This is a genomic window from Williamsia sterculiae, assembly GCF_900156495.1.
In the GTDB taxonomy this organism is placed as follows: domain Bacteria; phylum Actinomycetota; class Actinomycetes; order Mycobacteriales; family Mycobacteriaceae; genus Williamsia_B; species Williamsia_B sterculiae.
Genome location: NZ_FTNT01000016.1, coordinates 1 through 53,445, shown reverse-complemented (window position 1 = coordinate 53,445; position 53,445 = coordinate 1). Strand labels below are relative to the sequence as shown.

General features: G+C 66.4%; 69 protein-coding genes (1 of these 69 only partly in view). 36 read left to right on the top strand and 33 right to left on the bottom strand.

What is annotated here, in order from left to right:
• The 22 genes from BW971_RS20155 to BW971_RS20055 all read left to right on the top strand — a co-directional run.
• Positions 1-988 carry the 3' portion of a cutinase family protein gene (locus tag BW971_RS20155; RefSeq protein WP_083710489.1) on the top strand. It extends 749 nt beyond the left edge of the window, so only the last 988 of its 1,737 coding nucleotides appear in the window; its start codon lies beyond the left edge, outside the window; its stop codon occupies positions 986-988.
• A 70-nt stretch (positions 989-1,058) separates the two neighbouring features.
• Positions 1,059-2,015 (top strand): DUF8176 domain-containing protein, encoded by a 957-nt coding sequence (locus BW971_RS20150; RefSeq protein WP_076482879.1) that lies wholly within the window; start codon positions 1,059-1,061, stop codon positions 2,013-2,015.
• A gap of 179 nt (positions 2,016-2,194) precedes the next feature.
• Positions 2,195-3,508 carry a hypothetical protein gene (locus tag BW971_RS20145; protein WP_076482878.1) on the top strand — a complete coding sequence of 438 codons (1,314 nt, stop codon included), beginning with the start codon at positions 2,195-2,197 and terminating at the stop codon, positions 3,506-3,508.
• The gene (locus tag BW971_RS20140; protein ID WP_076482877.1) at positions 3,508-4,098 is read left to right on the top strand and encodes a hypothetical protein; all 591 of its coding nucleotides are present in this window, start codon (positions 3,508-3,510) and stop codon (positions 4,096-4,098) included. Before BW971_RS20145 ends, BW971_RS20140 begins: the two co-directional genes overlap by 1 nt.
• A 41-nt stretch (positions 4,099-4,139) precedes the next feature.
• A complete protein-coding gene (locus BW971_RS20135; protein ID WP_076482876.1) occupies positions 4,140-4,640 on the top strand; it encodes a hypothetical protein in 501 nt (166 codons plus the stop codon).
• Between the two features lie 34 nt (positions 4,641-4,674).
• A complete protein-coding gene (locus BW971_RS20975) occupies positions 4,675-4,938 on the top strand; it encodes a hypothetical protein (protein WP_083710487.1) in 264 nt (87 codons plus the stop codon).
• Positions 4,939-5,243: 305 nt separating this feature from the next.
• Complete coding sequence (locus BW971_RS21390) at positions 5,244-5,603, top strand: DUF8175 domain-containg protein (protein WP_143690498.1); 360 nt, start codon at positions 5,244-5,246, stop codon at positions 5,601-5,603.
• Between the two features lie 36 nt (positions 5,604-5,639).
• Positions 5,640-6,575 (top strand): DUF8175 domain-containg protein, encoded by a 936-nt coding sequence (locus tag BW971_RS20125; protein ID WP_076482875.1) that lies wholly within the window; start codon positions 5,640-5,642, stop codon positions 6,573-6,575.
• The gene (locus tag BW971_RS20120; RefSeq protein ID WP_143690497.1) at positions 6,569-8,314 is read left to right on the top strand and encodes a hypothetical protein; all 1,746 of its coding nucleotides are present in this window, start codon (positions 6,569-6,571) and stop codon (positions 8,312-8,314) included. Before BW971_RS20125 ends, BW971_RS20120 begins: the two co-directional genes overlap by 7 nt.
• A complete protein-coding gene (locus BW971_RS20115) occupies positions 8,311-9,804 on the top strand; it encodes an SCO6880 family protein (protein WP_076482873.1) in 1,494 nt (497 codons plus the stop codon). The genes BW971_RS20120 and BW971_RS20115 overlap by 4 nt, the downstream gene beginning before the upstream one ends.
• Positions 9,801-11,738: a P-loop NTPase family protein gene (locus BW971_RS20110; RefSeq protein ID WP_076482872.1), complete on the top strand. Its 1,938-nt coding sequence runs from the start codon at positions 9,801-9,803 to the stop codon at positions 11,736-11,738. Before BW971_RS20115 ends, BW971_RS20110 begins: the two co-directional genes overlap by 4 nt.
• Positions 11,738-13,000 carry a C40 family peptidase gene (locus tag BW971_RS20970; RefSeq protein WP_083710483.1) on the top strand — a complete coding sequence of 421 codons (1,263 nt, stop codon included), beginning with the start codon at positions 11,738-11,740 and terminating at the stop codon, positions 12,998-13,000. Before BW971_RS20110 ends, BW971_RS20970 begins: the two co-directional genes overlap by 1 nt.
• Positions 13,001-13,106: 106 nt before the next feature.
• Positions 13,107-13,439 (top strand): hypothetical protein, encoded by a 333-nt coding sequence (locus BW971_RS20100; protein WP_076482871.1) that lies wholly within the window; start codon positions 13,107-13,109, stop codon positions 13,437-13,439.
• Entirely contained in the window at positions 13,436-14,029 is a 594-nt protein-coding gene (locus BW971_RS20095; RefSeq protein WP_076482870.1) for a hypothetical protein, read from the top strand. Before BW971_RS20100 ends, BW971_RS20095 begins: the two co-directional genes overlap by 4 nt.
• A 25-nt stretch (positions 14,030-14,054) precedes the next feature.
• Entirely contained in the window at positions 14,055-14,426 is a 372-nt protein-coding gene (locus tag BW971_RS20090; protein ID WP_076482869.1) for a hypothetical protein, read from the top strand.
• The gene (locus BW971_RS21385; RefSeq protein WP_076482868.1) at positions 14,423-14,905 is read left to right on the top strand and encodes a MarR family winged helix-turn-helix transcriptional regulator; all 483 of its coding nucleotides are present in this window, start codon (positions 14,423-14,425) and stop codon (positions 14,903-14,905) included. Before BW971_RS20090 ends, BW971_RS21385 begins: the two co-directional genes overlap by 4 nt.
• A 19-nt stretch (positions 14,906-14,924) precedes the next feature.
• Positions 14,925-15,593, top strand: coding sequence for a hypothetical protein (locus BW971_RS20080; protein ID WP_076482867.1), 669 nt, complete (start codon positions 14,925-14,927; stop codon positions 15,591-15,593).
• The gene (locus tag BW971_RS20075; protein WP_076482866.1) at positions 15,590-15,895 is read left to right on the top strand and encodes a hypothetical protein; all 306 of its coding nucleotides are present in this window, start codon (positions 15,590-15,592) and stop codon (positions 15,893-15,895) included. Before BW971_RS20080 ends, BW971_RS20075 begins: the two co-directional genes overlap by 4 nt.
• Complete coding sequence (locus BW971_RS22055) at positions 15,895-17,931, top strand: type IV secretory system conjugative DNA transfer family protein (protein WP_234974524.1); 2,037 nt, start codon at positions 15,895-15,897, stop codon at positions 17,929-17,931. The genes BW971_RS20075 and BW971_RS22055 overlap by 1 nt, the downstream gene beginning before the upstream one ends.
• Before the next feature lie 22 nt (positions 17,932-17,953).
• Positions 17,954-18,457 (top strand): DUF4913 domain-containing protein, encoded by a 504-nt coding sequence (locus BW971_RS20065; protein WP_234974523.1) that lies wholly within the window; start codon positions 17,954-17,956, stop codon positions 18,455-18,457.
• Between the two features lie 12 nt (positions 18,458-18,469).
• Entirely contained in the window at positions 18,470-19,438 is a 969-nt protein-coding gene (locus tag BW971_RS20060) for a hypothetical protein (protein WP_076482864.1), read from the top strand.
• Between the two features lie 177 nt (positions 19,439-19,615).
• A complete protein-coding gene (locus BW971_RS20055; RefSeq protein WP_076482863.1) occupies positions 19,616-19,888 on the top strand; it encodes a hypothetical protein in 273 nt (90 codons plus the stop codon).
• 121 nt (positions 19,889-20,009) lie between these two features.
• On the opposite strand, the gene BW971_RS20050 is transcribed toward BW971_RS20055, so the two are convergent.
• A complete protein-coding gene (locus BW971_RS20050) occupies positions 20,010-22,142 on the bottom strand; it encodes a relaxase/mobilization nuclease domain-containing protein (protein ID WP_076482862.1) in 2,133 nt (710 codons plus the stop codon).
• Positions 22,142-22,597 (bottom strand): plasmid mobilization protein, encoded by a 456-nt coding sequence (locus BW971_RS20045; protein WP_076482861.1) that lies wholly within the window; start codon positions 22,595-22,597, stop codon positions 22,142-22,144. The genes BW971_RS20050 and BW971_RS20045 overlap by 1 nt, the downstream gene beginning before the upstream one ends.
• 502 nt (positions 22,598-23,099) lie before the next feature.
• Between BW971_RS20045 and BW971_RS20040 the strand changes: the two genes are divergently transcribed.
• The 3 genes from BW971_RS20040 to BW971_RS20030 all read left to right on the top strand — a co-directional run bounded on the left by BW971_RS20040 (position 23,100) and on the right by BW971_RS20030 (position 25,572).
• Positions 23,100-24,554, top strand: a complete 1,455-nt coding sequence (locus BW971_RS20040; RefSeq protein ID WP_076482860.1) for an AlbA family DNA-binding domain-containing protein — start codon at positions 23,100-23,102, stop codon at positions 24,552-24,554.
• Between the two features lie 134 nt (positions 24,555-24,688).
• Complete coding sequence (locus tag BW971_RS20035; protein WP_076482859.1) at positions 24,689-25,042, top strand: hypothetical protein; 354 nt, start codon at positions 24,689-24,691, stop codon at positions 25,040-25,042.
• 38 nt (positions 25,043-25,080) lie between these two features.
• Complete coding sequence (locus tag BW971_RS20030; RefSeq protein WP_143690496.1) at positions 25,081-25,572, top strand: hypothetical protein; 492 nt, start codon at positions 25,081-25,083, stop codon at positions 25,570-25,572.
• 54 nt (positions 25,573-25,626) lie between these two features.
• On the opposite strand, the gene BW971_RS20025 is transcribed toward BW971_RS20030, so the two are convergent.
• The 12 genes from BW971_RS20025 to BW971_RS19980 form a co-directional block, all read right to left on the bottom strand.
• A complete protein-coding gene (locus BW971_RS20025; RefSeq protein ID WP_076482857.1) occupies positions 25,627-26,406 on the bottom strand; it encodes a Fic/DOC family protein in 780 nt (259 codons plus the stop codon).
• A 10-nt stretch (positions 26,407-26,416) separates the two neighbouring features.
• Positions 26,417-26,656, bottom strand: a complete 240-nt coding sequence (locus BW971_RS21590; RefSeq protein WP_076482856.1) for an antitoxin VbhA family protein — start codon at positions 26,654-26,656, stop codon at positions 26,417-26,419.
• 54 nt (positions 26,657-26,710) lie between these two features.
• Complete coding sequence (locus BW971_RS20015; protein WP_076482855.1) at positions 26,711-27,292, bottom strand: thermonuclease family protein; 582 nt, start codon at positions 27,290-27,292, stop codon at positions 26,711-26,713.
• The gene (locus BW971_RS20010) at positions 27,292-27,513 is read right to left on the bottom strand and encodes a hypothetical protein (RefSeq protein WP_076482854.1); all 222 of its coding nucleotides are present in this window, start codon (positions 27,511-27,513) and stop codon (positions 27,292-27,294) included. Before BW971_RS20010 ends, BW971_RS20015 begins: the two co-directional genes overlap by 1 nt.
• Before the next feature lie 26 nt (positions 27,514-27,539).
• Complete coding sequence (locus tag BW971_RS22050; RefSeq protein WP_076482853.1) at positions 27,540-28,127, bottom strand: DNA adenine methylase; 588 nt, start codon at positions 28,125-28,127, stop codon at positions 27,540-27,542.
• 4 nt (positions 28,128-28,131) lie between these two features.
• Positions 28,132-28,542, bottom strand: coding sequence for a DNA adenine methylase (locus BW971_RS22045; RefSeq protein WP_234974522.1), 411 nt, complete (start codon positions 28,540-28,542; stop codon positions 28,132-28,134).
• A 66-nt stretch (positions 28,543-28,608) separates the two neighbouring features.
• Positions 28,609-29,244 (bottom strand): DnaB-like helicase N-terminal domain-containing protein, encoded by a 636-nt coding sequence (locus tag BW971_RS19995; protein WP_076482851.1) that lies wholly within the window; start codon positions 29,242-29,244, stop codon positions 28,609-28,611.
• Positions 29,245-29,255: 11 nt separating this feature from the next.
• Positions 29,256-29,414, bottom strand: a complete 159-nt coding sequence (locus BW971_RS21585) for a hypothetical protein (RefSeq protein WP_159441897.1) — start codon at positions 29,412-29,414, stop codon at positions 29,256-29,258.
• Between the two features lie 14 nt (positions 29,415-29,428).
• A complete protein-coding gene (gene nrdH, locus BW971_RS19990) occupies positions 29,429-29,668 on the bottom strand; it encodes a glutaredoxin-like protein NrdH (RefSeq protein WP_076482850.1) in 240 nt (79 codons plus the stop codon).
• A gap of 557 nt (positions 29,669-30,225) precedes the next feature.
• Entirely contained in the window at positions 30,226-30,372 is a 147-nt protein-coding gene (locus BW971_RS21580) for a hypothetical protein (RefSeq protein ID WP_159441896.1), read from the bottom strand.
• A gap of 361 nt (positions 30,373-30,733) precedes the next feature.
• Positions 30,734-32,389, bottom strand: coding sequence for a ParB/RepB/Spo0J family partition protein (locus BW971_RS19985; RefSeq protein WP_076482849.1), 1,656 nt, complete (start codon positions 32,387-32,389; stop codon positions 30,734-30,736).
• Positions 32,390-32,525: 136 nt separating this feature from the next.
• Positions 32,526-33,113, bottom strand: a complete 588-nt coding sequence (locus BW971_RS19980; protein ID WP_076482848.1) for an LPD29 domain-containing protein — start codon at positions 33,111-33,113, stop codon at positions 32,526-32,528.
• Between the two features lie 355 nt (positions 33,114-33,468).
• Here BW971_RS19980 and BW971_RS19975 point away from each other — a divergent pair, with 355 nt between their 5' ends.
• The gene (locus tag BW971_RS19975; protein WP_076482847.1) at positions 33,469-33,843 is read left to right on the top strand and encodes a histone-like nucleoid-structuring protein Lsr2; all 375 of its coding nucleotides are present in this window, start codon (positions 33,469-33,471) and stop codon (positions 33,841-33,843) included.
• A 97-nt stretch (positions 33,844-33,940) separates the two neighbouring features.
• Here the strand turns inward: BW971_RS19975 and BW971_RS19970 are convergent, their stop codons facing one another.
• Genes BW971_RS19970 through BW971_RS19945 form a run of 6 tightly spaced genes read right to left on the bottom strand, consistent with a single transcriptional unit; the run spans position 33,941 to position 35,964 of the window.
• The gene (locus BW971_RS19970) at positions 33,941-34,255 is read right to left on the bottom strand and encodes a hypothetical protein (protein WP_076482846.1); all 315 of its coding nucleotides are present in this window, start codon (positions 34,253-34,255) and stop codon (positions 33,941-33,943) included.
• A 16-nt stretch (positions 34,256-34,271) separates the two neighbouring features.
• Entirely contained in the window at positions 34,272-34,610 is a 339-nt protein-coding gene (locus BW971_RS19965) for a hypothetical protein (protein ID WP_076482845.1), read from the bottom strand.
• A 12-nt stretch (positions 34,611-34,622) separates the two neighbouring features.
• The gene (locus BW971_RS19960; RefSeq protein ID WP_076482844.1) at positions 34,623-35,006 is read right to left on the bottom strand and encodes a hypothetical protein; all 384 of its coding nucleotides are present in this window, start codon (positions 35,004-35,006) and stop codon (positions 34,623-34,625) included.
• An 18-nt stretch (positions 35,007-35,024) separates the two neighbouring features.
• A complete protein-coding gene (locus BW971_RS19955) occupies positions 35,025-35,369 on the bottom strand; it encodes a hypothetical protein (protein WP_076482843.1) in 345 nt (114 codons plus the stop codon).
• A gap of 47 nt (positions 35,370-35,416) precedes the next feature.
• The gene (locus BW971_RS19950) at positions 35,417-35,668 is read right to left on the bottom strand and encodes a hypothetical protein (protein WP_076482842.1); all 252 of its coding nucleotides are present in this window, start codon (positions 35,666-35,668) and stop codon (positions 35,417-35,419) included.
• Positions 35,665-35,964: a hypothetical protein gene (locus tag BW971_RS19945; protein ID WP_143690495.1), complete on the bottom strand. Its 300-nt coding sequence runs from the start codon at positions 35,962-35,964 to the stop codon at positions 35,665-35,667. Before BW971_RS19945 ends, BW971_RS19950 begins: the two co-directional genes overlap by 4 nt.
• A 161-nt stretch (positions 35,965-36,125) precedes the next feature.
• Between BW971_RS19945 and BW971_RS19940 the strand changes: the two genes are divergently transcribed.
• From BW971_RS19940 to BW971_RS19925, 6 genes are all read left to right on the top strand, one after another.
• A complete protein-coding gene (locus BW971_RS19940) occupies positions 36,126-36,329 on the top strand; it encodes a hypothetical protein (protein ID WP_076482840.1) in 204 nt (67 codons plus the stop codon).
• 14 nt (positions 36,330-36,343) lie between these two features.
• A complete protein-coding gene (locus BW971_RS19935) occupies positions 36,344-36,643 on the top strand; it encodes a hypothetical protein (protein WP_076482839.1) in 300 nt (99 codons plus the stop codon).
• Positions 36,640-36,804: a hypothetical protein gene (locus BW971_RS21575; protein WP_159441895.1), complete on the top strand. Its 165-nt coding sequence runs from the start codon at positions 36,640-36,642 to the stop codon at positions 36,802-36,804. Before BW971_RS19935 ends, BW971_RS21575 begins: the two co-directional genes overlap by 4 nt.
• Positions 36,805-37,013: 209 nt before the next feature.
• Positions 37,014-37,223, top strand: a complete 210-nt coding sequence (locus BW971_RS21380; RefSeq protein ID WP_143690494.1) for a hypothetical protein — start codon at positions 37,014-37,016, stop codon at positions 37,221-37,223.
• A 239-nt stretch (positions 37,224-37,462) separates the two neighbouring features.
• Positions 37,463-37,972, top strand: coding sequence for a hypothetical protein (locus BW971_RS19930; protein ID WP_234974521.1), 510 nt, complete (start codon positions 37,463-37,465; stop codon positions 37,970-37,972).
• A 298-nt stretch (positions 37,973-38,270) separates the two neighbouring features.
• Positions 38,271-39,245: a helix-turn-helix domain-containing protein gene (locus tag BW971_RS19925; RefSeq protein WP_143690493.1), complete on the top strand. Its 975-nt coding sequence runs from the start codon at positions 38,271-38,273 to the stop codon at positions 39,243-39,245.
• On the opposite strand, the gene BW971_RS21570 is transcribed toward BW971_RS19925, so the two are convergent.
• The 5 genes from BW971_RS21570 to BW971_RS19910 all read right to left on the bottom strand — a co-directional run bounded on the left by BW971_RS21570 (position 39,242) and on the right by BW971_RS19910 (position 43,148).
• A complete protein-coding gene (locus tag BW971_RS21570) occupies positions 39,242-39,412 on the bottom strand; it encodes a hypothetical protein (protein WP_159441894.1) in 171 nt (56 codons plus the stop codon). The genes BW971_RS19925 and BW971_RS21570 overlap by 4 nt on opposite strands.
• 5 nt (positions 39,413-39,417) lie before the next feature.
• Positions 39,418-39,603 (bottom strand): hypothetical protein, encoded by a 186-nt coding sequence (locus tag BW971_RS21375; protein ID WP_143690492.1) that lies wholly within the window; start codon positions 39,601-39,603, stop codon positions 39,418-39,420.
• A gap of 132 nt (positions 39,604-39,735) precedes the next feature.
• A complete protein-coding gene (locus tag BW971_RS19920) occupies positions 39,736-41,004 on the bottom strand; it encodes a pentapeptide repeat-containing protein (RefSeq protein WP_076482836.1) in 1,269 nt (422 codons plus the stop codon).
• Positions 41,001-41,612, bottom strand: a complete 612-nt coding sequence (locus BW971_RS22040) for a hypothetical protein (RefSeq protein WP_076482835.1) — start codon at positions 41,610-41,612, stop codon at positions 41,001-41,003. Before BW971_RS22040 ends, BW971_RS19920 begins: the two co-directional genes overlap by 4 nt.
• 276 nt (positions 41,613-41,888) lie before the next feature.
• On the bottom strand, positions 41,889-43,148 hold the full coding sequence (locus BW971_RS19910; RefSeq protein WP_234974520.1) for an AlbA family DNA-binding domain-containing protein: 1,260 nt from the start codon (positions 43,146-43,148) through the stop codon (positions 41,889-41,891).
• A gap of 218 nt (positions 43,149-43,366) precedes the next feature.
• Here BW971_RS19910 and BW971_RS19905 point away from each other — a divergent pair, with 218 nt between their 5' ends.
• A complete protein-coding gene (locus BW971_RS19905; RefSeq protein ID WP_143690491.1) occupies positions 43,367-43,645 on the top strand; it encodes a hypothetical protein in 279 nt (92 codons plus the stop codon).
• A gap of 177 nt (positions 43,646-43,822) precedes the next feature.
• Here BW971_RS19905 and BW971_RS19900 read toward each other — a convergent pair whose 3' ends face one another.
• Together BW971_RS19900 and BW971_RS19895 are read right to left on the bottom strand one after the other, a co-directional pair.
• Positions 43,823-44,212 (bottom strand): VOC family protein, encoded by a 390-nt coding sequence (locus tag BW971_RS19900; RefSeq protein WP_076482832.1) that lies wholly within the window; start codon positions 44,210-44,212, stop codon positions 43,823-43,825.
• 273 nt (positions 44,213-44,485) lie between these two features.
• On the bottom strand, positions 44,486-45,658 hold the full coding sequence (locus BW971_RS19895; RefSeq protein ID WP_076482831.1) for an ATP-binding protein: 1,173 nt from the start codon (positions 45,656-45,658) through the stop codon (positions 44,486-44,488).
• Between the two features lie 174 nt (positions 45,659-45,832).
• Here BW971_RS19895 and BW971_RS19890 point away from each other — a divergent pair, with 174 nt between their 5' ends.
• Positions 45,833-46,066, top strand: coding sequence for a DUF2188 domain-containing protein (locus tag BW971_RS19890; protein WP_076482830.1), 234 nt, complete (start codon positions 45,833-45,835; stop codon positions 46,064-46,066).
• Positions 46,067-46,329: 263 nt separating this feature from the next.
• The gene (locus tag BW971_RS19885) at positions 46,330-46,794 is read left to right on the top strand and encodes a toll/interleukin-1 receptor domain-containing protein (RefSeq protein WP_234974519.1); all 465 of its coding nucleotides are present in this window, start codon (positions 46,330-46,332) and stop codon (positions 46,792-46,794) included.
• A gap of 210 nt (positions 46,795-47,004) precedes the next feature.
• Here BW971_RS19885 and BW971_RS19880 read toward each other — a convergent pair whose 3' ends face one another.
• Together BW971_RS19880 and BW971_RS22295 are read right to left on the bottom strand one after the other, a co-directional pair.
• Positions 47,005-47,928: a hypothetical protein gene (locus BW971_RS19880; protein WP_076482828.1), complete on the bottom strand. Its 924-nt coding sequence runs from the start codon at positions 47,926-47,928 to the stop codon at positions 47,005-47,007.
• A gap of 10 nt (positions 47,929-47,938) precedes the next feature.
• Positions 47,939-48,304, bottom strand: a complete 366-nt coding sequence (locus BW971_RS22295; RefSeq protein ID WP_076482827.1) for a TauD/TfdA family dioxygenase — start codon at positions 48,302-48,304, stop codon at positions 47,939-47,941.
• A gap of 375 nt (positions 48,305-48,679) precedes the next feature.
• On the opposite strand from BW971_RS22295, the gene BW971_RS19870 reads away from it, so the two are divergent.
• Positions 48,680-48,877: a hypothetical protein gene (locus BW971_RS19870; protein ID WP_076482826.1), complete on the top strand. Its 198-nt coding sequence runs from the start codon at positions 48,680-48,682 to the stop codon at positions 48,875-48,877.
• Between the two features lie 432 nt (positions 48,878-49,309).
• Here BW971_RS19870 and BW971_RS21370 read toward each other — a convergent pair whose 3' ends face one another.
• The 4 genes from BW971_RS21370 to BW971_RS21565 form a co-directional block, all read right to left on the bottom strand.
• Entirely contained in the window at positions 49,310-49,975 is a 666-nt protein-coding gene (locus BW971_RS21370; RefSeq protein ID WP_143690489.1) for a hypothetical protein, read from the bottom strand.
• A gap of 421 nt (positions 49,976-50,396) precedes the next feature.
• Positions 50,397-50,885, bottom strand: coding sequence for a DUF4411 family protein (locus tag BW971_RS19865; RefSeq protein ID WP_076482825.1), 489 nt, complete (start codon positions 50,883-50,885; stop codon positions 50,397-50,399).
• Entirely contained in the window at positions 50,885-52,042 is a 1,158-nt protein-coding gene (locus BW971_RS19860) for an ImmA/IrrE family metallo-endopeptidase (protein WP_076482824.1), read from the bottom strand. The genes BW971_RS19865 and BW971_RS19860 overlap by 1 nt, the downstream gene beginning before the upstream one ends.
• A gap of 515 nt (positions 52,043-52,557) precedes the next feature.
• On the bottom strand, positions 52,558-53,445 hold an 888-nt coding region (locus tag BW971_RS21565), incomplete at its 5' end, for a hypothetical protein (RefSeq protein ID WP_200799486.1).

Below are 53,445 nucleotides of genomic sequence, written 5' to 3'. Positions count from 1 at the left end.
GGCGTGCGCCGCCCCGTCGAACTCGCCGATCGTGCACCTGGTGACCAACATCGCCGGCCAGTCGGAGTTGGACCAAGCCGACCCGATCGGGTCGTTGACCTCGGTCGGTCAGGCGTTGGCGTTGACCTCGGTCAAGGCCGGGGTCGACGTGATCAACAACGATGTGCAGGGCACGTCTCTGGACACCCTGAGCTACGAACCGCAGGAGTCGGTGTCGCAGCGGTTGGCCGACGCCTCGGATCCGCGGACCCCGCTGCCGTCTGTCCCGGACGCTTTGAACGCCGTGTTGAAGGTCGGCACCATCGGCCTCAACGCTGTGGTGTCGGTGGCGAAGAAGGTGATCACCCCGCAGACCATCGGGGAGCTGGCCACGGTCGGTTTGGCGAATCCGCCGGCCGCCCTGGCGGTACTGGGCGCGAAGCTGGGTTCGGCCGTGGTCGATCTGGTCCCGCCGGCCACGGTGGATCGGTGGACGAACCAGGCGTTCGACGCGATCAAGCAGAACATCACCGATAACAAGGATCTGCTGAACGTCACGACGATGATGCAGTACTTCAACACCGCTAACGCCCATGGCTCCTACACGACGACCTCGCAGACCGCGGGCGCACCGTCACCGACGCTGTTCGCCGCGGAATGGTTCGCCGCCCTGGCCCACGACCTGGCCGGGTCGTCGTTCTCTTCGGTCACCGGCGACGGGTACCTCAACACCGCCGCCCAGGCCGTGAGCGACAGCGTGTCCAAGCTGTGGCCGTCGGCGACGGTCCCGCCGGGTTCGGCGACGCTGGCCCCGAACGGTCCGATCCTGTCCAACGCTGATCCCACCGGTACCGATGAGAGCGGCGGATCGGGTCAGGGCGGAGTGGACGCGCAGAACACCACCCCCACCTCGGACGCACCCGGTAGCGGCGGCGAATCCGGGTTCGGTGGGGTGCCCGGGATACCGGATCCGTCGTCGTTCACCCCGACCGAAGTGCCGGCGGGGTGAACGCCCGTGTCGGCCCGGATGGGCGCAGCAGTGATCAGTCCAGAGTTTCGTTGGGAGAAAGGGATTAGCAATGGATAGTAAGTACGCGCAACATCCCGGCACCCGCGCCGACCTTCCAGCGACCGGCGACGCCACCGGGCCCGCGTTCGACCTGAGCAAGGTGCTGTGGGATCCACCACCGCAGCCGGGCCACCTGTTCCGCTCGGACGCTGCGCCGGTGCGTGATGCTGCGCCGGAACTGTCTGGACGGTGGGCCGCGGCCGGGTGGGCGTGGTTACCCACCCCACGAGGCCCCGAACCGGCGCCGGAACCGGAGCCCGTCGATACGTCGTTTCCGGCGTACGAACCGACACCGCCCGTCGCCCCGCACAGCGTGCCCGCACCGAGTACGCCCGCTGTCGCGGGTGGGCGGAATTCCGCCGCCGGCCGGATTCGCAGGTGGCGGCGCCCGCTCATCGCCGCGGGGTTCTTCGTGGTGCTGCTGTTGGTCGCTGGTATCGGCGCGCTGGCGTTGTGGCCCAGCGATTCCCAACCCGCAGCCAGTGATGTGCCCGCCGCGGACCCGACCGCAGTCGTGGCGACCACAGCCACGCAGAGTGCCGAGAGCCCGGCACCGGCGCCGATGTGCGCGGCGAACACCACCGGGGCGGTGGTGACCGGCGCCGGGCCGGGTGACACAACGTCCGGTCCGGACGTGATCCAGAAATTCGACTACGCCTACTACGTGCAACGCTCCGGGGCCGCGGCGCGGGCGGCGGCGGCGCCGTCGTCGCGGAATCTGGGGACCGCAGACACCTTGCAGGACAGCATCGACAAGGTCGCCACCGGTACCCAGCACTGCCTACGTATCCAACCGACCGCCGCGAACACCTGGGACGTGACGTTGACACTGCTGGCCCCGGGCAACAGTGTGCCGACGATCGTGCACCAGGTGATCACTACCACCGTTGAGAACGGGCAAACCCTCATCTCGGCGATACCGCAGAGCAAGGTGGTGAGCACCGCGACGCCGGACCGCACCGGATAACTACCACGGCCGAATCGGCGGACGTCTGGCGACGGCACTGCCTGGTCGCCACCTCGATTCTCACCCTCCATCACCCCGTTTCGTGAAAGGGCACTACCCCCATGCCAAAAACAGGCACCCACCGCCATTCTCAGCTCCCAACGACCCGTTCAGCCGGGTTGACGGCCCGGGCGGGAACCATGATCACCGCCGGTGTGCTGGCCACCCTGATCGCCGGTGCCACCGCACCCGCGCTGGCCGATCCCGGTCAGGGCGGGATCACACCCGACGCCCCGGCCGCGCCCCCGTCGACGGGGCAAGGGGGAGTGACCCCCGACAGCCCGTCGACACCACCGACCGGTCAGGGAGGGGTGACCCCCGACGCCCCGGCACCTGCGCCGGCCCCCGCTCCGACACCGGAGCCGACCCCGGAACCCGCGCCACAGACCGGGCCGTCGTTCGTCCCGGCACCGACGTACATCGCCCCACCAGTCGAGCAGGGCTCACCGGAGGACACCCAGCCGACGTATCAGGGGGCATACAACCCGCTCCCGCAAACCCCGCTGCATCTGCCGACACCGGTCGCCCCCAAGCGGCCCGTGATCCCAAAGCCGTTGCCGCACCCCGGCAAGATTGTGTTGAGCCGCAACGTCTGGTTGCCGCAGGGACCGGTCTCGGACGCCGACGCCCGCAACCTCGATGGACAGTTCGCCGACGCTGAGGCCCGGGTGGACACGTTCTACCGCAGCATCGGGTTCACCGACGACCAGGCCGACCGCAGCGCCACGGCGACCGTCCTGGGCGGGGTCGCCGGCGCCACCTTGACAGGTTTCACCGTGTTCGTCCCGGCCGAGATCATCCTCGGCGGCGGCGGCGCGCTACTCGGGTGCGGTATCGGCGCTCTGGCCGCTCTTCCGATCCCCCCACAGGGCATCAGCAGTGCCGTCGGATGCGGCATCGGCGCCGCAGCAGGTGGCGGCGCGGGGACTCTGGCGGCGACGGGTCTGGCGGCCGCGGCCGCGGCCGCGGGCGGTGCGGTCGGCGCTGGTCTGGGCTACGCGTTCGGCGCTGGCGACCCCGGTGGTGACCCGAATGCACCGTTGGGCGGGCCCACAACGGAGAACCCCCAGTTGTCGAAGCCTGCACCACCGCACCCGGAGGCCAACCAGTACGAGCTGCACGTGAACAACACCCCCGTGCCGGGTAATCCGAAGGTCGACTACACCGTCAACAAGTCCGGTGACGTCAACGGCCACGTCGACGTGGGTCCGATCCACGCACCCATCAGCGTGTCGCATGAGCAGTCGCAGAACGCGTTCGCCGCGGCGGGCCCGTTGTCGCGGACCGTCAGCGACACCGTCACCCAGGCGGCGGTGAACCTGTCCAAGCAGGCTGAACAAGCCATCCCCGGCCTGAAAGTGGCGTTCCCCCAGTTCGGCGGCGGTAACGCCTCGTCGAGTGGACCCAAGCACGCCGCAAGCGGTGGGCGTCACGCGGCGAAGGTGACCCACTGATGGCCACCAGTTCGCTCGAGGTGCCACCGGGGGCGGTGTGGCGCACCGAACCGCTCGAACAGCGTCTCGACGACCCACCGCCGCTGTTCGCGGTGTTGGGGGCGCACCCGTGGGCGGGCGCGTCGACGGCGGCGGCCATGTGGGCGCCGGCCGCGGACACCGAGCAGGCATGGCCGGCGCACCCGACGTCGACCCCGCTGACGGTGGTGGTGGCCCAGGACACCGTCAAGGGCCTACGCGCCGCGGCGCGGGTGCTGCGCGAACCCGACGAGGGCCTGGCCCCACCGGATGCGGTGGTGGTGGGTCTGCTGATCCGGCCGACCCGCCCCGGACGGTTGCGCAAAGACGTGGCCGCGTTCCGCGACACCGTCGCCGAGCTGCTCGACGACCGCCCGGTGTGGACCCTCCCGTGGCTCGACGCCCTGTCCGGGCAACCGCCGGTGCTGGCGTCATGGGCCCCCGGGGACGTGCCCGCCAAACGCGACGGCCCCCTGGACACCGTCGTCCCGCGCCGCGTCGCCGAGATCGGCGAACAGATCTGCACGCGCATCACCACTCTGCGCGATCAGCACCTCGCGGCCGTGCCGTGACCGCACACCCCACCCTCTCTGCCCAGCAAAGGAGTTCACCCATGACCACCACCACACTGCCCACGACACTCGCGGGCGACACGATCGACTCGACGTCCACCCACACGACCACGCCCGGCGCGCCGGGTCTGCGGGCCCGGCTGCGGATGGTGACCGTCCTCGGGTCGGCCGCCCTGGTGACCGTGCTCGCGGGCCCGGTGACCGCGACCGCGGCACCCGGCGACCCGACACCCACCCCTACCCCGGGTGCGGGGACCGGCGCTGATGTCGGTGGCGGGGGTTTGCCGGGTGGGATCCAGGTGACGGTGCAGACCGCACCGGGTCAGAACAAGTGGAACTGGTTGGCCGGTGTGGCCCTCGGGTTGTGCATCCTGGTCGCGATCGTGGGCCTGGCGTTCGGGTTCGCGAAGCTCTCGCACGCGAAGAAGTCCCACAACGTGGGCTCTGAGGAGGGCTCGGCGATTGCCTACTCCGCACTCGGCTTGGCCGGGTTGTCCTCGCTCGGGGCGATCGCGTCGGGCATCTACATGGGTGCGAGCTGAGCCGCCGCCGTCATGGGAATCCGGGAGTTGAACAGTGAATGTGATCCTCGCCGATCAGGCGGTACCGCTGGAACATCTGCGGCCGCTCCTGGTCCCGATCGGATGGCTGCTGGCGTTCGTGCTGGTGATGGGTCAAGTGCGCCTGGGCATGTTGTTCGCCCGGTTGCACAAGAACAAACACGGGTTCGCCGACTTCGGCGAATCCGACCGGGAGGCACCATCACTGCTCGGGATCGTCGGCGGTCAGGTCATCGTCCTGACCGCCGTGCCGCTGGCCTACGGCATGATCACCGCCTGACCGACGCGATCCCGGCGACCGTTGTCGCGGCACTGCTTGGTGCGGCCCTGCTCGCCGGGGTGGCCGGGTGCGGCGACGACGATCACCCGTCGGCGCGGCCGTCAGCGGTGTCGCCGGCACCGGGCACGGAGGTCGCGGTCGCACCGAACACCCCACCGTCGGGGGTGCGGTGGGTGGCCTACAGCGGGGTCCAAGTGCCCCAAGGCGATCAGGGACCGCGCAGCGGCACCACCTCAGCGACACCGACCGGGTACACCCACAACGGGCCCGGAGCCGGATTGGCGGCGGCGAACGCGGTTGTGCGCATGTCCCTGGCCCCGGACAGCGAATGGGCGCAGGTCGGTGCGGTGCTGCTGGCGCCCGGGCCCGGCCGCGACGCCTGGCAGATCAACCGATCCCAAATGTCGATCACCACCGCGGTGCCCACCGGGAAGGCACCGACGCTGCTCGGGTACACCGTCGACCACTACACGACCGCTCGGGCGGATCTGCGGTTGGTGACCCGCGAATACGACGGGTCGATGGACACCACGACCGCGGCGATGGTGTGGTCCCCGCCCGGTCGGTGGCTGCTGCTGCTGGCCGACCCCGCCGACCGCACACCCACCAAAGCCGCGATCACCTCGCCACCAGCCGGGCTGATCCCGTTCGCCCACACCACCTGATCCCCCCGCACACCCGCACCCGCGAAGGACTCCCACATGTTGCGTAAAGCGTTGCGATCGCTGATACCCCGGCCGCTGCCCCCGTCCCAGCCCGCCGACGCACCCGTCTCGGCCGGGTGGTCCTGGTGGCGGCGGTGGGTGTTGGCGGTGCTGGTGGTCGCCGTGATCGGCACCGTTGTGGTGGTGCTGGTGTCGGTGTTCACCGGGCACCACGACGATCAGACCACCGCCGGGGGCGGGTCGGGCTCATCGGTGTCGGCGACGCCGGCGCCGGGGTCGACCGCCGACACCTCCGCGGGGGCGGGGGAGGACTCTGACCCGGCGTATGCGCCCGACACCACCGACGCGTTCGGCCGGCGGGTGCGGGTGCCACGCGACACGGCGGGTATCGCCCTAGCCCAACAGCCGGCCCGCGACACCGATCGTCCGACCGCGCAACCACCGGTCGGGATGGTGTGGGAAAAAACGTTCGGCGTCCCGATGCCGTACTCGGTGTCCGACGGGCCCGCCGCAGTCACCGACGGTATGGCCACCGGGTTCGCCCGCACCGCCCAGGGGTCGGCGCTGGCCGGGTGGCAAATCCTGTTGCGCGCCTCGGTCGCCCCGCAAGCGGTACGGGACAAGATTTTGGCGGATCAGGTGGTGGGCTCCGACACCGCGAAGTCCGCGTTCGCCGCGCAGGCGGGCACAGCCACCGCCGAGCAGAAGAACCGCATTGATGTGCCGTTCGGGGTGTCGGTGTCCGATCAGTACACCCCCGATTTCTCGTCGGTGCAGTGGGCGTCGGGCCCGTACGCCCCGGTCGGGGTGGACCCGGCCAACGCCCGCACCGATGAGCAGACCGCCAGTATCGACGGGCCGCTGACGGTGGTGTGGGACGGCGGTCAGTGGAAGCTCCGTATCCCCGACACCGGCCTGCCCGATGGGGGTACCCGCGACTACACGACCGTGGCGGGGTGGGCCACATGGTGAGCGCCACAGCATCATCGACCTTTCTCGTTACGCCACCACCCACCCGTGCCGCGGCGGTACCGGCCACTCCACGCCGCCGGTGCTTGGTGCGGTTGGTCGGGGTGCTGCTCGCGGCGCTGATCGTCTCGACGCTGGCCCCGTTGACGGGGCAGCTCGTCGGCGACCCGCAGGCCAGCGCACCGGTCGCCGCGGCGGACCCGTCGTGCCCGAAGGTCCCGATCATCGGGACCGCCTGCAAGGTGGGCGGGGCGATCATCAACCCGAAGAAGGCGATCACCGACGCCGCCACCTCCGGGTTCAAAGGCATTGTGCAGTCGATGATGGCCGGGGAGGCCCGGCTCATCGAGTTGTCGATGTCGTGGTTCATCAAGATCCCCACACCCCAAGCGGGGCAATGGGCACCGGTGCAGCAAGTCCAGGCCGCGACCCTGTCCATCCAGCTGATCTTGTTGGTGGTGTCGATCATCCTCGGCGGGTTCCGGCTGATGATGGCCAAACGCAACACCGTCTACGCCGAGGGTGAGGCGATGTTCCACTCGCTGATGCGGACCATTGTCGGGGTCTGGACGTTCGGCGGGTTGATGACGGCGATGTCGGCGGCGGTCGACATCATCTCCAACGACATCCTCAACTACGCCACCCACAACAACCCTGGCCAGGTCATCGCGAACATGGCCGCGATGGATCAGTTGTTGCCGTTCTTCGGGTCCGGGCTGATGTTCGTGATCAGCATCGTCGGGATCCTCTCGGCGCTGCTGCAAGTGGTGTTGCTGGTGGTCCGCCAGGCGATGCTCGCGGTCATCGTGTCGCTCATGCCGGTGATCGCGTGCGCGTCCGGCACCAGCATCGGGTCCAACGCCTACCGCAACATCACCCGGTGGGCGATCTCGCTGCTGCTGTGGAAATTCGTTGCCGCCCTGGTGTACATGGTGGCGTTCGTGCTGGCCAGCGCGAAAACCAACAACCCGGAAATCCAGTTCTACGGATTGATCCTGCTGCTGATGGCCTCCGCGGTGCTCCCGATCCTGACGCGGTTGGTGTCTGGGGGGATGGCGATGGCCGGGGCGTCCGGGCTCACCGCGGCGACCATGGCCATGGGCGTCATCGCCGCCGGCGGCTCCCTGGCCGCGGCCGGTAAAGGTCTCGGCGGCGGCGGGTCCGGCGGCTCCGGCAAATCCTCGGGGTCGACCGCGTCGACCGCTGGGGCTGGTATGGCGGGTGGCCCGATCGGTATGGCAGCCAGTCAATCCGGGGGCAACATGGGCGGCAAGGGCGGTCAGATGGCCACCGCCCCGATGAAGGGCGCCGCGCAAGCCGGCGGAGCCGGGTTGTCCGGCGCCGGGGAAGGCACCAGCGGGTCGACGACCAACGGCTCCAAGCAGTCCGGAGCCGCCCGGTCGGGCACCTCCAGCGCGGGCCAACAAGGGGCCGGTTCCCGCAGCGGCGGATCGCAGGGCAATGGGGCACCCACGCAGGCGTCGACCCCGGGCACCGCGGCCCGCGACACCGGCTCCGGCAGCGGGCAGTCCGGGGCCAGCACCGCACCCGGCGGTAGCCAGGGCTCCGGCGGGGGTGGCACACCCGCATCGGGCTCCGGCGGCACCGGGGTCATGTCCTCGGCCGGGTCGTCGGCCGGACACGTCTCCGACGCCGCCGGGCACATCGCGAATCTGTCATCCACCGCTCAGGACGTGTTCTCCGACAGCGGTTCCGACACCACAGGAGGACCCCAACGATGACCGCAACATCCGGTGTGGAGAAGAACGCGATTCTGCTGTTCGGCCGGTGGTCGAAACCCCGCTCCACGGGGCTGTTCGGACAGACGTGGGGGGTCACCGTCCTCGGCGGGGTCCTGCTGCTGGTGTGGGTGATCTTGGTGTCGATCACCCAATCGCTGTGGGTCGGTGGCAGCGCATTTCTCATCGAATCGGGGCTCCTGGTGCCCCTGGTGTGGCACCGCGAGGGTGTCACCGGACTGGAATGGATGGTCAGGCGAGTGCAATACCGATGGGCGTTCTGGCGCAAAGAGACCGACTTCTCCGGCGGTGTGTTCGGCAAGACGCCCGGCTTCGGTATGCCCCCGGGGATCCTCGGCAACGTCGAGCAATACGAGTACGAACTGCGCAACGGCGACCGGTGGGGGATGAACCATCTGCGAGCCAAAGACCACTTCGCGGTCGTCCTCGACGTCACCCCGCGCGGGCAGGAGGGGTTCGACCAGTGGCAAGCCAACCAGTGGGTCGCCGGGCACGGTGACCTGCTGGCCCGGTTGGGCACGACCAACGGCGCGATCGGGATGACGGTCACCGTCGAGTCAGTGCCCGAATTCGGGCAGCGGGTCAAGGCTGAGGCCCGGCGCATTCACTCACCCGCCGCCCCGGAATTCGCGTTGGAGCACCTGGCGTCGACGGTCACCGACCGTTCCGGTGGGACTGTGCGCGCGGAGGTGCGGGTGTGTTTCATCTTCATCCGCCCGCGCGGCGCGAAGACGGTCCTCGATGTCGCCAAACAGATCGGGTCGCAGCTGTCGACATTGATCGCGGCGACGAAGAAAGCCGGTGTCGACGCCGTCCCCATGACCGGTGGGGAGATCTCGATGCTCGTGGCGCGGGCGTACCGACCGGAACTGACCGCGGCCATCGAGGGTCTGACCCAGCAGGGCCGCACCGACGTCATCGCCTGGGACCAAGCCGGTCCGCGTGGCGCGCGCAACAACTGGGATCACTATCTGCATAACGGGTTCCGGTCGGTGACCTGGGAAATGGCGACGCCGCCGGAGTCGGCGGTGCCCTCGGACAACCTGAAACCGTTGCTCATTCCCCGGGCCACCCTGCCGTGCAAACGGGTCACCGTCGTCTACCGGATCCACCGGGCCGGTGAGGCGAAGAAGATGGTCAACGCCGACTTCCGGGAGGCGTTGGCCGATGAGCAGTCCAAGTCCGGGGTGGCCTCAGCATCGGCAACGATCCGCCGGGAGAACACCCAAGCCGCCCGCGTCGAGCAGGCCCACGGGGCCGGGCTGACCCGGTTCGGGATGCTGGTCACCCTCACCACCCCCAAAGACGATGACCTCGCCGAGATCACCCCGGAGCTCGAAGGGCTCGGTGATGAGGCGTCGATCATGCTGCAACGCTGCTGGGGCGACTCCGATGCCGCGTTCGCCGGCGGTATCGGTGTGGGGATTCTGCTGCCCGAATACGCCAGCGGTCACCTGGCGGTGTTCGAATGACCTCGGCACCGGCGCGCCACCGCGCCGCCGACGGCGAGGTTGCCGAACCACCCGTGACCGCCGCCGAGCAGTACCGCGACATCGTCGGCGCCGAGGACCCGACCGGAATGTCGACCGACGGTGACCGGGTCCGTATCGGCGGGCAGTGGATCCTCACCGACGACGCCTACACCCGGTTGCAGGACATGGCAACCCGGCGCGGGTGGAAAGGTCGACGCGCCCGCAAACGGATAACCGCGGAAAAACGCCGGCACCGCGCCGCGATCGAGAACATGCGGGTGACCGGTGGTTTCGACGTCGAGACCCCGGTCTTCACACCACGCGGCTACAAGGGTGCCGGCGGCGGTCGCATGCTCTCGATCGGGAAGCTGCCCGAGTATCGGGGGACTAGCACCCAGGTCGGTGGCGGCATGTACCCGTTCTGCTTCGGCGCCCGGTCGCCGGTACTGGGCACCCCGTCGGGGCATCACATGGTCACCGGCGCCGATTTCGGGTTCGACCCGCTGACGTGGTTCACCGACGGACCGTTGACCGCACCGGTGCTGTTCATGCTGGCGCTCAACGGGTACGGCAAATCCACCGAGATCCGGCACATGGTGCTCGGCATGATCGCGCAAGGCTGCACCGCGATCTTCCCCGACACCAAACCCGACTACGTCATGGTCACCGACAGGGTCGTAGGTCAGGTGTCGACCCTGTCCTACGGCCGTCACGCGATCAACCCGTTGGCCATCGGCGGGTTGGCCAGTGTGCTCGCCCGCCTGGGCCAGAGGAAAGAGCGGCGCCGCGCTGATGAGGCCCTCGCCGACCGGGTCCGCTCGCAGTGCCGGGCCCGCCAGGTCACCGCCGTGGTGAACCTGCTGGAGCTCAAACGCAAAGAGGGTTCGGTCGCCGACTGGGAAGAGACCGTGCTGGCCGCCGCGCTGACGGTGCTCTACGCCAACTCCCACGCCGAGCGGTTCGGCCGATTCGACGACAATCACCCCCCGCTGATCGAGAACCTGTACGCCGTCATCGATGCGAACCTGCCGGAGCTGTTCGCCGATTCCGGCGCCGACACCGCCGATCAGTACCGGGCGCTGACCCTGCCGCTGCGCCAAGGGTTGCGCGCCCTGACCCAGGGGCCGTTCGGGCAGGTGTTCAACGCCCATTCCACCGAACCGGTCGACCTGTCGCATCCGGCGGTGACGATCGATCTGTCGCAGATCCCCGAAGGCGACCGCAACCTGCTGGCTGCGGTGTTGCTGACGTGCTGGTCGGACTGTTTCGGGGCGATCGAGGCCGCGCACGTCCTCGCCGACGCCGGTCTGGCGCCGCGGCGCACGTTCATCCTCGTCATGGACGAGCTGTGGCGGATCCTGCGCGCCGGGGCCGGGATGATCGACCGCGTCGACGAACTCACCCGACTCAACCGGCAGATGGGTGTGGTCCTGATCATGATCACCCACACCCTCAAAGACCTCGCATCCTTCGAGTCCGAGGCCGACGTGCAGAAGGCGTTGGGGTTCATCGAACGCGCCCAGGCCAAGATCATCGGTCCGGTCGGCGACAACGAACTGAACCTGCTCTCGCGGGTGGTGTCGTTCACCGAGACCGACCGCGCGCGGATCGCCGAGTTCGCTTCCGCCCCACCCCCGGACGACAAACGGTTGGCCAAGGAACGCGCGCAATACGCCGCCGAGGTCGCCGAGGCCCGCGCCCGCGGGGACGTACCACCACCCAAGCGGATCCGCGAAGCGGACGGCACCGGCTGTTTCATGCTGAAAATCGGTACCGGCGGAAAAGAAGATCCCGGTATCCCGTTCCGGTTGACGCTGTCACAGTTCGCGCGGGACGCGAACGTGCACAACACCAACCAGGCGTTCGAAAGCAGCGACGACGATGTCGAGGTCATCGACGCCGTCGTGGTCGACGAGACCGAAGCTCTGCTCTGATGTCCGAGGGCGGTGGGGGGTCAGCGAGCAAGGCGGGGCTGTCCGCCGCCCTGCTCGGGATGCTGGCGCTGCTGGTGATGATCCCGTTGGCGATCATCCCCGCATCAGTGAGCACCGACTGCGCCACCGACACCGCCGCAGTCAGCGCCGGGATGGGTGTCAGCGGCGACGGGGGCGCGACCATCGCCGGCCTGAACCCGAAACAGGTGGCGGTCGCCCGCAACACCTACGCCATCGGCAAACAGCGCGGCGAACCGGACTCGGTGATCCTGGCCAACCTCAACGCCCAAGCCACCGAATCGTCCTACCGCAACCTCGCCAACACCGGCGTCGCCGAATCACTCAAGTTCCCCCACGACGGGGAAGGCCACGACTACGACTCCGTGGGACCCAACCAGCTACGCGCATCCATCTGGGGCGCGGTCGGTATGGCCAAACTCATGGACCCCGGGTACCAGGCGAACTGGTTCTACGACCAAGCGAAAACCAAACCCGGGTACCAGACGATGGACCCATCCGCGCTGGCCCAAGCCGTGGAGGTGTCCGGACCCAACGCCTACGCCGCCACCATCGCCCTGGCCCGCTCCGTGATGGCCGCCGTCGCGAAAACCGTCGACGGGTCCAACCCCGCGACCGCGGTCACCGACACCGGCACCGGTACCGGTTCGTCGACGCCGACCGATTCCAGCGGATGCGACAGCGACAGCGGCGACAGCGGCGGCGCGCTCGGAGGCCCGTTTGGGCAACGGGTCATCGAGGCGGCGAAACGGTGGATCGGGACCCCGTATTCGTGGGGCGGCGGTGACAAGAACGGGCCCACCCTGGGTGTGTCCGATGGTGGCGGCGCAGGAGACGCCAACGGCGACACCACACACAAAGGGTTCGACTGCTCCGGTCTGACCCTGTACGCGGTGTATCAGGCATCGGGCGGGAAGATCCTGCTCCCGCACTTCACCGGCGACCACTCCAACCCCGGCCAGCTCTACGACGGACGCGGCAAAACGATCCCGCTGGATCAGAAACAACCCGGGGATCTCATCTACTTCGGATCCGGCGGCAACACCCATCACGTCGGCATCTACTACGGCAAAGAGAACGGAAAAGACATGCTGCTCAACGCCCCCGAGTCCGGAAAAACCGTGTCGATCATGCCGCTATCGGGGTGGAACGGCGAGGACATGTACGTCCGCCGATTCGGCGGCGACGACGCCGCCGGCGCACCCGCACCCAACACCCAAGCCGCCTACGCCCTGGCCGGGTGACTCCCGTGACACCGACCACCGACCCCACCCGAGAAAGAGAACACCCGATGACACCACGCGATGACACCCACCGCGGCGCCACGGCGACAACAGGACGGACGCACCGATGAGCACCGAACGCAACACCTACTACGTCACCTACGGCCCGACAGACAACATCAGCGAAGCGATGATGTTCTGCCTGCAAGAGATGCGGGGCCGGGCACAGTCAGACTGGCCGATGGGTAACCCGCAGCCGGTGTCTGTGTGCCACACCATTACCCCGGCACCGCAACAGCGCGAAGGCACCCGTAAGTGGGTGGACCGGATCACCGGGGCACCGGGTACACCACAGTGGGACATGGGATCGGTCATCGTCACGATGAGCGCGGTCTACGAGTGCGCATCCGACGACCCGTTCGCCGGATTCGATGCCGACACGTTCGGAGACCGGTCGTGAACCGCCGGGTCGCCGCCGTGGCCGCCGCCGTGATCGGTGTGAGCGTGATCGCCGGATGCGAAGGCGGGGGCCGGGCGCCCGACCCGCACCCGGCGCCGACAACCACCACCATTGCCACGACCGAACAGGCACCGCCGCTGACTCGGATGGCGCCGGGCCCGACCACCACCGCCGCGGGATGCTCAGCGACCCAGGCGTGCGACGGAGAATCGGTCATCGTCACCGGGGTACGCGCGCTGTTGGCCTACCGGCCAAGCGACCCGGATCCGGCCGGCGCGGCCGCCGATCGGGCTACCGCCTGGTTGTGCCCGGCGTATGTGTCCTCGGTCGCCGGTACGTGGGCGGCGCTGATGCCGATCACCGGAACACAGTGGTCGCAGTGGGCGGCCGAGCACGCCTCGATCACTCCGAAGGTGTCGCTGACCAGCGACGAACACCCCGCCGACACCGACACCACCGTCTCGCGGGTCGCTCAGGTGTCGGTCACCGCGAGCACCGACCCCACACCCGTCACCCAAACGATGTGGGTCATCGCGAAAACCACGCTGCCGCACCGGTGGTGCATCAACAACATCACCACCGGCAACTAACCCGACGTCACGAGGAGAGACACCTATGGGGCTGCATCTACGCCGCCGTCGACCCCGGTCGACGCCCACCACGATCACCGGGTGGACACCCGGGGTCTCGCTCGAGGACGGGTGGTGGCGGGTCGCGGTCTACGACACAGCCGCCGACGCTCTGAGCGGCTACGCCACCCTCGCCGACGACGAGACCACCACCGTGGTCTTCGAGCGTGTCACCGACGCCCACCGCGCCGCTGGGGGACTGTCCAGCACCCAGGTCGCGCACCTGGAGGGGTACAACGCACTGACCGATCAGTGGTGCATCGCGGTCGAACCCAGCGACCACGACATCGCTGAGCTCGGGCCCGACGTCGACGACCAGACGATCGCCCCCGCCGCCGGCCAGGACCGGACCCGATGAGCGAAGCGAGTAGCGGCGCGACCAGCACCGCCGAGGCCGTGGTCGGGGAAGCGATGTCGGTCACCGCCGCGGTCGCACTGGCCCTGTTCCGGGTGGTGCGATCGCTACGCCGACAAGCATCCCCGCACCTGGGCTACCCCGAATGGTCGGCACTGGTGACCATCAGCGAGCACGGGCCGCTCACCCTCACCGAACTCGCCGAACGCGAAGGGGTGCAGGTTCCCTCAGCCAGTCGCGCCGTGAGCTCGCTCCGCAACGCCGGGCTGATCACCTGCCGCCGCAACCCCGGTGACCAACGCAAAGTCGTGCTGGCCACCACCGAGCAAGGAGCAGCGGCGGCCACTGGTGAGCTCCCCGCCGACGTGCTCGCCGCGATCGACACCCTCGACGCCGACGACACCGCCGCCCTGCTGCGGGCCGCGGACACCCTCACCGGGCACCTGCGTACCGCCCCGATTTCCCCGCACACCCCCCGTTGATTGATGAAGGAGAACCCTGATGGCACACACCGAAGATGAGATGTGGGACGTCGCTGAGCGAGCGGTCGCCGACGGCGCCGACACCCTGCGGTCGGCCACCACGCACCGCGATATCCGTGCGTGGGCGACCGAGGCGAAGGTCGCCACCAAGAAGCTGTGGCCGAAGGTCAAGACCGAGCTACGCAAACAGCTCGACATCGACTACGACCAGCTCGCCGCGGACACCGTTGCCCGCGAGGCCGCCGAGCTGGCCGCGTCCGCCGACACGGCCCCGCTGATCGAGTTGTGCGCAGCCGGTGACGCCGAGGTGGGCAGTTTCGCCGTCTGCTCAGCCCGTGACGACCACGAATCCTGGTACGGGGAGTTTCACCCGCAGGACCGGATCTACGAGGACGGCGACGATTTCAGCGCCGAGCACGCCGCCGCGGACAAGGCGGTGTTCCTGGCGGGCAAGGTGCGCGAGAAACTCGACCTGCCGGCGGTGCGGCTGACGGTCTACTCCAGCCACCCGGACCTCGACGCCGATGCACTGTCCGCGTCGGCCACCCGCCATCGGGTGGTGGCCTCAGTCGAATACCGCGACCAGAACAGCGCCGTCGCGCTGTGCCGGGCACCCGGGTATCGCACCTGGCGCGAGATCCGGCTGCCCGCCCTGATCACCCCCGACGATGCGGCGGTCGCATCATGACCGCCGGGGTGATCGACCCGCGTCGCGTGCGGCTACGGGCGGCCCTGTCGCACCTGATGGCCCGCAGTCTCGACCCCCGCGTGCCACCGGCACAGCAGCGGGTCTGCGCGATCGCCGCCGACACCCTCGGCCCGATCCTGGCCGCCGACCCGACCACGCACACCGCACAGATCACCGCGGCCATGAACCGCGAGACCCGCCCCGCGGTGGCCGGGGTGATGGGCGAGGTCCGCGACCAACTCACCGGTACCGCGCTGAGTCGCCACCAGCTCAGCACCCACACCTGCGCAGGAGAGTGGTGATGGCGGCCACCCGACCGGGCAAGATCGCGAACCCGTCCAACTCGGAGGTCGGCCTCTACGCCGGCCTCGCCGCGATCGGCATCGGGATCGTCGCGGTGCTGTGGCTGGCCCTGCATCTGGCCGGTGGGCAGACCGTACCGGGCAACCCGATCGCGCTGCTGATCCTCACCGCGCGAGGGAAAGTGGTGTGGGGTGTCGCGGCCACCGTGTGGGCGATCGTGCTGTTGGCGCTCATCGCCGCCCCGATCGTTGCCGGGTGGCGGTGGTGGACCACCCACCGGGTACCGAAAGCCCGCGTCGACACCGCCGCCCGCCACCTGGGGTCCGGCGCCGACATCGAGGGCATCACCGAAGAATCGGTGCGCGACAAGGCCGCGAAACTCAAGGTGGTGATGCCCGACCCGGCGGTGCAGCCGTACTGCTCACCGGGCACACCCATCGGTGTCACCGTCGGCGGGTCGGTGCTCAACCGGTCCACCGGGCGCACCTACGCGTCCTGGGAAGACGTGTGCCTCGACATCTGGGGTCCACGGATGGGCAAGAGCACATCGCGGATCATCCCGGCGATCTGCGAAGCACCCGGAGCCGTACTGGCCACGGAGAACAAACGCGGCAACCTCGACCACACCCGCCTGTTACGGGAGTTCCGCGACGCCAACGGCGTGGCCACCCGACAAGTGTGGGTGTTCGACCCGCAGCAAGTCGCCAACGAAACCGCCTGGTTCTACTGGAACCCGCTGAGCTACATCATCGCCGACACCGACAACCCCGGCGGGCTGCGGTACCCCGCGGTGATGTCGCTGGGCGGCGCCGACGACCATATCGACCCCGACGACGACATCCTCGCCGACGACCCGCCAACCGGCAAAGAGCTGGTCACCCTGGGCAACGCACCCGTCCCGGTCGTCAGTAGCGATCCCGAGGAGCGGTCGGCGTCGCTGGCCGAGCAGTTCGCCGCCGGTGAGGGCGGTGACGCCGCCCGCCGCGACCCGTATTTCGACCCCGAAGGCGAAGACCTGCTGGCGAATCTGCTGTTGGCCTCCGCACTGGCCGGCGAGCAGATCATCGAGGTGTACAAACGACTCGCCCGCCGCGAACGGTGCAAGGACGCGGTGCAGATCCTCACCGACCACGGCTACGACAGCATCGCCGAAGGGCTGGCGGCGAAACTACGGCTGGCCGGTAAACAGCAGGACGGCATCTTCGGCACCGCCTTGAAGATGGCGCGGTGCCTGCGCACCAAACGGGTGGCCCAGTGGATCACCACCTTCGACGGCGACACCCGCCCCCAGCTCGACGTGCACGGGCTACTCACCGGTGGGGAAACCCTGTACTGCCTCTCGCGTGAGGGGGTGGGATCGGTCGGCCCGATCATCGCCGCGCTGACCGTCGCCACCTGCGAGGCCGCCGAGCAGATCGCGACCGCATCACCGGGCGGTCGGCTCCCGACCCCGCTGCTGTGCGCCCTCGACGAGGCCGCCAACACCGTTCGGTGGCGCCGTCTTCCGGACCTGTACTCCCACTACGGGTCTCGCGGAATTCACATCATGACGGTGTTGCAGTCGTGGTCCCAAGGTGTGCGGGTATGGGGCGAAGACGGCATGAAACAGCTCATGGGCGCGGCCAACGTGTTCGTCTACGGCGGCAACAACAAAGAAAACGGTTTCCTCGAATCCCTGGCGAAACTGTGCGGCGACTACGACCGAGAGGTCGTGAGCGTCACCAAAACGCGTGACTCACACACCACCAGCCGCCACATCTCCCGCGAACCCATCTTCACCGCCAGCGACCTCACCGCGTGGCCACGCGGTCGGGCGTTGGTGTTCTCCGCCGGCAACCGTCCGACGATCGTGAAAACCGTTCCCTGGATGGACAAACCGTACTCCCACCTCATTGAGGCATCCCTGACGGAATACGGGGAGGCCACCACCCGCATCGGCCGGGTGATGTCGAAGGCGATCGGACGCGGCGGAACCACCCCCGCCCAGGCCGATGCCACCGACACCGAACCCGACGACGTCGACACCGCGGCGTGACCACAGAAAGGACACCACACCCGTGATCGACGACGACGACTGGCTTGCCGACGACGACGATGCCGAAAAGAAGCCGAAGAAGACTGCTCGGCAACCGCAGCGGTCCGCGAAAGCCGAGCAGAAGCGGGGCAGCGATGGACAGGGCGACAACGAACCCGCGTTCGACTCGGTGTACGCGTTCGTCGAGGAGCACCTGGTCTACGTGTACGTGCGCGACGTGATCACCGATCCCGAGTTTCGGTGGTGCCCGCAGTACATGGACCACCCCGAAGTGATGGACCGGTTCGAGGCGCTGTGGCGGGCATACGAGCAGCTGCGCCAGGACCCCGGCACCGGCATGAGCACGTGGTGGATCGAACACGCCGACCGGCAGATGGCGGTGATCTTCCACGAGAAGGGCCCGTTCGCCGGCTGCTCGGTCGAACGCGGGCACCACCCACCACTCGACAAGCTGCCCGTCACCCGCATGGAAGACGAGATCCTGCGCCAACTGATGGCCGGCGACACACCCACCACCCCTGAATAGGAGAACACCGGAATGGAACACCACGAACACGAAGAACGAGAACTTGTCGGCGACATGGAACGCACCATCGCCACCGCGATGTCGACCGTGGGCTCGCTCGTGGAAGCGTATTTCCGCGCCCGCGCCCGCCGCGGCTGGGCGCAGAACCGGACGACGTCAGACCGCGACACCGATCGCACAACGGGTGTCGACGTGCGCGACCCGTCGCCGACACCGTCGGAGCCGAGCACTGAACTGGCCGTACCCCGACAACCGGGGGCGATATGGGAATCCGCGGAATACGGGCAACTCGTCGACCACGAGCTGCGCACCCACGGCGTCGACCCATCCCGTATCGGTGACGCCGATCAGGACCGCGCCTGGATGCTCCGCGCGGACGGCGGCGACATCATCGACACCTACCGTGCCGCGGACCGGTGGGCCAGCCGCAGCGAGCAAGCCCACCAGATGCGTGACAACATCGCCGCCGAACTCAGCGACTACGGCCTCGACCTCAACGAGCTGCTCGCGCAACCCCGCGACCAGGCCGCCGAGCAGGTCGTCGACGCCCGCGCCCAGTGGTGGGCCGACAACGGCGCCGACAAGGCCACCGCCGACACCGAAGCCGACCGCGACGGTGAACGCATCACCGGGATGCTCGGCGACGCCGACCAGGCCGAACGCATCGAACGCGACACCGCGCAGCGATCCGACGACGCCCGCGACGCCGCCGACGGTCTGGTCGTCGACGACGAGCAGAACACACCGCCACCCCGACCTGGTGACAGCGGCGCGGCCGTCGAAGCGGCGTCGACGCTCACCCGCGCCGAGCGGGTCGCCGAGTACGCCGGCACCACCGCCGCGGGACGGGCCGCGGCCATCGCCGCGGTGAGTCACCCCACCCATCCCCGCGACGCCGCCAACGCCAAGACCAAAGACACCACCCACCCCAAAGCAGGGCGGGCGGCGTCGGTCGGCCGACAGAAAGGTCGCGGCCTGTGAGGCCCACCGCCCGGGTCGGTGATTCCTCACACCCGCGAGACGCCGCCAACGCAACGGGCACTGACACCGCCCACCCCACAGCTGGCCCCGGACCGTCCGTCGGCCGAGAAAAGGGGATGGGCCGGTAGCCGCCGACCCATCCCCGTCACACACCCCCACTGGAAAGAGGGAACTGCAATGAAAACACTCACCACAGGCCGCCGCCAGCTCGCCGGCGCCGTCGCGGCACTCGGAATCGGTGCCGCGGTCGTCACCGGCGCGGTCACCGTCGGCGCAGGCACCGCGTCGGCGAATCCCGGGTACCCGATCGGCTCGGCGACGCTCGCACAGTGTCAGGCCAAAGCCGCCAACAACGCCGCGTACTACCACTCCCACGGCGGGGGCGGGTGGGACTACACCTGCTGGCCCGCAGGCGGGCAGTGGTTCTATACCTCGCCCTACGCCGCGTAGGAGGAACGACGTCGTCGAGCGTCGAACGGACCGACCAGATGCCCCGCACACCCCACGGTGTGCGGGGCATCGTCGCGTTGAGAGGTGATGCAGCGCGATGACCGTTCATCCGTCTCGGCGGTTAGCGCCCGTGGTCCCGGTCCTGCCGTTCGGTGCTGGGCGGAGCGTCGCGCGGACCGCGGCGGTGTGGATCATGCTGTGAGCGCTGCTGAGCGGCCCGGGTCGGGTCTGTGGGGTGACTGACCCGGGCCATGCGTGCGGCGCGCTGAGCGTCGGACATGGGCCGGTCGGCGGGTGCCCGATCGGGCGCGGCGGCGGGTGCCTGGGCGGTGTAGGACCGTTCGGCGCGCACCGTCGCTGTCTCGATCGCCGTGGCGCGGGACTCGTAGCCCTGCGCGCGCAACCCGTCACTGATCGCGCGTGACGTGGCGGCGAGTTGGGAGAACATCGCCTGCCACGCGTAGCGCGGGTCGTCGTGGCTGGCGGCGAGCATGGTCGCCGCGATCCGCCGCAGAGCGGCCACGGACACCTGCTGGCCGGGGCCCGGGACGCGCCGGCCAGGCTGCTCCGGTGAACGCACACCGCCGGCCGCATCCGATAGCGCATCAGCCAGCCGCGACATGTCGCCGGGTGTGTCGCCTTCGGTCTGCACCGCCCACGCCGAGGCGAACCCGGCGGTCTCCGACGCCGCCCGCGCCCACGAACTGTCACGGACCCTGGCGCGCTCGTTGCCCGACAGGCCGTCAACGGTGGAACGCCACGCGGCCGCCGCCTGCGCGGGGTCGGTGTCGACACCACCCGCTGCTGACGGTGACGCCCCCAGCGACGCCCACGCCTGCTGCGCCGCACGCTGATCAGTCAGCGTCGGCGGGCGCCAGTGCACGCTGGCGCGCATATTCGGCAGCGATAATCGGTTGTCGAGCTTCCCGCCGCCATGCCAGATCGGTTTGCCGTCGGCGTCGGCGTACAGCTGCGGTCGCAGCGCCGCCGAATAGCCGACCACATCGGTGTCGGAACCCTTGGCGTATCGGGGCCGGATCAGCACATCGGGGTGCGCGGCCGCGGCGCGCACGAACCCGGCTTCGGTGTTGGTGTTCCGCGCGAGTTCCCGCAGCACCGACCGCAACCGTTCCTTGGCCTCGGCATGGTTCAGGCCGCGCGGCGCGCGCCCCGGTCGCTGCGGTGCTGGTGCCGCGGTGGTGGGGAAGTGGTTCGGGTCGATGGTCTCGCGTTGATTGTGCGCCCACGCCGACAGGGCGTCGGAGCGTTGCGCATCATCGGGTGCCGGCCAGTGCTCGCGCAGGCGGGGGAGGGTGAGGTCGTTGGCGAGTTTCCCACCGCCGTGCCACACCGGGTGACCGTCTCTGGTGGCGTACCGCGCCGTCGGCAACGCGACCGAATACCCGACAACCTCGGTGCGCGACCCGGCCGCGTACCGGGGTCGGATCAGTAGGCCGTGGGCGCGGGCCAGGCGCACGAACTCGGTCTCCGACTCCGCGCCGTAGGCCACTGCGCGCACCGTGCGGGCGAGGGTGTCTTTCACCGGTTCCGGGCGCCCGGTGCGTCCGGCGATGTTCTCCTGCGCCGGCGACGATCCCTTGCTCGGGTACTGGCGGGCGCGGCCCTGGGTGACGCGCAGACCGTGGCGGCGTTCGATGTCGGCGCACACCCGCTGCGAGCGTTTCGCGTCACCGGTGTTGTAGCTCTGGCCCGGTTCGGGGAACCACAGCTTGACCACGCTGCCGTCATCACGCACCCGGGAGGCGACGATGTGAATGTGATCGCCGCCGGCCTTGGTGGTGCCGTGATGCACCGCCGCCCACCGGGCCGACGCGTCACCGGGGGAGTCGAACCCCATCTCGCCCATGAACTCGCGCGCCACCGTCGCCCACGCCTGCTCGGTCAACGGTTCCTCATCCGGTGCTAGGGACAGCGAACAGTGCCACACGTTCTCGTCGTGGGTGGCTTCGGCGATCGCCGCCGACCCGGTGAACCCACGCTGCTGCGCGGCGCGGAGATCCTGTTTGTCGGTGCGGGTGACACGCGTACCAAACACCACCCGCGCAGTGTCCAGCTCACCGGCGAACTCCAACGCCGCACCATGATCGAGGACCGCGCCATACCCACCAGCCCCCACCAACATCTCCGAACTCGCGGCAACGACATGCGGGTTGGTGTGCTCGTTCGCCCGGCCCGGACCGAACAGGTACGACACGAGCCCGGCCATCTTCGCGCCGCGCTCAATGTTGGGCATCACGAGGCGCGGCCCTCGAATCCGAACGTCTCCCCGAACGCGGCCAGCACCCGGTCAGTCGCCCGCCGCACACCGGCCACCGCCGCCGGGAAATCCTCGGGGATCTCCCCATCGGTGTTCGCCTGCCGGGCGATCTGGTTCATGTTGTTGCCCAACGCGGCGACCAGGTTGCGGACCTCGCACGCCTGCGCCCACGCCGCCTTACGGCCCTCCCAGTCCACCGGTTCGGCCGTGGAGTCGGTCAGCGCGCGAGTGACCATGTAGCGCTGCACAGTGACACCGGCGGCGCGTGCCCGGGCGCGCAGCAGCGCGTCCTCGTCGGCGGTGACCTTCACCTGAATCGGTGTCGCCGTACGGCCTCCTGGACTGTTCGCCCGCCGCCGTCGCAGCACCGACCGCCGAGGTTGCGGCGGCGGTGCTGGCTCGCGGTCCCATGCGGGAGTGTCATCGCTCATCACGACACCGCCCTTCCTCGCCGCGACCGGCCCGCCGGTCGTCGTTCGACACCCCGCAGGTGTCCGCTCGTGGGCCGCGCACCATGTGCGCGGCTTGTCCTTCCGCTCGTCCGGCTCAGCGCAGCGAACCCACACCGTGGGGACACCCAACCGCACCGGTTGGGGCACACCGTACCGCGACCAGGGACGGTAAACAACGACTTAGCTATGCTAAGTCACAGCTTGCTCCGCCCGGGGCATACATGCACCTCCCGCTGCGCGGGTCCAATGGTCACCGCGGCCACGCCCTTCGGGCGCGGAAAAAGCCGATCGCCCTGCGGGCGATTCCGCCGTTCGGCGGTCACGCCGGACCTCGACACCACGCCAGTCCCGTTGCGGCTGCGGATGCTCTGGTGGTCGTGAAACGACAGGCTTGGGACACCGGGGGGCACCCAGCAGGTCCAGGCCGTCGTGGCCGAGTCGCCTGTGGCGAATGGTGCGGGAGGTCAGGGATGATTAGTCTGTGACGCTTTTCCCGTTCCTGGCTGACGTGTTCGGAGTCGCGACAGTCGCCGAGATCGACGCAGCGGCAATAGGGCGTGCCGTCGCTGCCGGCGTGCCCGAGACCGAGCAGCTCGACTGGAAGTCCGTGCCATACGGCAGTAGAGAAACCGAAGAACTCGCGAAAGACGTGGCGGCATTCGCCAACCACCACGGCGGTCTCATCGTGATCGGAATCCGCGATGACCACCACAACCGGGCGGTCGAGGCAACACCGTTCACCACGCCACCGGCGACGATCGATGAGCAACTTCGCCAGGTGCGCACCGCACGTGTGCGGCCATTCCTACCGACCGTCACAGTGCATCCCATCGCCGCGACAGAGGAGGGTTCGTTCTTCGCGATCATCGAGGTACCGGCTGGCGCCGACGCACCCTACGCATGCCAGCCCGAGTCCCCAACAGCGACCACACTTGCGTTCCCAGTCCGTGATGGCACGACAACCCGATGGCTGAAACAAGACGGCGTCGCCCGCGCATACCGGGACCGATTCACCAGCCGCGTCGAACTCGCTGATCGCCTCACCGCCAACCATGACAACGGTATGGCAGCCGTCAGGAGCTACATGCGGGACCGAAACCTCCTCGGGAATGCACACAGTTTAAGTGCGGTCGGCGCTGTGGTGTCGGTGGCGGCCGTGCCAATCAACATGGGCGCCCGGACACGCGGGGTTGCCGCTCGTCGTGAAGAGATCAAGTTCCTCACAAGATGGATCGACAACAACAAAGAGTGGCACGGAGCGTTTGTGGCCTTCCCGCCCCACCACAGCTACTACATGGCGCGCCCGGCCATCGGACGCACCTTGTTCACCACACCTGACGCGACGCTTGCGCTGCACCACGACGGCGGCGGATTTGTAGCCCAGTTTTTCCCTTATGCTTCTCTACCGCACGCGCAGCTAGTCCACGCCCCACCGAGGCTTAAACCGCTAGGCGACCAGTGGGCTATCGTGCCGAGCGACAAGATCGAGTGGTCGTTGTTCGTCGCAATCATCTTTCTAATGGATCACGCGGTCGCGACCGGGGCGGCCGGTGAACTAGAGCTCATCGCCCAGCTGCATTTCGGAGACACCAGCCGCGCTGTCAATGGCGGTGTAGCCGAAAGAGAAGTGACAGGCATGGGCCGCGAGTCTTTTCTGGTGCCCGACACCGGAGCGTTCTCACCCGAGACTCAGCCCGCGCGGACAACGACCACAACCGAGGGCGCCGCCGGTGACGAAAAGTTCCGGCGCGCTGCGGCCGCATCGTTCGAGTTAAGTGTGGACATCTTCGCGGAGTTCGGCTTCGACGAGCCGCACGTGTTCACCGGCCAAGGTGGGCGCGACGAAGGGTTCGGTCGGGCGGCGTTGCCTGCGTCGAGTGAGTGGCTCGGTCGCGTGTTCGGTGAATCGCAGCCGGTCAGCAGACCGCCTGATTGATGCTCACCGGGCTACCATCGTGAACGGTCGAGCGCGGTTTCTTTGCCGTCACCACGCACGACTTGTGTTACCCCACGGGCACCGGCCGGTGTCCGTGGACCTCACGTTTTTGCGGTCAACGAGAGAGAGTTCTGATGTCTTCACCCGCGATCGATTTCGCGTCTATCGAGTCCCAGGTCCGTGCCGAAGCGGACCGCAAAGTCGAGGTGCTCCGCGCCATCGTCGACACCCACACCCAGCTCACCGCAGCGCGTGATGCGTTCTTCGCCGACGACGCCCGTCGCGTCGCGGAACTGTCGGCGCTGACGAAGGAAGCGAGCGACCTCGGCCTGGACACCAAACACATCAAACCGTTTGAAGTCTCCCGGCTAAGCCCCTCACGAGGTGAATCCCGGCGACGTGCGTCACGCCCGCGTAAGCCGAGCTCACCCGCACCGCGGGTCACAGATGCGGTCTCGGCCGATCGGACGGGTGAGGCGCAGTCGTGACGGTGCACGCGCGTGCAGACGAGAACGTGGCAGGCGCGTTGGCGGACATCCCGGCAACCCACTGGGTTGTCATCGTGATCATCGCAGTCGTGCTCGGGGTATTGGGAGCTGTGGCTCTCGACCGTTACGTGAGAGGCCGGACAACGCCGACGCCGGCGTCGGCGGCAACCGCCAGCGACGAGCAGGACGAGACCGGATCCTCCACCCCGTACGTGGTGGGGTTTCCGGAGAGCCTTCCCCCTGGTGTTCTCAGCGCGCCTGCGTTCCGGGTGCGGATCGCGGTCGGTGAGGAAGTCCTCCCCATTGATCGGGACGTGTACGCGCTCAACCCAGACACCGGACACCCGGTATTCAGCAGCGAATCCGACGCACGCCGCGTCGGTGAAGACGTCCAGTCGACCCACATCACACCAACGCTGAACCCGCGCCGGGCGTCGCGGCGGGACATCTGGGTCGACGTCGACGCGTTCGACGGTCATACGTGGTGCCGCGTCACCCACGACGACGATCTTGGTGGGGTAGACCGATGAGCCGACGCACAGGTGCGTGGGCGCAGCAGCAACACGACTCGTCGCTGTGACCGGTCAGCGTTCGTAGTCGCCGCGGTCCCGGCCCGGGCGGGGTGTGTCCCGCCGGGTCGGGCGCGGCCCGGCGTTGGAGTCGCGAGTGATGTCGGTGACCGGTCGTGGGTACCCGCGGCGCGCGATGCGAGCGGCCCGCCGCGCCGGTGACTCCTGCTCCGGGTCTGGCGATGCCGGGCGGTCGATGGTGATGTGCGCGAATACCGGGACCAGGAGTGTGTGGTCGGGGGTGTGGGCGCCGCGGTCTGGCCCCGATAGAGCGGAGCGCTGATCCCACACCTGTTTCGGGATCCGCGCGAAGTCCAGGCGATACGGGGTACGTTCGGACAGCTGGTGTAGGAACAGTTTCCCGGCACGGCCGTTGCCCTCCCTCGCGAAATGCGCCTGATTGATATGGGCATATACGCGGGCGGTCTGTTCGGCGAACGTGTCCCGGTCCACGGTCTCCCACGGGACACCGTCGATGATGCGGGCCGCGTCGGCGAGGTAGGTGTCGATCAACTGCGGGGAGGCGAACTCGATCCCGTCTTTGCTCAGCCCGACGGTGCGGTTCTGTCCGGCCCACTCGTACAGCTCGCCGAACAGTTCCCGGTGCAGCGCGCGGAGGTGATCACCGTCGAACGTGCGGGCCACGGTGATCTCACCGCGGCGGATACTGGCGTCGACGTCGGTGCTGATCTCGTACTCGTAGTCGCGCAGCGCGTCGGGGTCGGTGATGCCTTCGAGGTTCCGCAGCACCCGGGTGCCGGGGTAGAAGTAGTCCTCCCACCGATCGAACGCCACCGCCGGGTGCTCAGGCCCGTCGCTGGGACCGGGCGTGCGCGCGGGCGCGGGCCCGCGCACGAAACGTGGCCCGATCAAGATCCCCCGTCGCGCGGGCACACAATGCCGCGACGTTGTCGCGGGTGGGTTCCCACCCCTCCAGCACAGAGTTGGCCACGGCACCGGTCACCGACGCGGTCTGCTCGGCGGTGAGGTCGGTGAACAGGTCCGGCCATTGTTCGGTGACCGGGGTGTGACGGGTCGTCGTCATGGTGTCTCCCTGTCTCGGGTTCGGTGACCATTTTACCGGCCACCACGGGGTCTATCAGTGGGTGCCGCACTGTCCCCACAGTCCGGCCCGTTGGTGCTGGGCGGCGGTCTGGGCTGCGCGGAACTGGTCGCGGTACTTGTAGTTCTGGTGGTCGTAGTCGTACTCGCGGGCAGCGCCGGCGGTGAGCAGTGTTTGGTTGAGCATGGTGTCGTCGTGGCCGGGGTGCTGGATCCAGATGTAGGCCAGGGTGCGGCCGTAGCGGTCGACGCGGTCGACCCTGGGGTCGGTTTCGAGGTTCACCTGGTGGCCGGTGGCCAGCTGGTCGGTGAGCGCGGACGCTTGCGGGCCCCAGCACTGCACCGGGGTGTGCGGTTTCTTCGTCTCCGGTGTATCGACACCGATCAGCCGGATGGTCACCCGGTGGTTGCTGCCGTCGGTGTAGGTGGCGATCAGGGTGTCACCGTCGACGACCCGGTCGACGTGGGCGGGCCGCCCGTGTTGGTGGACGGTGAACCTCACCACGCCGCTACTCGGTGCCTGATGCGATGGCTGCGGTGTGTCGTGACCGCACCCTGCGGCGCCGGCGAGGACCGCGACCGCGGTGACGAGGTGGGTCAGCCAGGTCCGCGCGTTCATCAGTCGAACAACCCCGGCTGTCGGGCAGCGGCGGCGGCGTCGGTGCGCGCGATGTAGGCGTCGACGAGCCGACGGGCCTCGGAGGTGGTGTCGAGTTCGAGGGTGTCGGCGACCACCGTCAGCGGTAGGCCACCGTCGATGTGCAGATCGTGGGCGAGCTTCTCCCGGTACTCGGGGGTCTCGTGTCCGTAAGCCACGCGCCCGGTGATGGTGTCGGTCATGGTGGGGTGTCCTCTCGCTTTCTCGATCAGGAGGTGATGGCGGGTCGGGTGCGTCGGTGCGCGCCGACGCGACATGCTGTGGAGCAGAAACGGCGGGGTCGCCCGGTGGCGGCCGGTGTGCTGATCGGTCGGTCGCAGTGGCCGCAGCGCACGATGAGGTCCGCGACAGGGGTTTCGTTACCGATGCCCGCGAAGGGGAGAGTTTCGTTACCGCCGATCGCGGTGGGGAACGGGCGGTTGGACCAGAGCACCTCGGTGCGGTCTTGGCGGCTGCCTCCTTGCCCGGTGATGGTGGGGATCTCGAGGCGGTCCCACCCAGCGAGGGCGGTGTCGTACAGATCGGAGGCGTACCCGGACAGCACCACCGATGCCCGGCACTCGGTCAACGCCGACAACAGGTCCCGGTGGGCGGTGTCGTCTTGCATTTCGACCTGATAAGACCCCGATGAGCGGGTTGCACCGAGGTAGGGCGGGTCGACGTACAGGCAGATGTTGCGGCGGCGTCCGTAGGCTTCGATCAGATCGAGAGCGGGTCGGCATTCGAGGCTGACGTGGTGCAGACGTTCGGCCGTGGCCGCCATCCGGTCGACGTAGGCCTCGAGGTATCCGGGCATCCCCTTACCCGTCGCGGTGGGGTCGATGTAGTGCCGCCATCCGGTCTTGCGGAGGGTTCCTGCGCGTCCTTGGTTGATGCGCAACCCACACCAGGCGGGCCCGTTCTAGGTCGTCGAGGTCCGCGTGATCGCTGACGTTCTGCGCCTCGATGAGTTCGGCGCGCGAATGTGGGGTCAGCGCGCACACCCGCGCTAACTCGGTTGGGCGGTCTCGCAGCACGCGCCAGAACGTCATGAGGTCTCCGTCGAGGTCGTTGACGGTTTCCATGCGGCTGATCGGCTTGGTCAGCAACACTGCCAGGGATCCGGCGAACGGTTCGACGTAGTGCCCGTGCGCGGGCAGCATGCCGGCGATGCGCGGTGCCAGTCGCGTCTTACCGCCGAAGTACGCCATCGGTGGGGTCTGTCGCGGCATGAAGGTCGCCTTTCATCGGGTGCATCACCGGTGTGTCACACCGGGTGTGATTCCACGCGTGAGGTGTCAGGTCAGGTCCGCGAGTTGGTTGCGGCGGGTGTAGAAGTCGTCGGCGGCTTTGTGCTGGTAGTCGGTCAGCTGCGCCCAGTGCCCGGCCAGGTCTTCGACGGGGGACTCGCGGACGTGTTGAGCCATGCGCGCTAACAGGACTTGGTGGCCGCGGCGGTACCAGAGGGCCAACAGTTTGTCGGCCAGGTGCGGGATCTCGACGACCGCGGGGACAGGGCCCGCGGGGGACACCACACTGACCATGAGTGAGGCGACACCGGTGGTGTAGTGGCCGGCTTCGACAAGACGGGCATTGACCAGCGCGGGCATCGGCGCGGTGCGGGTGGCGACGTCGGCGATCGCGGCGTAGATGGTGGCGTGCTGATGGGACACGAAATGCTTGGGCAGCAGTACCGCGGTGATGGCTCGGGCCACGGCGGCCGGCGCCCACAACAACGCCGACAGCACAGCCCGTTCGACGGCGAGTGCGACTCCGATTTCGGCGTCGGGATCGTCCCCGAACGCTCCACCGTCAACGGCCTGGTCGATGTCGTCGACCACGGGTTCGCTGAGGTCGTGCTCGGTGATCCGCTCGTCCATGGCCAGCATGTCGTCGCCTCCTTCGGTGTCGTCGTCGTTGTCGGGTGTGCTCATGGGTGTCAGTGTCAGCCGGCTCGTACGCCGGTGAGGTCCTCCCGGGCGAACTGCTCGTACAGTCCGGCGGTGTCCTCGAGCTCGGCGGCGAGGTGGTGATCGCCTTCGGCGTGTGCGGCCTCAGCTTTGGCCCACATCCGGGTGGCGGCCTGGTCGTAGTCCATGCTCATCTGTCCTGTTCCTTTCATGCGGCCTGGGCGGCGGCGGCCGTCTTCAACCGGTCCGGTCGGAAACCCTCGAAGTGCTCGTCACCGATCACGACCACCGGGGCCTGGAGGTGGCCGAGTGCTTTCACGTAGTCCAGGGCGTCGGAATCTTCGCTGAGATCCACGACGGTGTAGTCGGCTCCGAGCTTGTCCAGAGCTCGTTTGGTGGCTCCGCATTGGACGCAAGCCGGGCTGGTGTAGACGGTGATTGCAGCCATTGTTTCCGACCTCTCACATTGGTTTCGTGCGACTGTTTATGGGTTTGATTTTATACCGTATTCGGTTGTCCCGCAATACTTTCAGCGATATTTATTGCCTTTATTATGCGGTCAGCGTTCGTGTTTGTTTCTGCCATTTCCTGATATTAAGCCGCTCTCAGTCGGGGACCGGGGTGTCAATGTTCCGGAGCACGCATACCGGCGCGAAATAAGCGGAACTCCGCGCCAGCGGTGTGTAGCGCGTGCCGGTATGTGTGTGGAGTGTTCTTGACACCACGGGCACCGACTTTCGAGATCATCGGGCGGCTCAGGGAATGCGAACCAATGGTGAGACGCGTTGTGGTGGTGCGGTAATGCGGTATCGCGGTCTGACCGCTGTTCACGTCGCGGCGTGAACGAGGGCCACCCCGTGGGGGTGCCCGACCGGACCACCGTCGAATCGAGACTCCGGCGCGTTGGCGGCGGCACCCCCGTGCAGCGTCAGTTGTTTTTCTTTTTTTACCCACCACGGGGCGGTGAAGCGCCCGACCCCGGTGGGGCCGGGCGCGGCCGTCCGGTCAACGGTCCGCCCCGGTGGTGCGGTCGGGGATGATGATGTGTTGTTCGGTGACCCAGGTGTTCCCGTCGAACCGGCGGGTGGTGGAGACGATCGTGCCGTCGGGTTTGTGGTCGTAGCTGACGGTGGGAAGCTCGGAGAAGTTCATTGTTCGGCCCTTTCGGTTGGCGTCTGTGACGCCTGCTGTCAGGCTGGTCGGGGTGGGCGGTCAACCCCGTAGAGTGCAGGCCCGGAACCGGTTTCGGCTGCGAGCGGCAGCGAGTGAGGGTTGCCGGGGCTGGTGGAGCGCGTGGGCGTAGCGCAGCGGAGAACACGCGAATGTGCCGGAGCGTGGGTTGACCGGTCGGGCCCCCGGCCAGCCACACTGGGCAGGCACACGACGCCCTCACAGGTGACCAGGCACGCGACAGCCGCCGGCGGCGGGGTTCGATGCCCCGCCGCCGGCGCACGCACCGCACCCGGACGGTCGGGGCGACCCGGTGGTGTGGGCCGCCCCGACCGTCACCTGGTCAGGCGTCGAGGTCGATGCTGTCGCCGGTGCGGTCGCCGGTGATCACTTCCTCCACCTCGGACAGCGTGTAGCCGAATACCTCGACCAGCGTGCGCAGATACGTTGCCCGCGCCCGGTCCAGTGCGCCACCGTCGTAGACCATCCCGGCACCGCGCCATGCGTCTTTCGGCAAGGTCGACTCATACGCGGCGCAGGTGATCGCGGCCAGGATCACCTGGGCACGTTCCGGTGCGGCGTCGGTGATCTGCTCGACCGGATCGGCACCGAGCAGCTCGGCGGCGATGTCGCGGGTGACGTAGTCGACCCGGCCCGAGGAGTACAGATCGGAGTTGCGCCACATCGTGGCCGCGTGCAACCGGGCCATGATCACCGCTGTGCCTTTCGGCAACGTCTTGCGGGTGAATGCCTCGCGCAGCTTGGCCCGTCGCACCTCCTGGGCGGCGAGACCGGCCCGGTTGAGGACCTTCACCCGTTTACGCTCCACCCGATCGACCTCGGCCTGCTCAGCTTCGGCGCGGGCGGCCTGCTCGGCCCGATCGGCCGCACTGGTCACGTCGGCGGTATCGGTGCTGTCGTCCTGGTCACCGCTGAGCCGCCGGGTGCGGGCGAACATGGTTTCCAGGGCGTCGACGGCCGGGTTGTGGTGATAGAAGGTGACATAGGCGGTCCACTGCTCGGTTTCGGTCAGCTTCCGGGGGTCGGCCAGACCCTCGGCGGGCGTGGTCTCTTGATCGGCCTCGTCTGCCAGGTCCCAATCGACACCACCCTCATCGAACGCGTTCCCGTCGGCGTCGACCCACATCGTGTGGGCCTCGGCGTCGACCACGGCAAGCAGGTAGTGACGGGTGAGGCTGTCGTGGTCGGTGTCGGCGACGGGTTCGCCGGTCTTCATGCGGTACAGGTTGGCGAGATCGGTCCATTCCCCGGTGTAGCCGGGGTGATGGTCGGCGACCTGGTATCCCTGCTCTGTCAGTTCGGCGACCGCTGTACGCACGGTGCGGCGCTGGCCGTCGGTGCGGGCCAGGTATGCCGCCGCGTGGTCGAACATGCCTTTTCTCGCCGCCTCGACCAGTTTGTCGACGGCCTCGGTGTCTCCCTCGTCTTCGTAGCGGGCGACCACGGCGCCCTGGTCGAGGCTGAGGCCCGCGTCGACCACGACACGGGTCGCGGTGGCCGATCGGGCGGTCGCGGCCGCGTTGTCGACGGCGTGGGTGGACCGTAGGCGGGTGATCTGCCCGACCTTGGTCCGCGACAGTCCCAGGTCCAACAGTTGTTGCGCACCGCAGGCGCGTTCGAGGTCGTGCAAGTCGGTGCGGTGTTCGTTGGTGACCAACTGGTCGGTGATCCGGGCGATGGTCGCCTGATCGCCGGTCGCGGCGTCGGCCACCACGTAGACCGGGATGGTGGCCAGGTCGGCCTCACGGGCGGCCAGCGTGCGCAGCTGCCCGTCACGCACCCGCACGGTCCCGGTCTCGTCGCGGACCGCGAGCACGGGCAGACGCACCCCGTGGGTTTTCACCGACGCCGCGAACGGGCGCGGCACCGTGTCATCGGTGCGCACGTTGGTGTCGATCACGAGATCGGCGGGGTTGAGGTGCAGCAGCTCCCCGGCCTCGACGGCGGTGGCGGCTGCGGTGTTTCGGTTGTTTCCCACAGGGTTCTCCTTTATGGTGGGGTCACAACCGAGCCACTAGGGATGGCTCGGTTTTTTTCTTGTCCGGTGAGCGGTTGCCCACCGGAAATCGGGGGACCGGCGGTCGTGTTCTCGTGGGCGCCGGTGTCGCGGCGGGTTAGTGGCGATCCGCGACGGTGGGGGTATCGCCGGTGTAATCGGTGCAGTGCACGGCGGCGCTGATCACCGATCCGAGATCGGGCAGGTGCCGCCCCGTGACCGGCTGGCCGTGGTACTTGATCCACCGGTTCTCATCAAGCCGGATGGTCGACAGGTCGCGGTGCAGGCGGTTGTAGGTCAGGGCGGCGGGGTCGATGTCCTCGATGCTGAACGCCGCGCGAATGTCGGGGTTCTCGGCGGCGATGGTCTGCGCTGCGGCCACCACAGCCGGGTCGGAGATGTCGCGGGAGGTGTTGATCCCGTCGCAGTAGTAGCGGCGGACCTCGGGCAGCTCGGCGGGGTTCGTGCACACCAGCGCCTCGCCGAGGTCGTCGTAGGAATCGGTCATCCCGTTGAACTGTGCGCCCTGGAACTGGTGGGTTTCGTGGCGTACCTGCTGGTCGGTCGGCCCATCGGTCCAGGAGACGCGGATCCACGACGACGCCGTGCCCCGGTCGCAACGAACGGAGAACTTCACACCGGGCCAGGTCGCGCGCAGGTGCTTACGGATCTCGGCGGCGGTTTGTTTGGTGGTGAACACGGTCATCGGTGTTGCCTCCCGGTTGTGGTGCGGGGCTCCCGGCCCGGTGTGACCGGAACCCCTCATTCCCTGATAAAAGGCCGCATTCGCGGACGGGCCGGAGGGGCAACCCTCGGAGGAGAAGAAATCGCCGCGAAATAAGCGCAGCGCGTGGCGATTTGTTCGGGGGAGAGGGTTTCCCCGCAGGTTCGGCCGTGGAAAGAATCGGCCTATCAGGGAATGAGGACCCGTCGAGGGACTTCACGGTGCGCCGCAGGCGCTCGAATCAGGTGAACGCAGTTCACAGTCGTTGGCAGAAATGATTGTTCGCCGACGTTGCGCTCATCGGGAAAAGGTGATCACCCCGGTATTGTCACGGGGTATGGCACAACAGCGACTCGTCCAGTTCACCGACGATCTGGACGGTAAGGATCTCGCCCTCGATGATGCGCACACGGTGTCGTGGGCGTGGTCGGGGGTGGAATACGAAATCGACGTCAGTACCGCGAACCTCGACAAAATCGTCAACGGGAAGGTACCGGTGTCGGCGTTGCTGGAGCGTTCGACCCGGGTCGGTGGTCGGGTGCGGTCGACGGCACCGAAGACCACCACCAGTGGGGGAAGATCGACGCCGGCGATCACCGGCCGGGAACAGACGCACGCGGTGCGGGAGTGGGCGCGGGCCAACGGCTACGAGGTGGCCGACCGAGGCCGTATCCCGGTGGACGTCGTCGAGGCGTTCAACGCCGCACATTAGCCCTGTTGGCCGGCCACCTCGACCGTGACCACGGTGTCAGGGTGATTGTGCGGGAGCTGCGCGGGTGCGGGAGGGCTTGGTGTTGCGGTAGCTCTGTTTAGTGGCGGTTGGCGATGCGTTGGCGGAGTCGTTCGTCTTCGGTGTGGATCAGTGTTTCGTCGGTTCCGATGAGGTACTCGGGGTCGGCGTACATGAAGGTGCATAGTTCGGTGCACACGTCGTGGGGAAGGTGTCGGAGTCCGTTGCGGGCGGCGTCGATGTCGGCGGCGTTGATTTTCCGGCCGAGGCGCATGCCGATGACGGTGGCGACGTCTTGGTTGGAGACCTCTGGTTCATCGGAGTGGTGGAATTGGGCGAACAGCCGGTTGATACGTGTGGACAGCGGTAGTGGGAAACGGTGGATCTCGGTCATTAGTCCGCCGGGCCCGTCAGGATTCCACCGACCTGATCGGTTCGAGGTGTGGCGCTGCGGGTTTCAGGACGTATTTCCGGCCTGGATGCGGTAGGGGGTATCGCAGAAATACTGTCCAGATCGGCGACACCGCTGCCCCGGTGCGGCGGAGCTTTACCCACGCTTCCAGGATGTCTGCGGTGTCGCGGTTGGAGCGGTCGGCTTGTTCGGCGAGCTTTTCGAGCTTGGTGCGCATGATGGCGCGATCGAATGCGTCGTCGAGGCGCACGCTGAGCGGGTGCGGTGGTTTGGTGAGGTGCTGAATGTCTTGGCGGATCAGCCATGTCAGTTTGTCGTGGGTGATGCGGTGTTTCATGTGGTGTGTCTCCTAGCGGTGGGTGGGTCTCTGTGCGGCGGTATCGAACCAGCGGACGACTCCGTTGGCTGCGTGGGCAGCGCTGAGCGCATCTGAGGCTGTGTGGAGTGCCGCGGCGGCGTTGTGTATCTCGCCTGCGGCGGTGATGGTGCCGGTTGCGTCGCCGCCGAGGGCGTACTGGCCGTCGTAGTGGATGCCATCGATGACGCCGGCGTGCCATCGTGCGAGTTGACGGCACACTTGCTCAAGGGCGGTGATCGTGTCGTTGAGTTCTCCGAGGAGCCGGTAGGAGTCGGACGGTGAGGGAACGTCACGGGTGGAGTGGGCCAGCGTGCGGGCGTGGTCGCTGAGTTCCTGCGCTACCTGAACCTGGCGGTGTTGTTCGTTGGTCGCCATCTGGTAACTCCGTTCGATTCATGTTGCGGTGCGGATGGCGGCGAACCATCCGTGGGTGCGTGGGTGTCCGATGCTGCTGTCTTCGTTGCCGGCGTTGATGCCCCAGAGGTTGGTGGCCCAGGTGTCGAGTGCGGTGGACTGGGTGCCCGCCACTTCGGTGATGATGGTGTTGTCGTCGAGCACGAGTGCGACCCCGGCGAGTTCCCGGTCCGACCAGCTGTGTCGGAAGGGCGGCCATCCGTGGGTGCGAACAAGTTTCGCGCGGCGGATGAGGTCGGCGCGGTGGTGTCTGCGGGTTTCGTCGGACGGGACCGCGTCACGGTTCCTGCTGGCCGTCTTCGACGGTGGCGGGGTGTCGTTCATGGGTGAAACCTTGGGTGCTGGCTCAGGATTTCGTGCTGGAGGTCGGATCACCGGAGCGATCCGAGGGTGGTGCGGCCGTAGTCGGCGACGCGGAGGCAGTCGTCGTCGGAGAACAGTGGTTCCACGTAGCACTCTCGACTGGTGATGACCTCGGCGTCGCGGGCGACGGATTCGAGGTAGTTGGCGGTCTGGTTGGCGCGGGTGCTGCCGTACGGTCCGACGTACCAGGTTCGTGCCTTGCTGTTGTCCATGACGTCGACGACGCGAACGATATGGACGTTGCTGTGCTCGTAGCTCATGCCTGGTGTCCTTCACGGTTGGTGTGGGTGGTCATTGTCCCAGGTCGCTCCGACAGCGACGTGATGCTTCGCAGGTGGGATTCGAGGGGTGCGTCGTCGACGCCGGCGACTTCCTCGAGGCGGATCCGGAATCCGTGCTCATACGGGGTTGTGGGGTGTGCGACGAGTCCGGTGAGGAGTCGCCCCGCTGTGGTGGCCCGATTCGCCTGGCTGATGCCGGCCATGGTGTGGCTGGCGTGGGTGTATCCGGCGATTTCGTCGAGCAGGGTCGGTACGGTGTTCGTGCTGTGCATCACGGCCCTTTCCGTGGTGTTCGGCAGGTCCGTGGGTGTTCGCGCACCCGCGGACCATTTTGTCGGGTCGGACGAAAGCGGTTTCGCGGACCCACCACTGAGTATAGCGCGCTTATCCACGGCTGTATAGGCTCCGGGGTGCGTAAATCGGCTATACTCGGGGTATGGATGCGCTCGATGAGATCCGGGAGAACCGTCGCGAGAGGGCGCGCCTCGCGGCGCGGGTGGGCGAGTTGGATGCACAGCTGCCCGGCCCGGATGGTCTGGTGCAGGCTGCGTTCGATGCTGGTCATGACGGGCCGGAGATCGCTCGTGTGGTGGGGGTGTCCAAGCCGCGGGTGTACCAGCTGCGCGACGATCGGCGCTGAGAGAGGGGTGGGGTGTGCCAGCACAGGCGTGGGTGACCCTTGTTGTGGGTGTGGTGGCCGCTGTCGGGGTGATCGCGACGTGGTGGCAGAAAAACCATGCCGATCGGCGAGCGGAGTGGTGGCGGCGTCTGAGCTGGGCATTTGATAACGCGCTCGATGAGGACCCGGCCAAGTCGAGCTTCGGGTGGCTGATGGTCGAGCATCTTGGCCGATCGCAGCTGGCGACCAAAGCCGATGACGAGCTGTTGCAGAAGGTGGCGGAGCGCTGGGTCAACGGCGATACTGATACCAGCACGATGGAGGAGTCGCGATGACCACGACCGAAGCACGCCACACCCGCCGCCCGCAGGCGGCTGGTCGACGCAGCCTGGATTCGTTGCACACCGCCGCCCGCGTCGCGGCGGAGGCCAGTAAGAAGACCGGCCGTCCCGTAAGCGCGCGAGTCTCCGAGCTGCTCAAAGACCAGCAGCGGTAGCTACCCGCGTCCTCACACCCGGGAGTCCAGGGTGACGCCCCCCGAACACCTGACGGTCTGTTGGGTACAGGTTACGAGGTGATGGCTGGGCGATTGCCGTCGACGCTTCCCGTCGTCTCAGAGCCTTGCCCAGCCTGCACAGACCGTACCGGGGATCGAAACTGTGTGCGAATATGGGTGTGAGGGTGAGTGGCGAGGGGAGTCGGCTGGTGTCTGAGCAGACGGGTGACGAGTCGGGTGCTCTGGCGCGCCGTAGGGCGCCGCGGCGTAGCGGTCAGGTGTCTGTGGCCGACCTGGTCGCGATCGTGCGCCCCACGGGCCTGTGGGACGCCTGGCGGTGCTTCACGGCCGACGAGCTGGGCGAGGCCGAGGAGTACGCCAAGAGCCTCGGAGTGGCGGTGCAGTACTTCAATGAGTGACGCGGCCGCCGGGCCTTAGGGCGGGTCATGCCCACGCGAACCCTCGATGATGTTGCGGCGTAGGGCGTTCTCGATTCGTCCGTCTTGTCCGACCGACCAGATCTGACAATTTGCTGTGGGGGAATGTAAAGCGAGTTACGGTCTAGTTTGCTGGGCTTGCAAACTAGTTCACTTGGCCCGGCTTCTACTCACAAGGGATTGCCATGAGAATTTTCAGGTCGGTTCAAGCAGGTCTTGCCGTGGGTGCGGCTATCACCGCAGTGACGCTCGGCGCGGCGCAGGCATCTGCGGCTGAGGTCCAGGCCAAACCGACCGCTGAGTCCGTGGCGGCGGTCCAGCATCAACTCGAATCGCAGGGGGTCACGCCGACGGTGCGGACCTCCGGTGGGGTAACCACGAAGGACTACACCGGCACCACACCGAGTGGGTCACGGGTGGTCGTGGAGACCACGCAGCCCGCGCCGGTGAAGCCCGGTCAGGTACAACCGCAATTCCATGTTGGCGTGGGCAACGGCATTTACATCTATCTCGATCGCACCGACCAGAACGCCCTCATTTACGGAGGGTCCACAGCCTTGGGTGTCGTCATCTGCGGCACGCCCGGCGTTGGCACGCTCGCGTGTGCCGGTGTGAGTGGGGCTCTCGCCGCCGCGGCAACGTACCTGTCCTCGAACGGCTTCTGCTCGAACGAGCTGGAGATTCACTACCTCGGGTTCCCGGATCCCTTCCCGTCAGTGAAATGCGTCTAACACGCCCTGAGCAGCGCGGCGTCAGCGCCGGGATCGTCTTGACGGTGATCTTTGCGGTCGCGGCCGGAGTTTCAGCCAGTTCCTTCTGGGCTGCACTCGAGACCGCTGCGGTCTGTGTGGTGCTAGTCGCGGCTGTCATTCTCATTCGTCATGCGGGACATCGCGGTAGCAGTACCGACGACTGAATGAGTCCGGCTTCGGTGGCCGTGACACGGACCAAACAGTTCGTGTCACGGCCACTGATGGTTGGACCTGGTTCGACAAGTGACGCCACCGCACAGCTCTAGAGTGTGGGGTCATGCCCGCTCGAACTCCTGATGATGTTGTGGAGCAGTGGCGTGCTGCGCGTGACGCGGGCGTCGAGGACTTTGACATCGCTCAGCGTTGGGGCGTGTCGCCGTCGACGGTTATCCGGCGGTTGGCAGACCTGGACGCCCGGACGAACGGTTCACGTCCGCCCCGCCAGCCGACCGGTTGGGAACGACTGCGGACGCTGGTGGAGGCTGCGGTTCCCGGGTCGTATTTGGGAACGGCCGAAGAGCTGGCCGCGCACACGGGGTTGGCGGCGGGCTCGGTGTGGAAGCGGATGCGTTCATTGGCCGCGGCCAATCTGGTGGTCGCCGCGCACGGGGGCGGGGGCGGCTACTGGCGGGCAGTGCAGGGTTTCACCCCCGCACAGGTTCAGACCCGTTACGAGCTGCACGAGCTGGCCGACGAGATCGACACCCACCTCGATGCCCTGACCCGGGCCGAGCTGCGGGCGATCGCCGCCCAGCTCCGAGTGATCGGGGACCGGCCGGCGGCGGGCCAGTCACCGGTGCGGGTGACCGATCAGATGGTCACCGCGTGGCGGGCCGAGCTCGAGGCCGGCGCATCGGTGAGGGAGGTTGCCGACCGCTGGCAAGTGGCCCGGGAAACGGTGCAACGCCATGTCGGGCCGACCGGTCGTGTCAGCGGCCGACGTATCGACCCCGCGGTCGTCGACGAGTGGCGCACCGCGATCGCGGCCGGCGCATCGGTGCAGGACATCGCCGACAAGTGGGGAGTCTCCAAATCGGCGGTGCAGCGGCACCTCGGGCCGCAAGGTGTGCCGCCGGGGCCGGCCCCGGACCCGCAGGTGACCGTGGACGACGCGGTCGCGGCGTTCGAGCGAACCGGGACGATCCTGGGTGCCGCGCGTGACCTAGGGGTGGGGGAGATGAAGATCCGCACCCGCCTATGGAAAGCCGGGATCCTGCCCCACCACCCCGTCGACCGGGACCGCGAACGCTAACGGCTGTCGAGGTGGGTGATGTGCTGCCAGTGCAGGCTTGATCGGCCACCGGATTCCCACTCCACGGTGACCAGCCCGCCCGCCTGGTCGACGACCGCACCGGGTTCGCCGGCATCGCCGCCGTCGACACGCTGGACACGCGCGCCCGGCCAGAACGAAGGCACCATGACTGTCACGCCGCGAGCTGACCGGCGAGGTCGGTGAGGGTGCCACCAGCGGTGGCCTGGTACGCCGTCTTCAAACGGGATGACTCGAATGGGGTAAGTGGGCGGCCGAGCATCGCCGCGACGATGTCAGCGATCGCGACGATGCCGTCCAGATCCACGCTGCTGGCGCCTGGTGTCCGAGAATCGCTCATGGACCGCACAGTAACGCTCCGTGGTGACACTGCCGCGCGATCACGATGCCAGGCCGGACATTCACACCAGCGGCAGCAGTCCGGCGGATCCGGTTCGCACATAATAGAAAGTCGGTTGCGGGTCAGCTCGTCTTACTGTGTGGTTGCCCCTGATCGTGCGATGGAGTTTTGGGAGTAGAGCTGGGGTGGCCAGTCCTTGGGGAGAACGTTGGCCGGCTTCTGTGAAAGGTCGTTGTCCCAATCGAATGTGATGTTCCGCCACTCCAGCGGACGAGCGAATGACACCTCACCGCCGGAGAACTCCGCCTCGGTGAACGACACCTCACCACCGGAGAACCTCGCCCGGCTGAACGACACCCGGCCGCCGGAGAACCTCGCCCCGGCGAACGACACCCGGCCGCCGGAGAACCTCGCCTCGGTGAACTGCACCCGGCCGCCGGAGAACCTCGCCTCGGTGAACTGCACCCGGCCGCCGGAGAACCTCGCCTCGGTGAAGTACACCCGGCCGCCGGAGAACCTCGCCCCGCCGAACGACACCTCACCACCGGAGAACCTCGCCCCGCCGAACGACACCTGGCCGCCGGAGAACTCCGCCTCGGTGAACGACACCTCACCACCGGAGAACTCCGCCCCGGTGAACGACACCTCATCACCGGAGAATCTCACGTTGGTGAACTTTGCAGCGTTGAGATGCGCGTTTGATAGGTCGGGATCGTGGAGGTGCGCGCCGGTGAGGTCGAAGCTGAGGTTGCTCCAGGGGCCGGGGGTGGTGTTGTAAGTGTCGTCGCGTGGTCCACGCGTGTGGTTGGCGATGATGCGGATGATGGTGTCGCGGACGGTTTGGTCGGGTGGGGTTTGGGTGTAGTTGTAGGTGTCGGGGTCGTCGAGTCCGGTGAGGTGGTGGGTGCGGAGGTAGGTGCAGAGGACGTCGATGCAGACTTGGGCTTCTTGTTGTGTGTTGCGGGTGAGCCAGTCGTCGGCGAGGGATGCCAGGGAGTAGGCGCCGGCTTGTTGGATGGTGTGGGTGGTGTGTGCGAGTTGTTCGGTGGCGGTGGTGAATCGGGCACGTAGGTCGCGCACGATGGTGGCGTCGTGTTCCCGGTCCGCCGCGGTGAGGGTTGCGGTGAGTTGTTTGTCGGCTTGTTTGAGTTGTTGTTGGCCGTTGTAGAGGGCCATGCCGGCGGCGGTGACGGCGAGGAGGCCGGCGGTGATGGCTCCGTAGGCGCTGGCGGCGTCGGAGTAGAAGTCGCCGAAGCGGATACGGCTTGTTGTGGCGGCGTAGAGGGCTGGTGGTCCGACGTAGACGAGTGCCAGGATCCCGCTGATGGCGGGGCCGGGCCGCCGCAGCCACCGCGGGCCGGTTCTGGGTGTGAGCTTCTGGTCTGGGCCGGTGGTGTTCATAGCCCGACCGTGCTTGATCGGACCGCTTCGGCGGCCTGGTGGAGGTCGTGCACTTCGTCGCGGGTGAGTTTGCCGCTGACAGCGAGTCGGACCTGTTCGAGGAGTTCGTCGAGTGTGATGGTGGTGTGGTTCGGGTCGTCGGTGAGGTTTTCGTTGAAGACTTTCCGGTAGTCGATCAGGAACCGGGGAACCCAGGCGGGTCGGGCGCGCCATAACCAGGCAAGGAGATGGCCGGTCATCATGTCGATGTGGCCGCGCGTTGCGGGTGGCCGGTCGCCGCGGGCCTTCTCCTGTGCTGCGGCCTGTTCGGCGGTGGAACGTAGTACGAATGCGGCCAGATCATCGGGGATGAGCAGCAGCGTTTTGGTGTCGAGGTAGCCGGTTTCGTGCAGTGCCGCGTCGAGGACCTGTTCGTAACTGGTCGTACCGGAGAGGGCGGCGACAGCTTCCAGGTGCTCGCGCTGCGGGAGCCTGCGCAAACCGTCGCGCCGCCACAGCCCGAGGTTCTGCGGAGTAACCCCGATCCGTCGGGCGAGCTCGGCGTCGGAGACGCCGGTGTTCGCCTTATGGGTGGCCAAGAACGAGAACACCGAGGGCGCCGCAGTCATGCGATGAGTATGGATCGCTCCTCGCGCGCGCGCAAGGGCACGTTTTCGGGTTAACGAAAGCCTGACTTGTCATAATAACCGTTACTAATGAATGCGCATGTCCCGCAAAGAGACTCTGACACACTCCTATTTCACCACGGGTGACGAAATAGGAGCCTGTCGCGCCCGCCCAAGCGACTAATCACCCGACAGCCCGGAGCAGTCTGGTTGCGGTCAGTCATTCTGGGGAAGCCCAGGAATCGCGGTTGGTAGCGGCGATTCCTGTGAAGTGGGGGCTTACTGTCCGAGGGTGAAGCGTGATGCGAGTCCGCGTAGGAGGGGTGCGGTGAGTTTGTCGACGATGGTCGTGGGTGCATCGGTCATGTCGGCAAGTGACGCGTCCGCGACTCGTTCGTAGGCGTTGCTGGTGTATGGGGGACCATCACTGAATCCGTGGGTGACGGAGGTGTAGGCGATAGCGTCGTGGGTGTCGGCAACCACGAGACAGAACCGCCAGCTCGCTCCGAAGTGGTAGCGGGTCGCGACCTGAGCCGCGGCGCGGACGAGGAAGTCAACCTGGCCTAGGATCACAGCCTCAAGCATGACCGCGATAGCTTCGTCGGAGGGCCGCGGTTTGAACGTTGTTACGGCGCGGTCCGAGGCGAGGGCGAGTCGGCCGGATTCTTCGAATACCAGTTCCGCTGCGTCTGAGCCGCCCAGAAATCGCCCGGAGTACATGCCCCTCGTGAGGGCGACGCCGGAGGCGCGTCGCTGAAACGCGATTGCCTCGCTGAGATTGGGCGCAAAGTTTTGATGTTCCCGCACGGTGCTACTAGTCCTGATGGCGTTGAGCTGGTTTATCCAGTCGTCGTCGGCGGAAAGCGCTTCTAATGGGTTGTCCTGGGTGGTGGTGAGGGGTTCGGCGGTGGCGACCATGAGTCCGGTCCGAGAGATGTCGTCGTGGATTTCCCAGGCGCGGGCAAGTGCGTCTGCTCGGTTGGCGCGGCGGCTGGTGAGGAGGCGTTCGACTTCGGCGGTGTGCAAAGGCCGATTGGTTTTGTCGCCGCGCCCGTAGAACCGGCCATCGGTCATGTGGGGTGCGCGCGCGGATGCCGCGACCTCGACAACCAGGGAACCGAGGGTGGCGTCGTCGGCGGAGGGGATTGATCGGCAACGGACTTGGACAGGTTCGTCCACGCGAGTGAGTCCGACCTGTTCGATGCGTTCAGCGAGTCCGTCGAGCGGGACCGGATACAGGCTAGGGGGTGTGGTGTCCTCGTCGATGCCGATGAGGATCGTTCCGCCGTCCAGCGCGAACGCGGCGATGTCTTTGGCGATCTCTTTATTTCCGGACGGGCCGGGTTTCAACTCACGCTTGAGGTCGAGGTAGTGGGTCTCTTCAAGTAGGCCGTTGGCCGCCGCCTCGCGGAGGTCCTGTTCGGTGGCGGGTGCCCATCGTCCGGGATGTATTGGCATGCGACGGCGGCTCCCTCGTTGTTGCGGTGACAGATCGTCAGAAAGTACCGCGTCATTTAGTATGATAACTGGCCGCTCCACAGAAGCGACTATCGGTGCAGCAGGTTTTAACCTGCTGAACCCGACAACTATCACGTCGGCCTCATCACCGCATACTGCAACATCGGTGACCCGACGTCCGGGCTGAACGGATACTGCCGCGATGACTTCCCACCTCCATTCGAAGGAGGAAAAAACCATTGACCGACGACCTGGGACGACCCCTTGTCGTAGACAAAGCATCGGAAATGATCAAAGCCATGAGCGACAACGACGATGCGCGAGCCGGAGAAATATACGACGGCCTGATCGCCAGAGGCGTTGACGAGAATCAATTCGCGGCCGCTCGTCTACAGATCGGCGTCGTTAACACGAACACGGACTACATGAATGCGCAGTGGCACTACGTCAAACATTATTACTACGCCGACGCCGTCCACAACGGTTACCTACCAGACGGGTTGACAGAGGACTCCTGCTCCCTGCAGCAACTTCGCGAGTATGAAGCCGCGTTCTACGGCGACACCTTCCCGCCATAGCAAGGCGGTCGACCACGCCACTCCCGGATTGTGTTGGATGACAGCCGACCTGAGATCAATGACAGGTAGCTGAGACAGCCCGTAATCGCGGTTGCGGTGGAGAACCAATCCAAGGGAAGACACGGGAGCAGCCCGCCAAGTGCCCGGTTCCGAGAGATGAGACCGCGGGTATTACCGTTAGGAGCGTTCCTGGGCACCTCGCCCTACACAGAACTCGTTGCCCTCTGGGTCTGCCATCACGACCCATCCTAAGCCGGAAGGCTCCCGGCGGTCGTCAGCGATCCGGGCACCAAGCGTCAACGCTCGCTCGACCTCAGCGTCTCGGATGCTGTCGCTGGAGGGCCTGAGCTCGAAATGAATGCGATTCTTGATCGACTTTCGCTCAGGCACAGGGATGAACACCAGCGGAGTGGTCCCGTCCGGGCCGATAATCATGATTCCAGCCTCAGGATCGCTGTAGCTCGCCGCGTCCGGGTCGTCCCAGTAGGCAAGCAATTCTCGCCAGAACGCCGAAACTAACCGCCAGTCGTGGCAGTCAAAACTGATCGCATCCACCGCTATGCCCATGGCTCTCAGTATCCGACAGCCAGTGTCGGATGACACGGTAGTTGTTCTCCGAGGACAGCGAACTCGTCGACACAGGTAGTTGTCATTAAGTCTCAACTAGGGCGGCAAAGTCTCAACTACGTTGTCACCCGACAGATTGGTTGTGAACTTTGTCGCGGCTCGGCCGCGCACCCACTGTCAAGTTTACTTGACGTAATAACCGCTATCGGCGCGCAACTGCGTGCGAGGGAACGGGTCTCGTCTAGCGCTAAGGTTTTTCGTGCGCAGCACAAGTCACGGTCGTGGTTGGCGGCGGATGAAGTCGGCCATGCCGGGTACGGAGAAGGCGATGCGGCCGTGTTCGGGTGACCAAACGAGGCCTTTTCTCATGGCGGAGTCTCGGACGTCGCTGATGGCGGTGGTGCTTGATCCCATGCGTTCGGCGACTTGCCCAGATCTGGGATGTTCTTCGCCCGTCTGAGCGATGGCGGTGAGGTAGCGGCGTTCGCGGTCGGTGGTGCGGGTCCAGCGCGACGGGAAAAAGCCGTCGTCGAGGTGTCTGCGTCCGACGTCGACGGCGAGTTCGGCGTCGTCGGTGTCGAAAGGGTTGTTCGCGGCGGCATTCCAGATCGCTTTGCCGAACTCTTGAAGAAAGTAGGGATACCCGCCGCTGGCCTCGACGAGCATGTCGAGGGCGTCGGGGGTGATGTCGCCGCCAGTGGCGACGATCGGATCGCGCAGAGCTGCTGCTGCGGCGGCGTGGGGCAAAGGCCCAATGGTTGAGTACAAGAATTGTCGTTCGGCATAGGAGCGGGCGTCGGCCAGGACTGCAGGCAGGTTGGGCAGGCCGGCACCGATAATGAAAAACGGCCATTCGCGTTGCGCCGCACGGTGCGCGACAGCAAGGAGTGCGGAGAGCAGGGTGGAGTCGAGGTCTTGCATTTCATCGATGAACAGTCCGAACGCCGATCCGCGGGGTTTGAGGGCGTCGGCGATCGCTTCGACGAGTTCTTCGATGTCGAGGTCGATGTCTCCGCTACCGGCGGTCGCCGCGGACGACAGCGTGACGGTGGCGGGGCCCAGGCCGATGCCAAGGGAGAAGCTGCGCACGATGTCGATAAGCGGGTCAACGATCTGGTGGATGCGGTGGGTTCTGCTGTACCGACGCAACGCCACCAAGAGTTCTTGGGACAGTTTGGCGCGTACAGCGGCGGTACCGGCGTCGGTGGGGCGTGCCTCGAGGGTGATGGTGAGCCAGCCGTGGCGGTCTGCGTGATCGGCCAGGGTGTTGAGCAGGGTCGTTTTGCCGACACCACGCAACCCGCTCAGCACCATGCCCCGGTCATAGTTACGGCGCTTGCTGCGCGCAACGAGCAGGTCAAATGCGTCGATCTGCTGCGCACGCCCCTCCAAGGCGGGCGGGCGGAGACCCGACCCAGGCTTGAACGGATTCAACTCACGATCCATATCGCCCACTATAGCGACCTATGGTCGAATATCTGATAGACCAGATAACAGGAAATAGATTGCCAGGCGGTCTTTAGACCGCGCGGACGAGACTCAGTGTCGTCAGCCCGGTTTGTCGGACCCGACCAGTATCCTCGTACATGCGCACGAAGGTGCAAATAGGGAGGCTAGATAATGACCAACAAGCGTGTAGTTCAGCAACGCGACGACGGCGACTGGGAGGTGCGCAAGCCAGGTTCCGATCGCGCGAGTTCAGTCACGCCCACACAGGCCGAGGGGATTGACCGTGCGCGGGACATCCTTGCCAACGATGGTGGCGGGGAGCTGCAGGTGCGGGGCAAGAACGGTCAGATCCGAGCTCAGGACACGATCGCCCCGGGCAACGACCCGCGGTCGTCAAAGGGGTAGCGGCGACTATGGCTGGCTGCACGGCGCCACGTGAAGGTCACCGCACGGCGAGCGGTCGCGCGAATTGCCCGGTATGCCGTTACCGGACAGGACGACGTACTTCGTATACGCCACCGCGCCCATCATATGGGGCCGCCGGGCGGGCGACACCATCTGCGGCGTCTGCTGGCGGGGGCGGGAACTCACGCGGCGGGGGTTCACGAACTACTCGTGCCGGTAAATCTGTGTCTTACTCGCCCAGCGAGTGGCGGACCATCGAACCCGTGACTCGCGTGGCTGAGCGTCAAGCCCGCGAGCACCCAGAACGCCGCGACCTTTTTCTTTGTCACGCCTGGGAGGACAGGTCTGAATGCGCCAACGATCTCTACAACCTGTTGATCGCAAACGGTGCGACGGTGTGGTTCAGCGAGAAGGACGTTGGCCTGGGTAAGTCGCTGCTTCGCGAGATCGACCGGGGCCTGATCTCTTCGCGGATCGGCATCGTCTTGGTGACCCCCGCCTTGCTCAGAAGCCTGGCCGCCGAAGGGATCGCCGACAAGGAGCTCTCCGCACTACTCGCTACCGATCGCGTGATCCCAGTCGCTCACGGAACAACCTTCGACGCCCTCCGAGACGTCAGCCCACTACTCGCCTCCAGGTCCGGCCTCGACACTGCAGAGTCCTCAATCAACGACGTCGCAGCGCAAATCTCGGCTGCAGCAGCGGCACTGACTACTACATCCCTGTGAATGCCGAACTGAGGTGACCACCGCAAACTTCGACGCTGCGCTGGCTCGCGTCTTGTCCGCACCGATCGCCTCGGCGAGAGCGGCTTGCGTGCGCACCGGAGACCGCCCGCGATTTGAGCATGTGGGGTTACGTGGCTCGCAACGCTCTGGATCGGTGCGGGTGACCGAGCAGATGGTCACCGCGTGGCGGGCCGAGCTCGACTCAGGGGCTCATTCGTCCATGTACTCTGGCCCGTCGTAGTCGTAGTCGGTTTCAACATGGTATCGCTCGTCCAATGACTCGTGCTCTTGCTCAGTCACTTGCTGCGGTACCTGCGCTGCGACTAGCTCAGGAGCGCCCAGAAGCTCAAGTCCGCACACCGGGCATCTGAGTTCGTCAATGAGATAGATATCGTCGCGGATCACTGTATCGCCGTCTAAGTGCTCACGAGCGCTTCGCACGTAGGCTTTCGGTGCGTAGACGTTGCGCTCGCAGGCCGGGCACTTCACACTTGCAGTCGTACGCTGCCGCGTAAATATCTCCATCCCAGTCGGCTTAGCTGCAGCGACGCGTGCATCAACCTCGTCCTGGCTCAGTCGCTGCAGGAAGTTCCGGGCCGCCTGGATCTTCAATTCGACTGTGTGAGCAACTTTCTTGTCGGCCTCGTCGAGAAGGGTTTCTCCGAGCTTCACAACGGCGTCGTCGAGGACATCTTCGGGCTCAATCGCCAAGAATTGGCAGATAATCTTCGCGACCCGCACAAGTTTAGGCAGCCAAACGTCATTCGACACTTCACTCACAGCAGCGTTGGACGCATGTAATTCTGCGTTTCTCAGGCTCATAAGAAACAAAGAATCGCTAACTGCGGCGCCAGCAAACTCTGGCACAATCCGTGCCAAGCGGTCGATGACCACCCCGCTCACGACGCTTTTCGGGTCCTTCGAGGTCGTGACGCCGTTTGCGGCAAGCAAGCTGTCGTTGTCGTTTGTCGCGGCCAGGAGACTTGGATGTAGCTTTGCCAACGGTGCCCGTAATAGGAACTCGAACCCAAGGAGGTGCCAGATCGCGAACTCGTCGTCATCGGAGTGCTCGTGTTCCGCCCCGCGTGTGAAGTAGAGCCTGGCCTTGCCGATGAATCCATCGTAGTCCCACACCTGAAATGCCTCACTTAGTGATGAATGTTCGAATCAAAGCACGCCCAGTAGCACCGGACACCGGTGGCCGCCGGTGCATGACACGATGATTATCCAGGATGAGGATCCGTCCCGGTTGCCAGGCGATCTCATCGGTCGGCTGGCAAGCCTCCACAGCTGCGCGCGCTTCGTCGGGACCGATGACTGCTGCGCGCGGATCCCAACGTAGCCGCCAGTCATTCGGACCCGAACTGACAAATACCGGGAGGTAAGCCTTCCGACCTGATTCCTGGCGGACAAGCAGCGTTAGGCGGCGAAGCGCTCGCCTTAGATTATCGGTCGGAAAACAAATCTGAGTCGACGTCGGGCGAGTGGCCTCAATGCACCTCAAGACCATCCACTGCGGTGGGTAGAGCGCAATTACGCCATCAGTGTGCCAGGGAAATTCACCCAGTCCGACGGAGGCAGAGTGAGTACCTTCACGGGCATCATCGGCTACTGTCGGACGGAGCACTTGCCGCCGCGCCTCCCCAGTTCCCAGCCTGGCTGCCAACGCTCGCAAGACGCGTTCTTCATCGGTCCACGTCCACCCGTTGGAGCTTAGGTGCGCTAAGTGCGTAGCTACATTCACGGCCTCAAGGTTTCCACATGCGAACAGTCGGGTGGTAGAAGCGAACGCCACGCTGGCGTCAACATCTCTTCCACCGTGGGCCGGTTCTGGGTGTGGGGTTCTGGTCTGGGTCAGTGGTGCTCATAGGCCGACCGTGCTCGTGTGGACCGCTTCGGCGGCTTGGCGTGGGTCGTTTACTTCGTGGCGGGTGAGTTTGCCGCTCACAGCGATTCGGACCTGTTCGAGGAGTTCGTCGAGTGTGATGGTGACGTGGTCTGGTTCGTCGATGAGGTTTTCGTTCAAGACCCGCCGGTAGTCGATCAGGAACCGGGGAACCCAGCCAGGCCGGGCGCGCCATAGCCAGGCAATGAGGTGCGCGGTCGCGTCACCGATGTGACCGCGGGTCGCGGGTCGGCGGTCGCCGCGGGCCTTCTCCCGCGCGGCGGCCTATTCAGCGGTTGAGCGTAGGACGAGCGCGGCCAGGTCATCGGGGATGACCAGCAGCGTGTCGGCGTCGAGGTAACCGGTTTCGCGCAGTCCCACGTTAAGGATCTGTTCGTAGCTGGTGTTCTCCGAGAGCGCGGCGACCGCTTGCAGGTGCTCGCGCTGCGGCAGCCTGCGTAAACCGTCGCCTTGTGGGTGACCAAGAACGAGCCGTGTTTGGCGTACGGAGCGCGGTATCCACCTGGCTCACTCCGAACGTGCCATCGGAGATCACCCCGAACCGGCCGGGTGTGCCCGTCGATCGACAGCCACTAGATGCGTCGCGGGAGGGTAGTTAGGAAGCAGCAGCTAAGATCTGTCCGCAGACGAACCACCCCAGTTGAGCGGTTGCTTCATTACCACCGGCCCGGGCTCCTCGTTCGTGTACCACGCTTGAATTCGTACGAGAACTTCAAGTGCGGTGAATATGTAGGTGTGAGCACCTTGCGCGCTGACAGCCTCTTCAGAATCCGCGACCCGTTTTTTGAAGCGCTGAAGATCTGCCAGCGAGTCAGCGAGCGACGCTGGTCCACCGAATTTTGCAAGCGATTTATATGCGAGAGCGCCAGTATACCTAGGGAGAGTGCTAGATGACTCTGCGTGTTCGACTAGCTCGACCGTGCGCACGAACACGACCAACTCCTGATAGGCGCTAATCACCAGCAGCCGGGTTGCCGCAGGTTCAGAAGCGGTTACGCATTCATTGGCAAGCTCGGTCAGTCGATGCCGAGACACGCTTCCTTGAAATCGGATCAGGCTGAGGGCTGAGATTGATTTGCTAGACGCACCAACAGCACCTTTCTCGCCATTTTCGCGAGATTGAGGGGACGGAAGATCGACTGACCTCGAGTCAATCGCATTACGCATCTTTTCGACCCGTCGGTCACCGCGTCGTGCAGAGACCCCGAAGCCGCTAAGTTCGATGATGTCGGAGATGAATTCCGAGATCGGCTGGCGAAATGCGATCGCTCCCATCAGAGCGACAATGGGCCAGGCCAAGGAACTAATGAAGTCTAACACTGTCGGAAGCCAAGCCCACACAGACCACTCCTGTCGCTTGGTTATCAAACTGTTACCGCCAGGCACCTAGCTATTTATCCTATCCTGATTATAGATCAACGTCCTTAGTCCCATGTAGGTGTCAAAGTTTCAGATACGTTGTTGCCCGACAGTGTTGGGTCGGTAGGGGCTGGAGGATAGTCGTGCTGTCCGTCAAGGTTACTTGACATAATATCAGTTAGCAGCGTAATTAGTTGTGCTGCAATGCAATTCGGCGCCAGTGACGAACCGTGCCGTGAATCATGGCATTGCGGGAACCAGTAACGAACGTGACGAAACTGGCATGTCTGTACGCACCAGCCGCGTTGACGAGCTGAGGACGGTGACCGCTATCAATTCAGGTGCGCAGTTCTAGCTTCGCCCCGGTGCGACGCATCATCTCGAACGGATCCATGCACGTGGCACCGATCGCGGTGCACGCGTCGGGGATCTTCACCCGCCGGCGTGAATTGGGGTCCGAGCGCTCGTGGGTGACCAAGATGTGGCTATGCCCCCGGGCGTGGGCGACCAGTTGATAATCAGCCTGGTTGCCGGCGAACTCCGCCAGGGCAGCGGGAGTGAACGGACGAGATGCCGCCCACGTAGTGAGCGCAGGGAAGTGAGCCGTCGTGGCCTGGTCGATCGACTGGAAGAAGGAACCGTTCCTCTGCGACCAGGCCGATAGTTCATCGGCTCGGCCGACCAACTCAATCTTGACCGCCTCAATGCTGCACACCTCGCCGGCGGCATGTGCGCTCTCAAGCCACTCCCAGAAGCCAGGAGCGATGTCGAACGCGTAGTAGCGGTTCTTCGCCTCGATGAGTACGTTCGCGTCAACCAGGTACATCAGGCGACCCCGATCTCGTCGGCCAGTCGGGCGAACGTCTCGTGCTTCTTGGTTCCCAAGAGCTGGAAGGCGTCCCGGAAGCTGGTATCGCCCTGATTGGTGCTGGCGACCACGGCTCGTGCGAACTGGCGGCTCAGACGCAACGGCTGGGTGTTGTAGTAGTTCCCTCCGGAGTTCTCACCGCGGCGCCGCTTCGCCAACGCGATCACGGCCTCCCGCTCTACCTCGTACCGCTCCCAGTAGTCGTCCCAGCCGAGGAAGTGCGCGTCGAACAGGCGCTTGAGGATCACCAACGTGCTCACCCGGTAGCGGCGGGCCAGGCGGGTCAGCTCCTGGGGTGTCAGCTCCCCCTGGTAGTCCCCTCGGAGGGCGGCGAACGGGACCAGCACCTCCGCGGCGACCTGGTTGCACCATAGCTCTTCGGCAACGCCATCCCGCGCGACCATCGCCGCGTCGGACAGGGCACTGCCGCCGAGCCAAATATGCGCGAGCTCGTGGATCAGCGTGAAGATCTGTGCTGCCTTCGTGTCGGCGCCGTTGACGAAGATCAACGGCGCGACCGGGTCGGACAGCGCAAAGCCTCGGAACTCTTCTGGATCCAGGGCACGGTGGGTGTCGCCTCCAACGATGCCGTTCACCATCACGAGCACGCCGATTGCCTCGATACGGTCGATCAGCCGCCGCAGCGCATCGTCGGAACTGGTGAACACGGCGCGCTTGGTCAGATCGAAGTCGAGAGCCGCACGGACCTCCCGGGCCGCGTCGACCGGGGACGTGCTGGTCGTCGCGGAACCCACAAGCTCCAGATGGGGAGCGCCGCGATCGCGTGCGTAGTCGCGGTACCAATCCTGCCGGGTCTGGCAGATGTAGATCGTGTCCAGAAGATCAGCGGACGGACGGGGCACCACGGCGTTGCCGACCGTGCGCATATCGGGAATGGGCACCGGCTCATCTGGCGGTTCAGGCAGGAACAGTAAGCCGAACGGGGTGTGAGTCGCCTGCGCGAAGCTCTCCAACTGCTTGAGGGTCGGCTGACGCTCGCCGCTGATCCACTCGTCGAGCTTGGGAGCGCGACGTTGTGTGGTGTCGTTATCCCAACCAGCACGCTCAACGGCCCACTCCAAGAGGCCTGGGGCGACACTGACGCGTACCGGCATCGCACCTCACCCTCTCTTCGCTGCGGTGTGATCAGTTTGGCATGGTCGACGATCGCGGGAGATCCGAAGGCGTGAAGCCGACTCTCAAGCGGTCGACGACGCAGGTGACAGTCGCGCTCGGCACGCTGTACCTGCCAGCGTAGAACCTTGGCAACGCGACGAAGACGGCTACCTCCGCACCCGCGTCTTATGCAGGTGCTCCAGCGCGGCGGTGAGGACCAACCACGGAGCGACGGGGTTGAAGTCGAGCATCTCGCGCCAGGTCTTCGGGGTGGCCGCGACTAGATCGTCGTGTGGGATCGGTCGGCTGATCCCACACGTTGTTTACGAGCACGTCGAGCCGACCAAACTCGGCCACCACCCGCGCGGACAGTGCACTCGCCTGGGTTGGCTCGACCAGATCAGCTGACAGATAGATGCCGCCGATGTCGCGGGCCGCCTGCTCGCCAGCCTCAGCACTGCCACTCCGGGAGTGCACGGCTGGCCAGATCGACTCACTGACGCAACCGAGTCGGTTAGCTGGTCTTCTTGAGAAGTCCTGACGCGGCGGCGATCAGAATGGCTGCTGCGATCCAAGAGAGCGTACGGAGGACCAGGAGTGTGAGGGTGATCCAATCGTTGGTGGTGCGCCAGTCGAAAGCGCTGGCGGGGAGTGGGAGGGTATTTGCGGCAGCGAGAGTGATGATGGTCCCTGGTGTGAAGCAGGGATAGCTGGCTGTTGGCGACTGGAGAAGGTCGCACCGGGTCTGACCGGTTATGTGCGCGGGGAGCGCGGCGTGTGGGTCGCTAGCGCGATGGGCCTCAGCGGCCGTACTGGCCTTGACGGGATCGACGGGTGTGTAAGTGCCGCTCGAGCCCCAGATGAATACGGCTGTGGCGACAAAGACAACCAGGAGCCAGGCCGCAGTTCGTAGGGGCCGGTATCCGTGTCCGGCGACCAAGTCGTAAACACGACCTGATACTCGAGTGATCCGTCGAGTGCTGGCGTCGGCGGTGCGTCGTGTTGCCTCGTGACGCAGTGTTGTTGCACCAGCAATGTTGCCGTGGTCCTCGTAGACATTTGCCAACGCGAACCACGGGTCCGGGTCGAAGCGCCGCGCCACAGGGGTGGAGTTAAGCCAGCTAATGAGAGCCTCGGTGTCTGTGGCGATCGCGCCGTACAGATGGCTGACCCGCAGCCCCGACGCAAAAAGTCGTCCAGCCGGAATACCTGTACTAGGCCCGTGGAGCGAACCAATGCAGGTGTCGATTAAACGTACGTTTCCCTCGGCCACCAATTGGCCGTCCATGAACACGCCGCCGGTGATCGTCGCACCGTCCAGTGAGAGCGCATCGTCCTCGGGGTTGACCAGGCTCGCTCCCCGCAGACTGAGCTGCCCGCCTATCGTCGCCCCCACCGCTTG

What these genes read in the sequence shown, in the direction of transcription:
- BW971_RS20150 (WP_076482879.1), top strand. Translation starts at nt 1,059, where the DNA reads ATGGATAGTAAGTACGCGCAACATCCCGGCACCCGCGCCGACCTTCCA.
- BW971_RS20145 (WP_076482878.1), top strand. Translation starts at nt 2,195, where the DNA reads ATGATCACCGCCGGTGTGCTGGCCACCCTGATCGCCGGTGCCACCGCA.
- BW971_RS20140 (WP_076482877.1), top strand. Translation starts at nt 3,508, where the DNA reads ATGGCCACCAGTTCGCTCGAGGTGCCACCGGGGGCGGTGTGGCGCACC.
- BW971_RS20135 (WP_076482876.1), top strand. Translation starts at nt 4,140, where the DNA reads ATGACCACCACCACACTGCCCACGACACTCGCGGGCGACACGATCGAC.
- BW971_RS21390 (WP_143690498.1), top strand. Translation starts at nt 5,244, where the DNA reads ATGTCCCTGGCCCCGGACAGCGAATGGGCGCAGGTCGGTGCGGTGCTG.
- BW971_RS20125 (WP_076482875.1), top strand. Translation starts at nt 5,640, where the DNA reads ATGTTGCGTAAAGCGTTGCGATCGCTGATACCCCGGCCGCTGCCCCCG.
- BW971_RS20120 (WP_143690497.1), top strand. Translation starts at nt 6,569, where the DNA reads ATGGTGAGCGCCACAGCATCATCGACCTTTCTCGTTACGCCACCACCC.
- BW971_RS20115 (WP_076482873.1), top strand. Translation starts at nt 8,311, where the DNA reads ATGACCGCAACATCCGGTGTGGAGAAGAACGCGATTCTGCTGTTCGGC.
- BW971_RS20110 (WP_076482872.1), top strand. Translation starts at nt 9,801, where the DNA reads ATGACCTCGGCACCGGCGCGCCACCGCGCCGCCGACGGCGAGGTTGCC.
- BW971_RS20970 (WP_083710483.1), top strand. Translation starts at nt 11,738, where the DNA reads ATGTCCGAGGGCGGTGGGGGGTCAGCGAGCAAGGCGGGGCTGTCCGCC.
- BW971_RS20100 (WP_076482871.1), top strand. Translation starts at nt 13,107, where the DNA reads ATGAGCACCGAACGCAACACCTACTACGTCACCTACGGCCCGACAGAC.
- BW971_RS20090 (WP_076482869.1), top strand. Translation starts at nt 14,055, where the DNA reads ATGGGGCTGCATCTACGCCGCCGTCGACCCCGGTCGACGCCCACCACG.
- BW971_RS21385 (WP_076482868.1), top strand. Translation starts at nt 14,423, where the DNA reads ATGAGCGAAGCGAGTAGCGGCGCGACCAGCACCGCCGAGGCCGTGGTC.
- BW971_RS20080 (WP_076482867.1), top strand. Translation starts at nt 14,925, where the DNA reads ATGGCACACACCGAAGATGAGATGTGGGACGTCGCTGAGCGAGCGGTC.
- BW971_RS20075 (WP_076482866.1), top strand. Translation starts at nt 15,590, where the DNA reads ATGACCGCCGGGGTGATCGACCCGCGTCGCGTGCGGCTACGGGCGGCC.
- BW971_RS22055 (WP_234974524.1), top strand. Translation starts at nt 15,895, where the DNA reads ATGGCGGCCACCCGACCGGGCAAGATCGCGAACCCGTCCAACTCGGAG.
- BW971_RS20060 (WP_076482864.1), top strand. Translation starts at nt 18,470, where the DNA reads ATGGAACACCACGAACACGAAGAACGAGAACTTGTCGGCGACATGGAA.
- BW971_RS20055 (WP_076482863.1), top strand. Translation starts at nt 19,616, where the DNA reads ATGAAAACACTCACCACAGGCCGCCGCCAGCTCGCCGGCGCCGTCGCG.
- BW971_RS20050 (WP_076482862.1), bottom strand. Translation starts at nt 22,142, where the DNA reads ATGCCCAACATTGAGCGCGGCGCGAAGATGGCCGGGCTCGTGTCGTAC.
- BW971_RS20045 (WP_076482861.1), bottom strand. Translation starts at nt 22,597, where the DNA reads ATGAGCGATGACACTCCCGCATGGGACCGCGAGCCAGCACCGCCGCCG.
- BW971_RS20035 (WP_076482859.1), top strand. Translation starts at nt 24,689, where the DNA reads ATGTCTTCACCCGCGATCGATTTCGCGTCTATCGAGTCCCAGGTCCGT.
- BW971_RS21590 (WP_076482856.1), bottom strand. Translation starts at nt 26,656, where the DNA reads ATGACGACGACCCGTCACACCCCGGTCACCGAACAATGGCCGGACCTG.
- BW971_RS20015 (WP_076482855.1), bottom strand. Translation starts at nt 27,292, where the DNA reads ATGAACGCGCGGACCTGGCTGACCCACCTCGTCACCGCGGTCGCGGTC.
- BW971_RS20010 (WP_076482854.1), bottom strand. Translation starts at nt 27,513, where the DNA reads ATGACCGACACCATCACCGGGCGCGTGGCTTACGGACACGAGACCCCC.
- BW971_RS22050 (WP_076482853.1), bottom strand. Translation starts at nt 28,127, where the DNA reads ATGCCCGGATACCTCGAGGCCTACGTCGACCGGATGGCGGCCACGGCC.
- BW971_RS22045 (WP_234974522.1), bottom strand. Translation starts at nt 28,542, where the DNA reads ATGCCGCGACAGACCCCACCGATGGCGTACTTCGGCGGTAAGACGCGA.
- BW971_RS19995 (WP_076482851.1), bottom strand. Translation starts at nt 29,244, where the DNA reads ATGAGCACACCCGACAACGACGACGACACCGAAGGAGGCGACGACATG.
- BW971_RS21585 (WP_159441897.1), bottom strand. Translation starts at nt 29,414, where the DNA reads ATGAGCATGGACTACGACCAGGCCGCCACCCGGATGTGGGCCAAAGCT.
- nrdH (WP_076482850.1), bottom strand. Translation starts at nt 29,668, where the DNA reads ATGGCTGCAATCACCGTCTACACCAGCCCGGCTTGCGTCCAATGCGGA.
- BW971_RS21580 (WP_159441896.1), bottom strand. Translation starts at nt 30,372, where the DNA reads ATGAACTTCTCCGAGCTTCCCACCGTCAGCTACGACCACAAACCCGAC.
- BW971_RS19980 (WP_076482848.1), bottom strand. Translation starts at nt 33,113, where the DNA reads ATGACCGTGTTCACCACCAAACAAACCGCCGCCGAGATCCGTAAGCAC.
- BW971_RS19975 (WP_076482847.1), top strand. Translation starts at nt 33,469, where the DNA reads ATGGCACAACAGCGACTCGTCCAGTTCACCGACGATCTGGACGGTAAG.
- BW971_RS19970 (WP_076482846.1), bottom strand. Translation starts at nt 34,255, where the DNA reads ATGACCGAGATCCACCGTTTCCCACTACCGCTGTCCACACGTATCAAC.
- BW971_RS19965 (WP_076482845.1), bottom strand. Translation starts at nt 34,610, where the DNA reads ATGAAACACCGCATCACCCACGACAAACTGACATGGCTGATCCGCCAA.
- BW971_RS19960 (WP_076482844.1), bottom strand. Translation starts at nt 35,006, where the DNA reads ATGGCGACCAACGAACAACACCGCCAGGTTCAGGTAGCGCAGGAACTC.
- BW971_RS19955 (WP_076482843.1), bottom strand. Translation starts at nt 35,369, where the DNA reads ATGAACGACACCCCGCCACCGTCGAAGACGGCCAGCAGGAACCGTGAC.
- BW971_RS19950 (WP_076482842.1), bottom strand. Translation starts at nt 35,668, where the DNA reads ATGAGCTACGAGCACAGCAACGTCCATATCGTTCGCGTCGTCGACGTC.
- BW971_RS19940 (WP_076482840.1), top strand. Translation starts at nt 36,126, where the DNA reads ATGGATGCGCTCGATGAGATCCGGGAGAACCGTCGCGAGAGGGCGCGC.
- BW971_RS21575 (WP_159441895.1), top strand. Translation starts at nt 36,640, where the DNA reads ATGACCACGACCGAAGCACGCCACACCCGCCGCCCGCAGGCGGCTGGT.
- BW971_RS19925 (WP_143690493.1), top strand. Translation starts at nt 38,271, where the DNA reads ATGCCCGCTCGAACTCCTGATGATGTTGTGGAGCAGTGGCGTGCTGCG.
- BW971_RS21570 (WP_159441894.1), bottom strand. Translation starts at nt 39,412, where the DNA reads ATGGTGCCTTCGTTCTGGCCGGGCGCGCGTGTCCAGCGTGTCGACGGC.
- BW971_RS21375 (WP_143690492.1), bottom strand. Translation starts at nt 39,603, where the DNA reads ATGAGCGATTCTCGGACACCAGGCGCCAGCAGCGTGGATCTGGACGGC.
- BW971_RS19920 (WP_076482836.1), bottom strand. Translation starts at nt 41,004, where the DNA reads ATGAACACCACCGGCCCAGACCAGAAGCTCACACCCAGAACCGGCCCG.
- BW971_RS22040 (WP_076482835.1), bottom strand. Translation starts at nt 41,612, where the DNA reads ATGACTGCGGCGCCCTCGGTGTTCTCGTTCTTGGCCACCCATAAGGCG.
- BW971_RS19905 (WP_143690491.1), top strand. Translation starts at nt 43,367, where the DNA reads ATGAGCGACAACGACGATGCGCGAGCCGGAGAAATATACGACGGCCTG.
- BW971_RS19900 (WP_076482832.1), bottom strand. Translation starts at nt 44,212, where the DNA reads ATGGGCATAGCGGTGGATGCGATCAGTTTTGACTGCCACGACTGGCGG.
- BW971_RS19895 (WP_076482831.1), bottom strand. Translation starts at nt 45,658, where the DNA reads ATGGATCGTGAGTTGAATCCGTTCAAGCCTGGGTCGGGTCTCCGCCCG.
- BW971_RS19890 (WP_076482830.1), top strand. Translation starts at nt 45,833, where the DNA reads ATGACCAACAAGCGTGTAGTTCAGCAACGCGACGACGGCGACTGGGAG.
- BW971_RS22295 (WP_076482827.1), bottom strand. Translation starts at nt 48,304, where the DNA reads ATGGTCTTGAGGTGCATTGAGGCCACTCGCCCGACGTCGACTCAGATT.
- BW971_RS21370 (WP_143690489.1), bottom strand. Translation starts at nt 49,975, where the DNA reads ATGGGAGCGATCGCATTTCGCCAGCCGATCTCGGAATTCATCTCCGAC.
- BW971_RS19865 (WP_076482825.1), bottom strand. Translation starts at nt 50,885, where the DNA reads ATGTACCTGGTTGACGCGAACGTACTCATCGAGGCGAAGAACCGCTAC.
- BW971_RS19860 (WP_076482824.1), bottom strand. Translation starts at nt 52,042, where the DNA reads ATGCCGGTACGCGTCAGTGTCGCCCCAGGCCTCTTGGAGTGGGCCGTT.